This is a genomic window from Streptomyces sp. NRRL S-378 (assembly GCF_000720645.1).
Lineage (GTDB): Bacteria > Actinomycetota > Actinomycetes > Streptomycetales > Streptomycetaceae > Streptomyces.
This window is the reverse complement of the sequence record NZ_JOBX01000043.1, coordinates 1-56,812: the sequence shown is the minus strand read 5'-3', so window position 1 is coordinate 56,812 and position 56,812 is coordinate 1. Positions and strand designations below refer to the sequence as shown.

The 56,812-nt window shown below is 72.3% G+C and carries 50 protein-coding genes and 1 tRNA gene (1 of these 51 cut by a window edge); 26 read left to right on the top strand and 25 right to left on the bottom strand.

The features are described 5' to 3' along the window. Positions 1–1,249, bottom strand: partial view of a bifunctional metallophosphatase/5'-nucleotidase gene (locus tag IH80_RS0126625; protein ID WP_030963863.1) — the 5' portion only. The gene continues 557 nt to the left of window position 1, outside the view; the window shows 1,249 of its 1,806 coding nt (coding positions 1–1,249); the start codon lies at positions 1,247–1,249; the stop codon falls past the left edge of the window. Between the two features lie 127 nt (positions 1,250–1,376). Here IH80_RS0126625 and IH80_RS0126620 point away from each other — a divergent pair, with 127 nt between their 5' ends. The 4 genes from IH80_RS0126620 to IH80_RS0126605 all read left to right on the top strand — a co-directional run bounded on the left by IH80_RS0126620 (position 1,377) and on the right by IH80_RS0126605 (position 4,608). Beyond that, complete coding sequence (locus IH80_RS0126620) at positions 1,377–2,090, top strand: SIMPL domain-containing protein (RefSeq protein ID WP_030963861.1); 714 nt, start codon at positions 1,377–1,379, stop codon at positions 2,088–2,090. 146 nt (positions 2,091–2,236) lie between these two features. Then, the gene (pyk, locus tag IH80_RS0126615) at positions 2,237–3,664 is read left to right on the top strand and encodes a pyruvate kinase (protein WP_030963859.1); all 1,428 of its coding nucleotides are present in this window, start codon (positions 2,237–2,239) and stop codon (positions 3,662–3,664) included. Between the two features lie 119 nt (positions 3,665–3,783). Beyond that, a complete protein-coding gene (locus IH80_RS0126610) occupies positions 3,784–4,014 on the top strand; it encodes a hypothetical protein (RefSeq protein WP_030963858.1) in 231 nt (76 codons plus the stop codon). Positions 4,015–4,023: 9 nt separating this feature from the next. Continuing rightward, entirely contained in the window at positions 4,024–4,608 is a 585-nt protein-coding gene (locus IH80_RS0126605) for a GNAT family N-acetyltransferase (RefSeq protein WP_051809951.1), read from the top strand. Here IH80_RS0126605 and IH80_RS0126600 read toward each other — a convergent pair. Beyond that, positions 4,605–5,381: a hypothetical protein gene (locus IH80_RS0126600; RefSeq protein WP_030963856.1), complete on the bottom strand. Its 777-nt coding sequence runs from the start codon at positions 5,379–5,381 to the stop codon at positions 4,605–4,607. The two genes, IH80_RS0126605 and IH80_RS0126600, sit on opposite strands and share 4 nt — an antisense overlap. A gap of 85 nt (positions 5,382–5,466) precedes the next feature. Beyond that, positions 5,467–5,549, bottom strand: a tRNA-Leu gene (locus IH80_RS0126595). Positions 5,550–5,667: 118 nt separating this feature from the next. Here IH80_RS0126595 and IH80_RS0126590 point away from each other — a divergent pair. Further along, the gene (locus tag IH80_RS0126590) at positions 5,668–6,297 is read left to right on the top strand and encodes an ANTAR domain-containing response regulator (RefSeq protein WP_030963854.1); all 630 of its coding nucleotides are present in this window, start codon (positions 5,668–5,670) and stop codon (positions 6,295–6,297) included. A 72-nt stretch (positions 6,298–6,369) separates the two neighbouring features. Here the strand turns inward: IH80_RS0126590 and IH80_RS0126585 are convergent, their stop codons facing one another. The 6 genes from IH80_RS0126585 to IH80_RS0126560 form a co-directional block, all read right to left on the bottom strand. Then, positions 6,370–7,086: an ABC transporter ATP-binding protein gene (locus IH80_RS0126585; RefSeq protein WP_030664901.1), complete on the bottom strand. Its 717-nt coding sequence runs from the start codon at positions 7,084–7,086 to the stop codon at positions 6,370–6,372. Next, positions 7,083–8,168 (bottom strand): ABC transporter ATP-binding protein, encoded by a 1,086-nt coding sequence (locus tag IH80_RS0126580; RefSeq protein WP_037881180.1) that lies wholly within the window; start codon positions 8,166–8,168, stop codon positions 7,083–7,085. The genes IH80_RS0126585 and IH80_RS0126580 overlap by 4 nt, the downstream gene beginning before the upstream one ends. Positions 8,169–8,173: 5 nt before the next feature. After that, positions 8,174–9,904, bottom strand: a complete 1,731-nt coding sequence (locus IH80_RS0126575) for a branched-chain amino acid ABC transporter permease (protein ID WP_037881166.1) — start codon at positions 9,902–9,904, stop codon at positions 8,174–8,176. A 5-nt stretch (positions 9,905–9,909) separates the two neighbouring features. Next, positions 9,910–10,842: a branched-chain amino acid ABC transporter permease gene (locus tag IH80_RS0126570; protein ID WP_030963850.1), complete on the bottom strand. Its 933-nt coding sequence runs from the start codon at positions 10,840–10,842 to the stop codon at positions 9,910–9,912. Between the two features lie 108 nt (positions 10,843–10,950). Continuing rightward, positions 10,951–12,183, bottom strand: a complete 1,233-nt coding sequence (locus IH80_RS0126565; RefSeq protein ID WP_030963849.1) for a branched-chain amino acid ABC transporter substrate-binding protein — start codon at positions 12,181–12,183, stop codon at positions 10,951–10,953. Between the two features lie 540 nt (positions 12,184–12,723). Next, entirely contained in the window at positions 12,724–13,125 is a 402-nt protein-coding gene (locus IH80_RS0126560) for a hypothetical protein (protein ID WP_030963848.1), read from the bottom strand. A 60-nt stretch (positions 13,126–13,185) separates the two neighbouring features. On the opposite strand from IH80_RS0126560, the gene IH80_RS0126555 reads away from it, so the two are divergent. Next, on the top strand, positions 13,186–13,716 hold the full coding sequence (locus IH80_RS0126555) for a hypothetical protein (protein WP_158943622.1): 531 nt from the start codon (positions 13,186–13,188) through the stop codon (positions 13,714–13,716). A 49-nt stretch (positions 13,717–13,765) separates the two neighbouring features. Here IH80_RS0126555 and IH80_RS0126550 read toward each other — a convergent pair whose 3' ends face one another. Then, positions 13,766–14,257, bottom strand: a complete 492-nt coding sequence (locus tag IH80_RS0126550) for a PaaI family thioesterase (RefSeq protein ID WP_030963845.1) — start codon at positions 14,255–14,257, stop codon at positions 13,766–13,768. Positions 14,258–14,311: 54 nt separating this feature from the next. Next, a complete protein-coding gene (locus tag IH80_RS0126545; protein ID WP_030963844.1) occupies positions 14,312–16,582 on the bottom strand; it encodes an FdhF/YdeP family oxidoreductase in 2,271 nt (756 codons plus the stop codon). A gap of 200 nt (positions 16,583–16,782) precedes the next feature. On the opposite strand from IH80_RS0126545, the gene polA reads away from it, so the two are divergent. Further along, positions 16,783–19,506, top strand: a complete 2,724-nt coding sequence (gene polA, locus IH80_RS0126540; RefSeq protein WP_030963843.1) for a DNA polymerase I — start codon at positions 16,783–16,785, stop codon at positions 19,504–19,506. 92 nt (positions 19,507–19,598) lie between these two features. On the opposite strand, the gene IH80_RS0126535 is transcribed toward polA, so the two are convergent. Beyond that, complete coding sequence (locus tag IH80_RS0126535; RefSeq protein WP_030963841.1) at positions 19,599–20,459, bottom strand: DUF4184 family protein; 861 nt, start codon at positions 20,457–20,459, stop codon at positions 19,599–19,601. 184 nt (positions 20,460–20,643) lie between these two features. On the opposite strand from IH80_RS0126535, the gene IH80_RS39720 reads away from it, so the two are divergent. The 3 genes from IH80_RS39720 to IH80_RS0126520 all read left to right on the top strand — a co-directional run bounded on the left by IH80_RS39720 (position 20,644) and on the right by IH80_RS0126520 (position 23,262). Then, positions 20,644–21,960, top strand: coding sequence for a lytic transglycosylase domain-containing protein (locus tag IH80_RS39720; protein ID WP_078906759.1), 1,317 nt, complete (start codon positions 20,644–20,646; stop codon positions 21,958–21,960). Positions 21,961–22,124: 164 nt separating this feature from the next. Then, on the top strand, positions 22,125–22,265 hold the full coding sequence (locus IH80_RS44020; RefSeq protein WP_107056906.1) for an SPW_0924 family protein: 141 nt from the start codon (positions 22,125–22,127) through the stop codon (positions 22,263–22,265). 13 nt (positions 22,266–22,278) lie between these two features. Beyond that, entirely contained in the window at positions 22,279–23,262 is a 984-nt protein-coding gene (locus tag IH80_RS0126520; RefSeq protein ID WP_030963839.1) for a DUF3068 domain-containing protein, read from the top strand. Here the strand turns inward: IH80_RS0126520 and IH80_RS0126515 are convergent. Both IH80_RS0126515 and IH80_RS0126510 read right to left on the bottom strand, forming a co-directional pair. Then, entirely contained in the window at positions 23,249–25,951 is a 2,703-nt protein-coding gene (locus IH80_RS0126515; RefSeq protein ID WP_030963837.1) for an ATP-dependent RNA helicase, read from the bottom strand. The genes IH80_RS0126520 and IH80_RS0126515 overlap by 14 nt on opposite strands. A gap of 4 nt (positions 25,952–25,955) precedes the next feature. After that, positions 25,956–26,804 (bottom strand): class I SAM-dependent methyltransferase, encoded by an 849-nt coding sequence (locus tag IH80_RS0126510; RefSeq protein ID WP_030963836.1) that lies wholly within the window; start codon positions 26,802–26,804, stop codon positions 25,956–25,958. A gap of 352 nt (positions 26,805–27,156) precedes the next feature. Here IH80_RS0126510 and rpsA point away from each other — a divergent pair, with 352 nt between their 5' ends. From rpsA to IH80_RS0126490, 4 genes are all read left to right on the top strand, one after another. Then, a complete protein-coding gene (gene rpsA, locus IH80_RS0126505) occupies positions 27,157–28,665 on the top strand; it encodes a 30S ribosomal protein S1 (protein WP_030666059.1) in 1,509 nt (502 codons plus the stop codon). 223 nt (positions 28,666–28,888) lie between these two features. After that, positions 28,889–29,827, top strand: coding sequence for a PAC2 family protein (locus IH80_RS0126500; RefSeq protein ID WP_030963835.1), 939 nt, complete (start codon positions 28,889–28,891; stop codon positions 29,825–29,827). A 59-nt stretch (positions 29,828–29,886) separates the two neighbouring features. Beyond that, positions 29,887–30,498: a dephospho-CoA kinase gene (gene coaE, locus IH80_RS0126495; protein WP_030963834.1), complete on the top strand. Its 612-nt coding sequence runs from the start codon at positions 29,887–29,889 to the stop codon at positions 30,496–30,498. A 66-nt stretch (positions 30,499–30,564) separates the two neighbouring features. After that, positions 30,565–30,951 carry a tetratricopeptide repeat protein gene (locus IH80_RS0126490; RefSeq protein ID WP_030963832.1) on the top strand — a complete coding sequence of 129 codons (387 nt, stop codon included), beginning with the start codon at positions 30,565–30,567 and terminating at the stop codon, positions 30,949–30,951. A gap of 68 nt (positions 30,952–31,019) precedes the next feature. On the opposite strand, the gene IH80_RS0126485 is transcribed toward IH80_RS0126490, so the two are convergent. After that, on the bottom strand, positions 31,020–31,280 hold the full coding sequence (locus IH80_RS0126485) for a DUF6343 family protein (protein ID WP_030963830.1): 261 nt from the start codon (positions 31,278–31,280) through the stop codon (positions 31,020–31,022). Positions 31,281–31,341: 61 nt separating this feature from the next. After that, positions 31,342–31,959, bottom strand: a complete 618-nt coding sequence (locus tag IH80_RS0126480; protein ID WP_030963829.1) for a hypothetical protein — start codon at positions 31,957–31,959, stop codon at positions 31,342–31,344. 172 nt (positions 31,960–32,131) lie between these two features. Here IH80_RS0126480 and IH80_RS0126475 point away from each other — a divergent pair, with 172 nt between their 5' ends. The 3 genes from IH80_RS0126475 to IH80_RS0126465 all read left to right on the top strand — a co-directional run bounded on the left by IH80_RS0126475 (position 32,132) and on the right by IH80_RS0126465 (position 37,732). Then, complete coding sequence (locus IH80_RS0126475; RefSeq protein WP_030963828.1) at positions 32,132–33,505, top strand: helix-turn-helix domain-containing protein; 1,374 nt, start codon at positions 32,132–32,134, stop codon at positions 33,503–33,505. Positions 33,506–33,614: 109 nt separating this feature from the next. Beyond that, positions 33,615–36,530 (top strand): DEAD/DEAH box helicase, encoded by a 2,916-nt coding sequence (locus IH80_RS0126470; RefSeq protein WP_234432392.1) that lies wholly within the window; start codon positions 33,615–33,617, stop codon positions 36,528–36,530. Further along, positions 36,527–37,732, top strand: coding sequence for an SWIM zinc finger family protein (locus IH80_RS0126465; protein ID WP_030963825.1), 1,206 nt, complete (start codon positions 36,527–36,529; stop codon positions 37,730–37,732). The genes IH80_RS0126470 and IH80_RS0126465 overlap by 4 nt, the downstream gene beginning before the upstream one ends. On the opposite strand, the gene IH80_RS0126460 is transcribed toward IH80_RS0126465, so the two are convergent. Further along, positions 37,713–38,261, bottom strand: coding sequence for a hypothetical protein (locus tag IH80_RS0126460; RefSeq protein WP_030963824.1), 549 nt, complete (start codon positions 38,259–38,261; stop codon positions 37,713–37,715). The two genes, IH80_RS0126465 and IH80_RS0126460, sit on opposite strands and share 20 nt — an antisense overlap. A gap of 126 nt (positions 38,262–38,387) precedes the next feature. On the opposite strand from IH80_RS0126460, the gene IH80_RS0126455 reads away from it, so the two are divergent. Continuing rightward, positions 38,388–39,074, top strand: coding sequence for a chaplin (locus tag IH80_RS0126455; protein ID WP_030963823.1), 687 nt, complete (start codon positions 38,388–38,390; stop codon positions 39,072–39,074). Here IH80_RS0126455 and IH80_RS0126450 read toward each other — a convergent pair. Next, a complete protein-coding gene (locus tag IH80_RS0126450) occupies positions 39,067–39,735 on the bottom strand; it encodes a DUF2293 domain-containing protein (protein WP_030963822.1) in 669 nt (222 codons plus the stop codon). The genes IH80_RS0126455 and IH80_RS0126450 overlap by 8 nt on opposite strands. Before the next feature lie 148 nt (positions 39,736–39,883). Here IH80_RS0126450 and IH80_RS0126445 point away from each other — a divergent pair, with 148 nt between their 5' ends. Next, positions 39,884–40,282, top strand: coding sequence for a cupin domain-containing protein (locus IH80_RS0126445; protein WP_051809947.1), 399 nt, complete (start codon positions 39,884–39,886; stop codon positions 40,280–40,282). Between the two features lie 28 nt (positions 40,283–40,310). Here the strand turns inward: IH80_RS0126445 and IH80_RS0126440 are convergent, their stop codons facing one another. Next, positions 40,311–41,765, bottom strand: coding sequence for a WGR domain-containing protein (locus IH80_RS0126440; RefSeq protein WP_030963818.1), 1,455 nt, complete (start codon positions 41,763–41,765; stop codon positions 40,311–40,313). A gap of 91 nt (positions 41,766–41,856) precedes the next feature. Between IH80_RS0126440 and IH80_RS0126435 the strand changes: the two genes are divergently transcribed. Next, complete coding sequence (locus IH80_RS0126435; RefSeq protein WP_030963817.1) at positions 41,857–42,504, top strand: uridine kinase; 648 nt, start codon at positions 41,857–41,859, stop codon at positions 42,502–42,504. A 258-nt stretch (positions 42,505–42,762) separates the two neighbouring features. After that, positions 42,763–43,305: a hypothetical protein gene (locus IH80_RS0126430; protein WP_030963816.1), complete on the top strand. Its 543-nt coding sequence runs from the start codon at positions 42,763–42,765 to the stop codon at positions 43,303–43,305. 69 nt (positions 43,306–43,374) lie between these two features. On the opposite strand, the gene IH80_RS0126425 is transcribed toward IH80_RS0126430, so the two are convergent. Both IH80_RS0126425 and IH80_RS0126420 read right to left on the bottom strand, forming a co-directional pair. Continuing rightward, positions 43,375–44,280 (bottom strand): carbohydrate kinase family protein, encoded by a 906-nt coding sequence (locus tag IH80_RS0126425; protein ID WP_030963815.1) that lies wholly within the window; start codon positions 44,278–44,280, stop codon positions 43,375–43,377. Next, on the bottom strand, positions 44,277–45,221 hold the full coding sequence (locus IH80_RS0126420; RefSeq protein ID WP_030963813.1) for a pseudouridine-5'-phosphate glycosidase: 945 nt from the start codon (positions 45,219–45,221) through the stop codon (positions 44,277–44,279). Before IH80_RS0126420 ends, IH80_RS0126425 begins: the two co-directional genes overlap by 4 nt. A 545-nt stretch (positions 45,222–45,766) precedes the next feature. Here IH80_RS0126420 and IH80_RS0126410 point away from each other — a divergent pair. Continuing rightward, complete coding sequence (locus IH80_RS0126410; RefSeq protein ID WP_030963811.1) at positions 45,767–46,141, top strand: cupin domain-containing protein; 375 nt, start codon at positions 45,767–45,769, stop codon at positions 46,139–46,141. Here the strand turns inward: IH80_RS0126410 and IH80_RS0126405 are convergent. From IH80_RS0126405 to IH80_RS0126395, 3 genes are all read right to left on the bottom strand, one after another. Beyond that, complete coding sequence (locus tag IH80_RS0126405) at positions 46,131–47,336, bottom strand: MFS transporter (protein ID WP_107056907.1); 1,206 nt, start codon at positions 47,334–47,336, stop codon at positions 46,131–46,133. The two genes, IH80_RS0126410 and IH80_RS0126405, sit on opposite strands and share 11 nt — an antisense overlap. A gap of 256 nt (positions 47,337–47,592) precedes the next feature. Continuing rightward, positions 47,593–48,156, bottom strand: coding sequence for a methylated-DNA--[protein]-cysteine S-methyltransferase (locus IH80_RS0126400; RefSeq protein ID WP_030963809.1), 564 nt, complete (start codon positions 48,154–48,156; stop codon positions 47,593–47,595). 47 nt (positions 48,157–48,203) lie between these two features. After that, the gene (locus IH80_RS0126395) at positions 48,204–49,106 is read right to left on the bottom strand and encodes a glycerophosphodiester phosphodiesterase (RefSeq protein ID WP_030963808.1); all 903 of its coding nucleotides are present in this window, start codon (positions 49,104–49,106) and stop codon (positions 48,204–48,206) included. 234 nt (positions 49,107–49,340) lie between these two features. Here IH80_RS0126395 and uvrB point away from each other — a divergent pair, with 234 nt between their 5' ends. The 4 genes from uvrB (at position 49,341) to IH80_RS0126375 (ending at position 55,393) form a co-directional block, all read left to right on the top strand. Next, positions 49,341–51,506 (top strand): excinuclease ABC subunit UvrB, encoded by a 2,166-nt coding sequence (gene uvrB / locus IH80_RS0126390; RefSeq protein WP_030963806.1) that lies wholly within the window; start codon positions 49,341–49,343, stop codon positions 51,504–51,506. A gap of 88 nt (positions 51,507–51,594) precedes the next feature. Beyond that, positions 51,595–52,173, top strand: a complete 579-nt coding sequence (locus IH80_RS0126385; protein ID WP_030963805.1) for a TerD family protein — start codon at positions 51,595–51,597, stop codon at positions 52,171–52,173. A 44-nt stretch (positions 52,174–52,217) separates the two neighbouring features. Next, positions 52,218–54,170 (top strand): TerD family protein, encoded by a 1,953-nt coding sequence (locus IH80_RS0126380; protein ID WP_030963804.1) that lies wholly within the window; start codon positions 52,218–52,220, stop codon positions 54,168–54,170. Between the two features lie 239 nt (positions 54,171–54,409). Continuing rightward, positions 54,410–55,393 (top strand): TerC family protein, encoded by a 984-nt coding sequence (locus IH80_RS0126375; protein WP_030963803.1) that lies wholly within the window; start codon positions 54,410–54,412, stop codon positions 55,391–55,393. 27 nt (positions 55,394–55,420) lie between these two features. Here IH80_RS0126375 and IH80_RS0126370 read toward each other — a convergent pair whose 3' ends face one another. Then, the gene (locus IH80_RS0126370) at positions 55,421–56,746 is read right to left on the bottom strand and encodes an MFS transporter (protein ID WP_051809945.1); all 1,326 of its coding nucleotides are present in this window, start codon (positions 56,744–56,746) and stop codon (positions 55,421–55,423) included. Positions 56,747–56,812: the final 66 nt, after the last annotated feature.

Sequence of the window (56,812 nt, the reverse complement as noted above, 5' to 3'; positions counted from 1 at the left end):
CCCACTCCGAACCCGCCAGCGCCGACTTCACCGTCTCCGCCTGCACGTGGTTGATCAGATCGATGATCGGCACGTCCTTGACCGGACCCTCCGCCGAGGACATCGCCTGCGTCGAGGTACCGATCACCTGGTTCACGTACGCCACGACCTTGCGGTGCTCGTCCGACAGCAGCCGCGTGATCTTCGCGTCCTCCGCCACCGTGTTCGAGTTCAGCACCTTCGCCGCGACCTTCGCCACCGACCAGCGGCCCTTCTCCCACACCAGCTCGAAGTCGAACAGCGTCAGCCGCTGCCCCCACTTCAGCGGCTCCGACAGCACCACGTCCTTGCCGGTCGCCCTGTTCTTCACCCGGTACTCCGGGATCTCCGTGTGCGCGTGACCCACCAGGATCGCGTCGATCCCCGGCACCTGCTCCGCCACCAGCGCCGCCGCGTTCTCGACGTACGGCAGCTGGTCACCGTACGACGAGGTACCGCTCGACCCCGAGTGCGCCGACACGATCACCACGTCCGCACCCATCGAACGCAGCCGCGGCACGTACTTCGCCGCCTGCTCCTCCAGCCCCGGGAACGTCATCCGGCCCTGCACGTTCGCCTTGTCCCACAGCGCGATGCCCGGGTTCGTCAGCCCCAGCACCGCCACCTTCACATCCCGCCCGTGCGGGGTCCGCAGCGTGTGCATGCTGTACGGCGCGAACGCCGGCTTCAGCGTCTTCGCATCCAGCGCGTTCGCCCCCAGCAGCGGGAAATCGCACTGCTCCTCGAACTTCCGCAGCACCGGAATGCCGTAATTGAACTCGTGGTTCCCCAACGCCGCCGCGTCATAACCGATCGCGTTCATCGCCTGCGCCATCGGGTGCACCGGACCACGCCGCGCCGTGATCGGATCGACCTTCGCGTAGTAGTAGGACAACTGCGTGCCCTGGATCGTGTCACCCGCGTCGATGAGCAGCGTGTTGCACCGCCCCTTCTCCGCCCGCACCTGGTCCACCAGCGTCGAGATCTTCGCCAGACCGACGTCGTTGTGCGCCTTGTCGTCGAACTCCTTGTCCGTGAAGTAGTCCCAGTTGAAGACGTTCCCGTGCAGGTCGGTCGTCCCCATCACCGTGAACGCGTACGTCCGCGGCCCCGGCTTCCTCACATCCTGCACCCCGGCGGCCGCCGCCGGGGTGCTCGTGGCCCCCGCCAACGCCACAGCCGCACCCGTAGCGGCCGTGCTCCCTATGAAAGTCCTGCGGTCGAACGCCATACCGTCTCCCTTTTGAGGCCTGAACAACGCGCGTAGATTCTGACCCAGCAGTAACAAGCCGCAACACCCCCGCCAGGTTTCGATCCGGTGACCACACCCGAACGGGCGACAGTGCGAGAGTGAATCCATGACCCAGGACGCAGCGCACACACCGCACCAGCCCTACGGAACCCCCGAAGTACCCCGCGTAGCAGTCCGCGGCGAAGCCCGCCTCGAAGTCGACCCCGAGATCGCCCGCATCGGCATCACCGTCAGCGCCCGCGGCACCGACCGCCGCACCGCACTCGAAGACCTCACCCGACGCAACAACACCGTCCTCGACCTCATCAAGAGCCACGGCGACACCGTCGAAAAGGTCGAAACCGGCGCCCTCTCCATCACCCCCGAACTCACCCGCCACGGCCGCGCCGAACGCGTCCGCGCCTACCACGGCCGCGTCCACATCACCGCCGAACTCAGCGACTTCACCACCCTCGGCGAACTCACCACCCGCCTCGCCGACCTCGAACTCACCCAGGTCGACGGCCCCTGGTGGGCCCTGCGCCCCACCTCGCCCGCCCACGGCGAAGCCCGCCGGCAAGCCGTACTCGAAGCCGTCCAGCGCGCCCGCGAATACGCCGAAGCCCTGGGCGCCCGCCTCTCCGCCCTCGTCGAACTCGCCGACCTCGGAGCCGAGAACGCCGCCCCCTTCGCCCAGGCCCCCGGCGGATCCGGCATGCGCACCATGGCCTTCAGCACCACCGAGGACGCCGGCCCCCCGCCGCTCGACCTCGAACCCCAGCGCCAGACCGTCTACGCACAGGTGAACGCACGCTTCACCATGACCCCGCCCCAACTCTGAAACGCGGATAGAACGGGCCCCGGGGGGTGCTCATCAGAGCACCCCCACGCCCATTCAACAAATGTCAACAACCTTTCGCCCATTGGTTGTTGAGAGGACACCGGGAAGCGATTACCTACCCGTTGGTAGGGGAATAGGCTCGCCCCATGCGCCGAGCGAAAATCGTATGTACCCTGGGCCCCGCCACCGACTCATACGACCAGATCAAAGCACTGGTCGAAGCCGGAATGGACATCGCCCGACTCAACCTCAGCCACGGCACCTACGCCGAACACGAGGAGCGCTACCAACGCGTACGCAAGGCCTCCGACGAAACCGGCCGCAGCGTCGGCATCCTCGCCGACCTTCAAGGCCCGAAGATCCGCCTCGGCCGCTTCCACGAAGGCCCCGTACTCCTTGAACGCGGCGACGACTTCACCATCACCGTCGAAGACCACCCCGGCGACCGCCACACCTGCGGCACCACCTACAAAGGACTCGCCGCAGACGTCACCACCGGCGAACGCATCCTCGTCGACGACGGCCGCGTCACCCTCGAAGTCACCCACGTCGACGGACCCCGCGTCCACACCCGCGTCATCGAAGGCGGCATGGTCTCCGACCACAAAGGCCTCAACCTCCCCGGCGTAGCCGTCTCCGTCCCCGCCCTCTCCGACAAGGACATCGAAGACCTCCGCTGGGCCCTGCGCACCGGCGCCGACGTCATCGCCCTCTCCTTCGTCCGCAGCGGCCGCGACATCGAAGACGTCCACCGCATCATGGACGAAGAAGGCCGCCGCCTCCCCGTCATCGCCAAGATCGAAAAACCCCAGGCCGTCGACAACATCGACGACATCGTCGCCGCCTTCGACGGCATCATGGTCGCCCGCGGCGACCTCGGCGTCGAAATGCCCCTGGAACAGGTCCCGATCGTCCAGAAACGCGCCATCAAACTCGCCAAGCGCAACGCCAAACCCGTCATCGTCGCCACCCAGATGCTCGACTCGATGATCGACAACTCCCGCCCCACCCGCGCCGAAGCCTCCGACGTCGCCAACGCCGTCATCGACGGCACCGACGCCGTCATGCTCTCCGGCGAGACCAGCGTCGGCAAATACCCCGTCGACACCGTCCGCACCATGTCCCGCATCGTCGAAGCCGCCGAAGAGGACATCCTCGCCAAGGGCCTCCCACCCCTCACCGACCGCAACAAGCCCCGCACCCAAGGCGGAGCCGTCGCCCGCGCCGCCGCCGAAATGGGCGACTTCCTCGACGCCAAGTTCCTCGTCGCCTTCACCCAGAGCGGCGACACCGTCCGCCGCCTCTCCCGCTACCGCTCACCCATCCCCCTCCTCGCCTTCACCCCCGACCCCGCGACCCGCTCCCAGCTCAACCTCACCTGGGGCGTCGAAACCTTCCTCGGCCCCCACGTCGACTCCACCGACGCCATGGTCGCCCAGGTCGAAGAAGAACTCCTGCGCATCGGCCGCTGCGTGACCGGCGACGTCGTCGTCATCACCGCCGGCTCACCCCCCGGCGTCAGCGGCTCCACCAACCTCGTCCGCATCCACCACATCGGCGACCCGGTCCGCTGACCCCCCCCCACACACACCACCGCGCCGGGCCCCACCGAGCGGCCCGGCGCGACACGGCACGCCCCACCACCGCAACACCCCCTGACCCCAAGCCCACGTGAGGTCCTACGGTCACCCCCATGGGGCTCACCGGGACCACTGACCGCCCGACCCGACCGAGGCGGGCGGCGGGCTGCCTCCGCGCCCACGACCGCAACGCCGAGGTCCACGCGACGATGCGGGAGGACATCGACGACGCCGAGAACGCGACCACCATCGACGTCCTCCGCCGCGCCGTCGCCCCCCTCGGCAGCGACGACGACCTGCGTAGCCCAAGGAAAGGGCTGGCGACAGACCTGAGCGCCGACTAGGAAGAGTGCATGAGCACCTCCATACGGACCTTCGCCCGCACCACGCTCGACCTCGGCGACGCAACTCTCCACCCCTGGGGCCGCAAGCCCGCCGGACCGGAACTCCTCGACGACCTCGTCGCCGCCGCGGCCGACCCGAAGATCGCCCTCTGGAACCCCCTCCCGGCGACCGACCACGAAGCCGCCCGGACCTGGCTCGAAGCCCGCGAGGACGGCTGGGACCGGGGCGCAGGCGCGGCCTTCGCGGCGCTGTCCGGCACCGACGGCGCCCTGCTCGGCACCGTCAACCTCCGCTGGGTCGACCGCGCGGACGGCCTGGCCATGATCGGCTACTGGTTCCTGCCGGACGCCCGCGGCCGCGGCCTCGCCACCCGCGCCACCAGGGCGGTCACCACCTGGGGCTTCCGCACGGGCGGGGCCCGCCGGATCGAACTCGCCCATGCCGCCGGCAACGAGGCCTCCTGCCGCGTCGCCCACCGCTGCGGCTACCTCCCCGAGGGCGTCCTGCGCGAGTCCCACCTCTTCGGCGACGGCCGCCACCACGACGAACACCTCCACGCCCGCCTCGCCACCGACCCGGAACCGGGCCCCTAGTACTTCGGCCCGATGTGGGCGTCCATGAGCGCGACGGAGTCCTTACGGGCGATGGAGACGTTGAAGGGGTCGCTGCCACGGGCCAGGACGGTCCACTGAACACCGACTTGGGCCAGTGTGTCGGTGCAGAGCTTCCGGATGTCGTCGGACTTGTTCGTGAAGAAGTACCGCGGGTACTCGTAGCGCTTGCCGTTGCGGACGGTCCAGTTGGTGATCCGACACCCGTCGGAGTGGATCAGCCCCCGGACGAACTCCCAGGGGTACGCGTCGACGATCTCCTGCTGCCAGCCTTCGAGCACGATCCGCCGCTCGTGCTTCTTCCCCGGCCCGTGCTGCGGGAACAGGCATTCCAGGTGCTTCGAGTACACCTTGATGTTGTGGCAGCCGATTCTGCGCACGCGGCAGACCTTGTTGTGCGGGAAGACGCGTTGCACCGCCTGTTCGGCACAGTCCATGAGGCCGGGCCAGCGATCGTCGCAGGTGATCATGAGGTTGGGGACTCGGTGCCCCGAGTAGTGGCTTATGTGGCCGTCGCCGAGGTAGAGACCCAGAAGGTACGAGTAGGCCTGCTCGTCCAGCGGGCTACCGTCGCACCGTGGGCAATCCGGATCATGGGCGCCCGGGCATTCGCCCCGCTTGGCTCTGTCCACGTGCTTCCAGTAGCCCACGGTGCCCAAAGGGACGCCGAGCTGACGCGAGACGTCGGCGTTCCGGGCGCCCCCGCGCAAAAGGGACAGGGCTGTTTGTCGTAACTCGAGACTGTGGAGCTCCATGCGTCAACTGTGCGTGCACGCGTGTGGCTGTGAGTAGCAAAAAGCGAACGTTCACGCGAAGGTGAACGTCCGCTTTTCGGACATGTACCGGGTGCGGGATTCGAACCCGCACGTCCTTTCGGACAGATGTGTTTGAGACATCAGCGTCTGCCATTCCGCCAACCCGGCTAGGTCGCTGGTCGGAGTGTACCGGGTGACCATCGCGCACTGCAGCTAGGTAGGCTCATCCAAGCAGCAGCGCCCCGCAAAAGGAGCCCCCGTGACCGCCGAGCACGAGTCGACGCCCATGCCCGACGCCGACCAGTCGCACGTTCCGCCGCTGACGACCCGGGTCGTCATCGCCGAGGACGAGGCGCTCATCCGTCTCGATCTCAAAGAGATGCTCGAAGAAGAGGGCTACTCCGTCGTCGGCGAGGCCGGCGACGGGCAGACGGCCGTCGAGCTCGCCCGCGAGCACCGGCCCGACCTGGTCATCCTCGACGTGAAGATGCCCGTCCTGGACGGGATCTCCGCCGCCGAGAAGATCGCCCAGGAGTCCATCGCCCCCGTCCTCATGCTGACGGCGTTCTCGCAGCGCGACCTCGTCGAGCGGGCCCGGGACGCCGGGGCCATGGCGTACCTCGTGAAGCCGTTCAGCAAGAGCGACGTGGTGCCGGCCATCGAGATGGCCGTGTCCCGGTTCGCGGAGCTGCGCGCGCTGGAGCAGGAGGTCGCGGACCTCTCGCAGCGGCTGGAGACCCGCAAGCTGGTCGACCGGGCGAAGAGCATCCTGCAGACGCAGTACGGGCTGACCGAGCCCGCGGCCTTCCGGTGGATCCAGAAGTCGTCCATGGACCGCCGGATGTCCATGCAGCAGGTCGCCGAGGTGGTCATCGAGGACGCCGAGGCGAAGAAGAAGGAGGGCGGCGGGAAGTAGTTCCCGTCCCGGGCTCCCCGGAACATGCGTGAGGCCCGCCTCCCCCGAGGGAGGCGGGCCTCACACGTTGTGTCAGTCCTCGCCGAGGTAGGCCTTGCGGACGTCCTCGTTGTGGAGGAGGTCCTGGCCGGTGCCGGAGAGGACGATCTTGCCGATCTCCATGACGTGCGCCTGGTCGGCGAGGGAGAGCGCCGCCTGGGCGTTCTGCTCGACGAGGAGGATCGTCATGCCCGAGGCCTTGAGCTCGGAGATGGTCGACATGATCTTCTGCATCATCAGCGGGGAGAGACCCATGGAGGGCTCGTCCAGCATGAGGAGCTTCGGCTGGCACATGAGCGCGCGGCCCATGGCGAGCATCTGCTGCTCACCGCCCGAGAGGGTGCCGGCGGCCTGCTTGCGACGCTCGCCCAGGATGGGGAAGAGGTCGTAGGCGCGCTGGATGTCCTTCTCGATGCCGTCCTTGTCGCTGCGGAGGAAGGCGCCGAGCTGGAGGTTCTCCTCGATCGTCAGCCGGGGGAAGATGTGGCGTCCCTCGGGGGAGTGCGCCAGCTTCAGGGCGACGATCTTGTGGGCGGGGACACCGACGAGGGGCTGGCCGTCGAAGGTGATGCTGCCCGCGGTGGGCTTCAGGAGCCCGGAGAGGGTGCGGAGGGTGGTCGTCTTGCCGGCGCCGTTGGTGCCGACGAGGCAGACGATTTCGCCTTCGTTGACCTCGAAGGAGATTCCCTTGACGGCTTCGATCTTGCCGTAGGCGACCTTGAGGTCCTCGACCTTGAGCAGTGCGGTCACTTGGCCTCTCCTTCCGTGCGGGTGGTGCTGGTGGTGCTGTCCGCGTCGGCGTCCGTGTCCGAGTCGGTGGAGGCCTCGGCGTCCGAGTCGGCCGCGGGGGCCTCGTCGTCGTCCGCGGCTTCCGCCTCGGTCTCGGCGGCAGCTTCGGCGGCCTCAGGCTCGGCCTCGGCCTCGGCCTCAGCCTCAGCCTCAGCGTCGGCCTCGGGCTCGGCCTCCGCGTCGGCCGCGGCCTCGGCGTGGGCCTCGGCGGCCTCGACCTCGGCGACCTCCGCCGCGCCCGGCTCGCCCTCGAAGGGGGTGCCGAGGTAGGCCGCGATGACGCGCTCGTCGCCCTGGACTTCGGAGGCGGTGCCTTCGATGAGCTTCTCGCCCTGGACGAGACAGGCGACGCGGTCGCACAGGTTGAAGATGAAGCGCATGTCGTGCTCGATGACGAGTACGGCGATGCCCATGTCCCGGATCGCGAAGATGAGCTCTTCGGCGGCGCGGGTCTCCTGCGGGTTCATGCCGGCGGTGGGCTCGTCCAGGAGGATGAGGCCGGGGTCGCTGGCGAGCGCGCGGGCGATCTCCAGCTTGCGCTGCTCGCCGTAGGGGAGGTTCTTGGCGAGGTGGTCGGCCTTGTGCTCCAGGCCGATGAACTCGAGGAGTTCCATGGCGCGTGCCTCGCTGGCGGCTTCGGCCTTCTTGAAGCCGGGGCCGCGCAGCAGGGCGGACCAGAGGCCTTCCTTCGTGCGGGTGTGGCGTCCGACGAGGACGTTCTCCAGCACCGTCATGTTGTGGAAGAGCCGGATGTTCTGGAAGGTACGGGCGATGCCGGCCTCGGTGACCCGGTGGGGCTTGGGCGGGAGGACCTTGCCCTTGTAGCTGACGGAGCCCTCGGTGGGGACGTACAGCCCGGTGAGGCAGTTGAAGAAGGTGGTCTTGCCGGCGCCGTTGGGGCCGATGAGTCCGACGATCTCGCCCGCGTTGACCTGGAGGTCGACGCCCTTGACGGCGGTGAGGCCGCCGAAGCGCATGGTGACGCCCTTGGCTTCGAGAACCGTGGTCTTGGTCTTGGTGGTGGTGTCCGTGGTGGTCGTCATGTTGTTCACGCCCCCGCCTTGGCGGTGGCCAGGTCCTTGGGGGCCTGGTCAGCGGTGTCGTCGTGGAACTCGAGCTGCGCCCGCTTGTTGGCGATGAGGCCTTCGGGGCGGAAGCGCATGAGCAGGATGAGGGCGATGCCGAAGGCGAGGAGCTGGTAGTCCTGGAGGAAGGCCAGCTTCGCCGGGATCAGGAAGAGGAGTGCGGCGCCGAGGATGGGGCCGCGGATGGTGCCCATGCCGCCGAGGATGACGGCGGCGAGGAGGAACGCGGAGTTCGGCGGGACGGGCCCGGCGAAGACGTAGTTCTCGGGGACGACCGTGGTGTTGACGTGTGCCTGGACGGTACCGGCGAGGCCGGCGAGGGTGGCGCCGAGGGCGAAGGCGATGAGCTTGACCTTGAAGCCGTTGATGCCCATGGCTTCGGCGGCGGTCTCGTCCTCGCGGATGGCGACCCAGGCGCGGCCGATGCGGCTGTTGCCGGCGCGGGCGAAGACCAGGACGACCAGGGCCATCACCAGCAGCATCAGGAAGTAGTAGTTGGCGTAGGCGCCGAGTTCGATGCCGGCGACGACGTGGGACTCGCCGAAGTTCCACCCGAAGATTTCGAGGTGGGGGATGTTCGGGATGCCGTTCGGGCCGTTGGTGACGTCCGGGCCGGAGGTGCCGTCGAGGTTGCCCATGGCGATGCGGAAGATTTCTCCGAAGCCGAGGGTGACGATGGCGAGGTAGTCGCCGCGCAGGCGGAGGGTCGGTGCACCGATGACCACGCCGAAGACGAGCGAGACGATGGCGCCGACGATGACCGCTGCCCAGAAGGGGAGGTGGATGCCGAAGGCGGAGGCGGTGCTGCCGGAGACCAGGGCGGCGGCGTAGGCGCCGACGCCGAGGAAGGCGACGTATCCGAGGTCGAGGAGGCCGGCGAGGCCGACGACGATGTTCAGGCCGAGGGCGACGGTCGCGAAGATCAGGATGTTGACCGCGATCAGCGTGTAGGTGTCGCCGCTCTGCTGGATGAAGGGGAAGGCGATCGCGGCGGCCGCGGTGCCGAGGAGGGTGACCTGGCGGTTGTTCGCGGTGAGCACCGAGAAGCGGGCGAGGAGGCCCGACTTGTTCAGGGCGAGGGCCGCGAGGCCGACGGTGATCAGGTAGGCGACGAAGAGCTGCGGTTCCTTGTCATCGGTGTCGATGCCGAAGGTGATGACGAAGAGGCCGAGGGCGAAGACGCCGGTGATGATGAGGATTTCGGCCCAGTTGGGCAGCTTGCTCTTGGCCGGGGTGACCTTGCGGCTGTCGTCGGGGAGCTTGTACGCGGCGAGGGCCGGGACGAGGGAGCCGACGAGGGCGACGTAGGCGCCGGGTTCGAGGTTGATCACGCCGCCGAGGACGACGGTGATCGCGATGACCGTGAACCAGGTGGCGGCCAGGTTGCCGAGGGCCAGGAACCAGATGGCCTTGCGGGAGCCGGCGGGGGTGAGCCAGCCGAAGCCCTTGGTGCCGAGCGCGGCGAGCGCGTGGACGAGGGTGAGGGCGGCTCCGGCCAGGGTGATGTACTGGAGGTCGGCGGGGCTGCCGTAGAAGGTGAGGTCGCCGGGGAAGTCGGCGGTCCACGTCCAGGCGAGGAAGGCGCTGACGATGGTGAGGAGGCTGCCACCGATGATCGCGTAGAGGAGTGCGGCGGGTGCGGGTGCCGTCTTCGCGGTCTGCGTCTGCGTCTGCGGGGTGGTGTTGGTGGTCATGGTTCTCACGCCCGATCCGTGACGCGCTGGCCGAGCAGGCCTTGGGGCCGCACGAGGAGGACGACGATGAGGAGTACGAAGGCCCAGACGTTGGACCAGGCTCCGCCGCCGAGCTGCTGCATGCCGGGGATCTCTTCGATGTAGGCGATCGAGAGGGCTTCGGCGAGTCCGAGGACGACGCCGCCGACCATGGCTCCGTAGATGTTGCCGATGCCGCCGAGGACGGCTGCGGTGAAGGCCTTGAGGCCGAGGATGAAGCCCATCTCGAAGTTGATCTGGCCCTTGTCGACGCCGTAGGCGACGGCGGCGACGGCGGCGAACGCGGCACCGATGGCGAAGGCCATGACGATGATGCGGTCGGTGTTGATGCCCATCAGCTTGGCGGTGTCGGGGTCCTGCGCGGTGGCCTGCATGGCGCGGCCGCTGCGGCTCTTCTGGACGAAGACGCCGAGGGCGAGCATGCAGAGCGGGGCGAGGATGAGGACGAAGAGGTCCGCACGCTGGATCGCGAGGCTGTCGGTGATCTTGAAGGACGGGCCGGTGAACTCCGGGAAGCTGACGGCCTTCTTGGCGTCCGGGTAGAACTGCCAGACGAGCTGCTGGAGCGCGATCGAGAGGCCGATTGCGGTGATGAGGGGTGCGAGCCTTGGAGCGCTGCGCAGGGGGCGGTAGGCGAAGCGTTCGGCTGCGCATGCCACGGCGACGGAGCAGATGGCGCCGCCGACGATCATGACGGGTATCGCGATCAGCAGGGTGGTGCCGGTCGGGAGGATGGCGTAGGCGGTGAGCGCGCCGAAGCCGCCGATCATGAAGATCTCGCCGTGGGCGAAGTTGATGAGCTGGACGATGCCGTAGACCATGGTGTACCCGATGGCGATGAGGCCATAGAGAGCACCGAGGGCAAGGCCGTTGGCCAGCTGTTGCGGCAGTTCGTGCACCGCAGGGCCTCCGATGAGCGTGTCGGATAAGACTCCGCGCGAGGGCACTGTTTGCGCCCTCGCGCGGCGTTGGTTCAGGTGTTACGGGTGGGGCTGGGTGCTACGGGCTTACTGGTTGAAGGTGTCGCTCTTGACGTCGACCCACTTGCCGCCCTCGACCTTGTAGACCGTGAGCTGCTTGTTGGTGGTGTCGCCGTACTGGTCGAAGGCGACCTTGCCGGTCACGCCCTCGAAGGAGACCTTGCCGAGAGCCTCGACGACCTTGGCGCGGGCGTCGTCGGGGAGCTTGCCGCTGTTGGCGGCGACGACGGCCTTGACGGCCTGGATGACGGCCCAGCCGGCGTCGTAGGAGTAGCCACCGTAGGCGGCGTAGGGGTCCTTGTAGCCTTCGGCCTTGTAGTCCTCGATGAACTTCTTGGCGGTGTCGAGCTTCTCGACCGGGTAGCCGATGGAGGTGGCGAGGTCGCCCTCGTTGGCCTCACCGGAGGCGCTGATGAAGGCGGGGTCCTGGATGCCGTCGCCGCCCATGAGCGGGACGTTGGCGCCGGCCTTCTTGATCTGGTCGGCGAGCAGGCCGCCCTCGGGGTACTGGCCGCCGAAGTAGACGGAGTCGGCGCCGGAGGACTTGACCTTGTCGGCGGTGGAGGAGAAGTCGGTCTCCTTCACGGTGACGTGGTCGGTGCCGGCGACCTCGCCACCGAGCTTCTTGAACTCCTCGGCGAAGATCGCGGCGAGGCCGGCGCCGTAGGTCTGCTTGTCGTCGACGATGAAGACCTTCTTCTTGCCGGCGTCCTTGAAGAGGTACTGGGCGGCGAACTTGCCCTGGACCACGTCGGTGGCGGCGGTGCGGAAGTAGGTGTCGAAGCCGCGCTTGAACTCGCCCTTGCCCCAGTTGTCGCCCTGGCTGAGCGCGGGGTTGGTGTTGGCGGGGGAGACCTGAGCCAGCTTGGCGGAGGCGAAGACGCCCTGCATCTGCTGGGCGACGCCCGAGTTCAGGGGGCCGACGACGCCGAGGACGTCCTTGTTGCCGACGAGCTTGGTGGCGTTGGCCTGACCGGAGGCCGGGACGGCCTGGTCGTCGAGGGCCTCGACCTTGAACTCGATGCCCGGGACCTCGTTGTTCTTGTTGGCCGTCTTGGCCGCGAGGTCCACGGAGTTCTTGATGCCCTGACCGAGGGCGGAGAGGGAACCGGTGAGCGGGGCGTCGACGCCGATGACGACGACGGTCTTCTTGCCGCCGCTGTTGTCCTTGGAGCCTCCGTCGCGCGATCCGCAAGCGGTGAGGGTCAGTGCTCCCGTGGTGATCACGGTGGTGAGGATGAGCAAAGAACGGTGTCGCACGATTCTTCCTTTCCCTGGCGCAGCCCTCTGTCGAGGTGCCGTTGGGTCGCCGGGCCGCACTGGAGAGGTCCACGGCCGTGCTGATTCGCGCTCTGCGGCGCGGTGACTGGCCGTGACTCTAGGGCCGAGGTGGCGAGCACCGGGAGGCGGGAAAGGAGGATGTGACGCTCTTGTTATGCCAAGGCCAAGAATGTGTGGTGGGAGTTTGAACAAACCGGACATTTAGGCACCCTGGAGATCGTCCGCATCGTGAGAAATCGCAGTTCCCCTAAGGGGCTTGAGGCCTCCATGCTCCTGTCTTAGATCAAATTGAGCCGAATGTGGCTGCGCGTGCCCAAAAGAATCCTCCGGGTGGTCATTCCCAAGGGAAAAGGCGGATTCGAGCCGTCCTGGGCATTACGCAGCGTGATCATTGCGGCGATGTGTCGGGAGCGTGAACGATCTTGTCCGGGGGGCGGGAAGGCCCCTCACCTGCGGTGGGGCCGCGGAGAGGCATCTGCCCGAAAGGCGGACAGCCTGCACGGAATGCGGTGACGCCGGTCACACCGGCGGGCGCCGGTTCTCCGAGCTCCGGGTCGCACCGTCCTGCTCGGCGCAGCGCTGTGCGACGAACCGGTCGATCAGCTCAAGTGCCTTTTCCCGCCCGGCAGTTCGTTCCTCGCTGCGCCCCGCGGCCACCGCGTCCTCGTGGATCGCGTACTGGTCGTTGGATAGCCCCTTCTGCTCCCAGTCGAGGCCGGACCATTTCGTGCCCAGGAGGGTCTCCTTCGCCCAGTAGGACACGAGGTTCGTGCACACCTGTACGGGCGAGGCGGGGGTGGGGGCGGAGGGGCTCTCGGGGCCCGCCGCTGAGGGCGGTGCGGAGGAGGAGCATCCGGTCAGGGCGAGCGCCGCGAGAAGGGTGTGGGCGGCGTACCGGGCCGTACGTGGCATGGTCCCCATGGGGGGACGGTAGGCGGTGGCCACCGGCGAGACAACAGATGTCACCGCGAAGCGTGCGGAGTGGCGAATTCCGGGCGGTTGTACGGCCGGGGTCTCCCCGCCCGGCTCCTGTGCTCGGTCCATGAGCGGACGTCCGAGCGCAAGGGCTGTGATCGAGTCGGCCTAACGGGAGCTGGACGCCCCCGACACGGGCAGCCTGACGGCTGTCCGGAAGTCGTCGCCGACATCCTGGAGCAGGGCCTCCTGGAGCGGGCCGACGCCGAGCAGGTCGCCGGGCGCCTCGTCGCGGTCGCCCTGTCCGGCGGGGGCTACGTGCTGCGGGAGTCCGCACTGAACGCGCTCGGCGCGGGGACCACGTCCTACGTCTTGCCCTACCGGGTGCTGGAGCCGCTGGCCGACGGGGCGGACGGCTTCGAGGTGCTGCTCCTGGAGCACGTCCTGCCCGTTCTCGGGTGCGCCGGCGACCGGGCGGCGCTGCCGGTCGTCGAGCGGTTCCTCGGGCACCCCGACCCGGCGGTGCGCCGGGGCGCGGCCGACGCGGTGCGAGAGCTGCAGTGGAGCCTCCGGCGCGACCGGGAGGGGCCGGCCTGAGCCCCGGCGGCGGGCGGGTGCCCTGCTCGCCGGGGCCGTGCGGGCCGGGTCAGGCCTGCGCGTGGGCCTCGGCGCCGCCGGCGACCTGGTCGACGTCGCGCAGCAGGCAGGTCAGGCGGGCGGTGCAGATCCGCTTGTCCTGCTCGTCGGTGATGACGATCTCGAACGTGGTGGTGGAGCGGCCGCGGTGCACCGGGGTGGCGACGCCGGTGACGATGCCGCTGCGGGCGCCCCGGTGGTGGGTGCAGTTCAGGTCCACGCCGACGGCGATCTTGCTGATGCCGCCGTGCATCATGGCGCCGATCGAGCCGAGGGTCTCGGCCAGGACGGCGGAGGCCCCGCCGTGCAGCAGTCCGTAGGGCTGGGTGTTGCCCTTGACCGGCATGGTGCCGACGACGCGGTCGGCCGAGGCCTCCAGGATGCGGATGTCCATGCGCTCGCCGAGGTCTCCGGCCGAGAACAGCGCGGGCAGGTCGATGCCCAGGGCCGCGTACTCGTCGAGGACCTCCTGCGGGAACTTCACTGCGTGCTGCTCACCCATGGTCAGGCTCCGTTCGTCAACGCTCGTTAACCTTCTTGTCCTGAGGTCGTTCTATCAGGCGGGTTCGAAGCGCACGACGACGGACTTGCTGGCCGGGGTATTGCTGGTGTCCGCGGTCGAGTCGAGCGGGACCAGTACGTTCGTCTCGGGGTAGTACGCGGCGGCGCAGCCGCGGGCGGTGGGGTAGTGCACGACGCGGAAGCCGGGCGCGCGCCGTTCCACGCCGTCCTTCCACTCGCTCACCAGGTCGGTGTACGAGCCGTCGGCGAGGCCGAGTTCGGCCGCGTCGGCGGGGTTGACCATGACGACGCGGCGGCCGCCGGTGATGCCGCGGTAGCGGTCGTCGAGGCCGTAGATGGTGGTGTTGTACTGGTCGTGGCTGCGCAGTGTCTGCAGGAGCAGCCGGCCCTGGGGGACGCGGGGGTACTCCACGGGCGCGGCGGTGAAGTTCGCCTTGCCGGTCCTGGTGGGGAAGCGGCGTTCGTCGCGCGGGGCGTGCGGGAGGCGGAAGCCCTCCGGGCGGGCGGCGCGGGCGTTGAAGTCCTCGAAGCCGGGGACCACGCGGGAGATCCGGTCGCGGACGGCGCCGTAGTCGCGCTCGAACTCCTCCCACGGGGTGGCCGAGGCGGGGCCCAGGACGGCGCGGGCCATGCGGGCCACGATCGCGGGCTCGGAGAGCAGGTGCGGGGAGGCGGGGGCGAGGTTGCCGCGGGAGGCGTGGACCATGCCCATGGAGTCCTCGACGGTCACGAACTGCCTGCCCGTGGCCTGGACGTCCTTGTCGGTGCGGCCGAGGGTGGGCAGGATCAGGGCGCGCCGGCCGGTGACCGCGTGGGAGCGGTTGAGCTTGGTGGAGACGTGCACGGTCAGGGAGGTGCGGCGGATCGCGGCCTCGGTGACGTCGGTGTCGGGGGTGGCGCCGACGAAGTTGCCGCCCATGGCGAAGAGGACCTTGGCGCGGCCGTCGCGCATGGCCTGGATGGAGCGGACGACGTCGTAGCCGTGGCCGCGCGGCGAGGTGATGCCGAATTCCCTGTCGAGGGCGTCGAGGAAGGCGGGGGCGGGCCGTTCGAAGATGCCCATGGTGCGGTCGCCCTGGACGTTGGAGTGGCCGCGGACGGGGCAGACGCCGGCGCCGGGACGGCCGATGTTCCCGCGCAGCAGGAGGAGGTTGACGACCTCGCGGATGGTGGCGACGGCGTGCTTGTGCTGGGTGAGGCCCATGGCCCAGCAGACGATGGTGCGCTTCGAGGCCAGGATCATGGCGAGGGCGCGCTCGATCTCGGGTCGGGTCAGGCCGGTGGCGGTGAGGGTCTCCTCCCAGTCCGCTTCCTTCGCGGCGGCGGCGAGGTCCTCGTAGCCGTGGGTGTGCTCGCGGATGAAGGCCTCGTCGGTGGCGCCCCCGGTCTCGATGACGAGCTTGTTGAGGAGGCGGAAGAGGGCCTGGTCGCCGCCGATGCGGATCTGCAGGAAGAGGTCGTTGAGGGCGGTGCCCTTGAGCATGCCGAGGGGGGTCTGGGGGTTCTTGAACCTCTCCATGCCGGCCTCGGGCAGCGGGTTCACCGAGATGATCTTCGCGCCGGCGGTCTTGGCCCGTTCCAGGGCGGAGAGCATGCGGGGGTGGTTGGTGCCCGGGTTCTGCCCGGCGACGATGATCAGGTCGGCCTGGTGGAGGTCTTCGAGGGAGACGCTGCCCTTGCCGATCCCGATGGTCTCGGTCAGTGCGGAGCCCGAGGACTCGTGGCACATGTTGGAGCAGTCGGGCAGGTTGTTGGTGCCGAACTCGCGGGCGAAGAGCTGGAAGAGGAACGCGGCCTCGTTGCTGGTGCGGCCCGAGGTGTAGAAGAGGGCCTCGTCGGGGGAGCCGAGCGCGGTCAGCTCCTCCGCGATGATCGCGAAGGCGCGTTCCCAGCTGACGGCCTCGTACCGGTCGCCGCCCTCGGGGAGGTACATCGGCTGCGTGATGCGGCCCTGCTGGCCGAGCCAGTAGCCGGAGCGGGTGGCCAGGTCGGCCAGGGGGTGCGCGGCGAAGAACTCGGGGGTGACCCGGCGCAGGGTGGCTTCCTCCGCGACGGCCTTGGCGCCGTTCTCGCAGAATTCGGCGGTGTGCCGCTTGTCGCCCTCGGGCCAGGCGCAGCCGGGGCAGTCGAAGCCGTCCTTCTGGTTGACCTTGAGGAGGGTGCGGGCGGTGCGGGCCAGGCCCATCTGCTGCTGCGCGATGCGCAGGGTGTGGCCGATCGCCGGAAGGCCGGCCGCCGCGTGCTGGGGCGGTGTGACCTGCGGTGCGTCCTGTACCGGATCACCTGTGGGCGGCTTGGTCGCCATCGCGCTCCCCTTCGAGCGTTCGTACGTGTGCAGCACGGGTGGCCGCGTGCTTCGATCCTTGCACGACCCACGGGGTTCGGGGGAGGGCGGGCCGGTGTTCGCGGCGCCCCGCCCGGTGCGCCGGGGGCGTCCGGTGGGGCGGATGCGCCGGGGGAGGCGACGGGCCGGAATTGTCGGTGGGGGCGCCTAGGATCGGGGACGTGGCAGATTCAGCATCGAAGAAGACGGACCAGACGACCGCAGCGGACCGCCCCCGCCTGATGCTCATGGACGGGCACTCCCTGGCGTACCGGGCGTTCTTCGCGCTGCCCGCGGAGAACTTCACGACCGCGACGGGGCAGCCGACCAACGCCATCTACGGCTTCGCGTCGATGCTGGCGAACACGCTGCGCGACGAGGCGCCCACGCATTTCGCGGTGGCGTTCGACGTGTCCCGCAAGACGTGGCGCTCGACGGAGTTCCCCGAGTACAAGGCGAACCGGTCCAAGACGCCCGACGAGTTCAAGGGGCAGGTCGAGCTGATCGGCGAGCTGCTCGACGCGATGAAGGTGCCGCGGTTCGCCGTCGACGGCTTCGAGGCCGACGACGTGATCGCGACGCTGGCGACGCAGGCGGAGGCCCTCGGTTTCGAGGTGCTGATCGTCACCGGCGACCGGGACTCCTTCCAGCTCGTGTCGGAGCACACGACCGTGCTCTACCCGACCAAGGGCGTCTCGGAGCTGACGCGCTTCACGCCGGAGAAGGTCGAGGAGAAGTACGGGCTCACCCCGCAGCAGTACCCGGACTTCGCGGCCCTGCGCGGCGACCCGTCCGACAACCTCCCGGGCATCCCGGGCGTCGGTGAGAAGACCGCCGCCAAGTGGATCACGCAGTTCGGGTCGTTCGCGGAGCTGGTGGAGCGCGCCGCGGAGGTCAAGGGCAAGGCCGGGCAGAACTTCCGGGACCACCTGGAGGCCGTCAAGCTCAACCGGGTCCTGACCGAGATGATCAAGGACGTGGAGCTGCCCAGGGGCGCCGCCGACCTGGGCCGCCTGCCCTACGACCGGGCCGCGGTGACCGGTGTGCTGGACGTGCTGGAGATCCGCAACCCGTCGCTGCGCGAGCGGCTGCTGGCCGTGGACCCGGGCGCGGCCGAGCAGGAGGCCGCCCCGGCGCCCGCGCCGGGCGTCGAGCTCGACGCGTCCGTACTGGGCACGGGCGAGCTGGCGCCGTGGCTGGAGAGCCACGCGGGCGGGCCGCTGGGTGTCGCGACCGTCGACAGCTGGGCCCTCGGCCAGGGCAGCGTCGCCGAGATCGCGCTGGCCGCCGCCGGGGGAGCCGCCGCGTGGTTCACGCCGGCCGAGCTGGACGAGAGTGACGAGCGGGCCTTCGCGGCCTGGGCGGCGGACGCGGCCCGTCCCAAGGTCGTGCACAACGCCAAGGGCCTGATGCGGGTCTTCCCCGAGCACGGCTGGAGCCTCGCCGGCGTCACCATGGACACCGCGCTCGCCGCCTACCTGGTCAAGCCGGGCCGGCGGTCCTTCGCGCTGGACGCCCTGTCCACGGAGTACCTGCACCGTGAGCTGGCCCCCGCCGCCGCGGACGGGCAGCTCGCCTTCGGCGCCGACGAGACGGCCGAGGCCGAGGCGCTGATGGCGCAGGCGCGCGCCGTCCTGGACCTGGGCGACGCCTTCTCCGGCAGGCTCACCGAGGTCGGCGCCGCCGAGCTGCTGCACGACATGGAGCTGCCGACCTCCGAGCTGCTCGCCCGGATGGAGCGCGCCGGCATCGCCGCCGACCGCGACCACCTGGAAGCCATGGAGCAGCAGTTCGCCGGCGCCGTGCAGCAGGCGGTCAAGGAGGCGCACGCGGCGGTCGGCCACGAGTTCAACCTGGGCTCGCCCAAGCAGCTCCAGGAGGTCTTCTTCGGTGAGCTGGACCTGCCGAAGACGAAGAAGACCAAGACCGGCTACACCACGGACGCCGACGCGCTGGCCTGGCTGGCCACGCAGACCGACCACGAACTGCCGGTGATCATGCTCCGTCACCGGGAGCAGGCCAAGCTGCGCGTCACCGTCGAGGGCCTGGTCAAGACCATCGCCGCCGACGGCCGGGTGCACACCAGCTTCAGCCAGACCGTCGCCGCGACCGGCCGGCTGTCCTCCACCGACCCGAACCTGCAGAACGTGCCGGTGCGCACCGACGAGGGGCGGGCCATCCGCCGCGGCTTCGTCGTCGGCGAGGGTTTCGAGTCGCTGATGACGGCCGACTACAGCCAGATCGAGCTGCGCGTGATGGCCCACCTCTCCGAGGACGAGGGCCTCATCGAGGCGTTCGCCTCCGGCGAGGACCTGCACACCACCGTCGCCTCCCAGGTGTTCGGGGTGGAGCGCGACCAGGTCGACGCAGAGATGCGCCGCAAGATCAAGGCCATGTCCTACGGTCTGGCCTACGGGCTGTCCGCCTTCGGCCTCTCGCAGCAGCTGGGCATCGAGCCCGCCGAGGCGCGCGGCCTGATGGAGACCTTCTTCGAGCGCTTCGGCGGGGTCCGCGACTACCTCCAGCGCGTGGTGGACGAGGCCCGGGCCACCGGATACACGGCGACGATCTTCGGCCGCCGCCGGTACCTGCCCGACCTCAACAGCGACAACCGTCAGCGCCGCGAGGCCGCCGAGCGGATGGCGCTCAACGCCCCGATCCAGGGCACCGCCGCCGACATCGTCAAGGTCGCGATGCTGCGCGTGGACAAGGCGATCACCGGGGCCGGCCTGCGCTCGCGCATGCTGCTCCAGGTCCACGACGAAATCGTGCTGGAGATCGCCCCCGGCGAGCGCGAGCAGGTGGAGGAGCTGGTGCGCCGCGAGATGGGCGCCGCCGTCGAGCTCCGCGCCCCGCTGGACGTGTCGGTGGGCGTCGGCTCCGACTGGGAGTCCGCCGCGCACTGATCCCGCGCGACGCGCGACGACGAGCGACGCGACGCGCGACGACGAGCGACGCGACGCGCGACGACGAGCGAGCAGCGCCCGTCCCCGTCCGCTCAGGCGGCGGGGACGGGCGTCCGCGTCTCCTCGTCCGAGCCCGTCCGGTCACGGTCGCGGCGCTGCCGCAGGCGTACGAGGACCCCGTAGACCAGCAGGGCCACGCACAGGCCGCCGCCCGCCCCGAAGCAGACGGTCGGGATGATGTCGAGGGGCGTACGGATCCGGTCGAAGAAGGTGAAGAAGCGGATCACGCGGAAGGTCACCCCGATCGCGACGCCCGCCGCGATCAGCGCCAGCGCACCGCAGTACTCCGCGCGGCCCAGCACCGGCACCGACGCGGGCGGCGGGGACGCCGGCAGGCGGCGCAGCGCGGTCGCCGTGAACCAGAGCAGCGCACCGGCCGCGAGCGCCGAAGTGCCGTACTGCAGGAAGGTGTACGGCGGGAAGCCGAAGGCGATGGGCTCGCCGAGCCAGGGCAGTGCGTTCGTGCCCCAGCGGTCCATGTGCGTGAAGCTGTCCCACAGCACGTGCGTGAGCGAACCGACGACCGCCGACACGTAGAACCAGCCGAGGAGCGCGGGCAGTCGACGGTGTACGCGCCATTCCTCGCCCCGCACGAAGGCGTGGACCCTGCCCCGCTGACGGTGCGGCAGGAGGGCGATGAGCGGCTCGCGCAGCAGCAGCCAGCACCCCACGAGGGCGGCGGTGAGCACCGCGTCCAGCGTGAGGATCCCGAGCAGTGAGTGCGTGACGCTCCCGTACGCCATGAAGCCCTCGACGACCGCGTCGGTGAAGTAGAAGGTGTCGGGTGCGAAGGAGCCGAGGACCATCGCGGAGGCGACGAGGGGACCCCGTGCACGCCCCGTCCGGCGGATGGCCGGGAGTACGGCGGCCGCATGGCTGAGAGTGAACGGCATGGCACCTCTTCTGTGCGTTGCTGCGGTCGTTCCCTGCTTCGGGCCAATGCACCCGAAGCGTCCCGACAGTATGCGTGAGCTGCCTGTGGACGTGGGGATCCGGTGAATACCGGCCCGTGGTGCGTGCCCATTGCAGGGAGTTGACGTAGGGTCACGCGGACGTCGAGGGGAAGGGGTCCGGCTCATGTCGTCTCGAATATTCGGCCGCAGGCTGCGCAGGGGGGCGACGGCCGCGCTGGTCTGTGCGCTGACGGCCGCCGCGCTGACCGCTCCGCGGGGTCCGGCGGGCCCGGTGCCGGAAGCGGCGGTGGCGGCCGGCGGCAACGCGGACCGGCCGCTCCCGGCGGAGGAGAGCGGCGGCGACTCGGCCTACTTCACCGAACTGCCGCCGCTGGTGAGCCCGCAGCCTCCGGAGGTTCTGCTGCCGGACGGCCCGCCGCCGACGGCGGGCACGGCCACGGGCGCCGCACCGGAAGCGGCACCGGCGCCCGTCGTCACCGGGCCGCGGGAAGGGGCGCAGGGGATACCGGCGAGCGTGCTCGCGGCGTACACACGGGCGGAGAGGACCGTCGGGCAGAGCGACCCCGGATGCGGACTGCGCTGGCAACTCCTCGCGGCCATCGGCAAGGTGGAGTCCGGGCAGGCGCGCGGCGGCCAGGTGGACGCGGGCGGCACCACCCTGCGGCCGATCCTCGGTCCGGTGCTCGACGGCAACGGCTTCGCGAACATCGCGGACACCGACGGCGGCGCGTACGACGGCGACACGAGGTACGACCGGGCGGTCGGGCCGATGCAGTTCATCCCCTCCACGTGGGCGGCCTGGGGCCAGGACGCGGACGGCGACGGGCGCCGCAACCCGAACAACGTGCACGACGCGGCCCTCGCGGCCGCCCGCTACCTGTGCGCGGGCAGCAGGGACCTTCGGGTGGAGGCGGACCTGGACCGTGCAGTGCTGTCCTACAACCACTCCACGGAGTACCTGCGGACGGTGCGGTCCTGGTTCACGTACTACCTGAAGGGCACGCACGAGGTCCCGGACAGCGGCGGTACGACGGCACCCGCGCCCACGGTCCCGTCGCCGAAGCCCACCCCCAAGCCGGACCCGAAGCCGAGCCCGACGCCCACGCCGAGCCCGACGCCGACCCCGGACCCGAAGCCCTCGCCGACCCCGGACCCGAAGCCGACGCCCACGCCCACCCCGAAGCCGGACCCGACGCCCTCGCCGACCCCGGACCCGAAGCCGACACCGACTCCGGATCCGACGCCGACGCCGAGCCCGACGCCGACCCCGGACCCGAAGCCCTCACCGACGCCCACCCCGACCCCGGACCCGACGCCGACGCCGACGCCGACCCTCACCCCGAGCCCGACCGTGACCCCGTCGCCGCGGCCCACTCCGACCGCGACGGCCACCCGGACCGCGGCGCCCACGGTCACTCCGAAGCCCGCCCGCACGCCCGCGCCGTCGGGCACCCCGGGCGCGGGAACCGGCGGCCGCTGACCGGCCCCGCCGCACCGTCCGCCCGGGCGCCGGCCTGCCCGGGCGGGCCGCTCCGACGCGTCCGCCCGCGGGCCGCGAAGCCGTCGCCCTGACGGTTCTCATCTCGACCCCGCGTTGCTACGGTGCCCCATCTCTGACGCCTCATCAGATTTCGGAGCCCCGGCATGCGCGCATTCGTCGCCGCCGTCGTCGGCCTCGCGGCCGCGCTGGCCCTCGTGTTCGCCGTCACGGCGTTCGGGGTGCCCGAAGGCGAGACCTCACCCAAGCCCCTGCTCACCACTGCGCCCCCCGCGCCCGGAAAGTAGAGGAGGGCCGGCCGTGCGACGCAGAGCGAGCCTTGTCCTGCTGGCCGTTGCCGTGTTCTGCGCAGCCCTCGCGCCACTGCTGCGCTGGTACGCGTACCCGCGACTCGCCAAGATCCCGCCGAACCAGTACCAGGAGATGGTCCTGGAGGCGAAGGACGCGACCCTCCTCGACTACGCCGGCGGCATGCAGCCCAAGAAGGTCGACAAGGTCACGATCGTCCAGACCCTCAAGGGCAACGTGGAGGCGTCCAGGGAGATCGAGACCAGCGCCGGCAAGGACGTCGTCGTCTGGGACACGCTGTCCTACATCATCGGGCCCGACGGCAAGATGGTCTCCCAGATCCCCGAGCGCTACATCTTCGACGCCCACACCCAGGACCCCGTGCACGCCACGGGCGAGATGGTCGACGGCGACGCCGTCAAACGCGAGGGCATCGAGTTCAAGTGGCCCTTCTTCACCGAACCGCGCGACTACCTCTACTTCGACGCCCAGACCCGCACCTCCTCGCCGATCCACTACGTCGGACCGCGCCGCTTCAAGGGCATGGACGTCTACTACTTCGAGCAGACCGTCCCCTGGACCAAGGTCGCCATGCCGAAGAAGATGCCCATCGAGGGCATCGACCCGGCGACGATCGAGGCGGCCACCGGCACCACCCTCTGGTACACCGCCAAGGTGCGCTTCTGGGTCGACCCCGTCACCGGGGCGCCCGTCAACGCCGAACAGGACATCCAGCAGGAGATGCGCGGCGGCATCGCCTCCGGCGGTCCCGACGGCAGGCTCACCGCCTTCGCCGGGCACGTCACCATGCGCGAGGACTACTCCGACCACACCGTCGACCTGGTCAAGGCGAACCGAGCGAAGATCCTCGCGCTGCACACCTACGCCCCGGCCGGCCTGGCCGCCGGCGGCCTCGCGCTGCTCGCGCTGGCGCTGCGGCTGGAGGCCCGCGGCCGTCGCGTACCGGACGAGGGCGAAGGGATCAGTCCCGCCTGAGCCGGGCATTGGTGTGGCGGGTGGGTTCGGCGGTGGCCGGGTTCTCCGGCCACGGGTGCTTGGGGTAGCGGCCGCGCAGCTCCGCCCGGACGGCCCGGTAGCCGCCCTGCCAGAACGAGGCCAGGTCCGCGGTGACGGCCGCGGGCCGCCCGGCCGGCGACAGCAGGTGCACCAGCACCGGTACCCCCGCCACCCGCGGGGTCTCGGCCAGCCCGAACAACTCCTGGAGCTTCACCGCGAGCACCGGCTGTTCGGAGGAGTAGTCGACGCGGATCCGGGAGCCGCTGGGGACCTCGATCCGCTCGGGCGCCAGCTCGTCCAGCCGGACCGCCTCGCCGGTGGCCCACGGCAGCAGCCGGTTCAGGGCCTGGCCGGCGTCGATCCGGGCGAGGTCAGCACGCCGCCGGGCCCGGGACAGCTCCGGCTCCAGCCAGTCGTCGGCCCGCGCCAGCAGTACGGCGTCGTCCGCCACGTCGGGCCAGGCGCCGCCGAGCGTCCGGTGCAGGAATCCCAGGCGGGCCCGCAGCGCCCCCGCGTCCGGGGACCAGCGCAGGAGACCCAGCCCCTCGGTGCGGAGCCCGTCGAGCAGGGCGGCCCGTACGAGCGCCGGGTCCGGGGTGCGCAGGGGACGTACGGCCAGCTCGACCGCCCCGAGCCGCCGGGCCGCGCGGGCGACCACGTCCCCGGCCTCCCAGCGCACCTCCTCGACATCGGTCCGCAGGTGCGCGGCGGCGGCCAGGGCGGTGTCCTCGTCGATGACCGCGGCCAGCCGGATCCGTGCGGAGGCGGAGTGCGGGGGCCGGTCGGCGACGGCGACGGCCAGCCAGGGCGCGTTGCGCAGGCCCGAGCCGTCGCCGAGCTCGGCCCCGGTGCCGGAGGCCATGAGGAAGGCCCCCGCCCCCTTGGCCCGGGCGACCCGCTCGGGGAAGGCCAGCGCGGCGACGAGCCCGGCGGCGGCATCGTCGGGGCTCCGCCCGAGCGGGCTGCGGGGTTCGGCCCCGGCCCCGGTCTCCGGCGCGCTCCCCGCAGTCACGCGCCCGGGCCCGACCGCGGCCTCGGAAATGCTTCCCGAAGCCCCGGACCCGGTCTCCGGCCCGACCCCCACAGACCCGGACCCGGTCTCCGGCGCGCTCCCCGCAGGCAGGACCCCGGCCCCGGCCCCGGCCCCGGGTGCGGCGGTGCTCCCCGCAGGGGCAGCGGCACGGGTCAGACGGGCCGCCTCCGCACGCCAGCGCGCCGCATAGCCGTCGCCGGCCGCGCGGACCGAGCGCCAGGCCGCGGCCAGATCGTCCCCGTACTCGCGCGGCGGCTCCTCGCTCAGCAGCGCCACCACCTCCGCCGCGCGGCGGGCGCCGAGCGCGGCGCTGCCGTCCAGCAGGGCCCGCGCCAGCCGCGGGTGCACCCCGAGCCGCGCCATCCGCAGCCCCCGCGGGCTCGGCCGGCCGGCCCCGTCCACCGCCCCGACGGCCACGAGCACCTCCCGTGCCGCGGCCATCGCCCCGGCCGGCGGCGCGTCCAGCAGCGCCAGCCCGGCCGCGTCCGGGTCCCCCCAGCAGGCCGCCTGCAGGGCGAACTGCGCCAGGTCGGCGATGCGGATCTCCGGCGCCGGGAACGCCGGCAGCCGGCCGTCCTCCGCCTCCGTCCAGCAGCGGTACACCACACCCGGCGCCTCGCGCCCGGCCCGGCCCGCCCGCTGGCGCCCGGCCGCGCGGGAGGCCCGTACGGTCGCCAGCGCACCCAGCCCGCGGGCATGGTCCACCCGCGGCTCGCGGGCCAGCCCCGAATCGACCACCACCCGCACCCCGGGGACGGTCAGGCTCGACTCCGCGACCGCCGTCGCGAGGATCACCCGGCGGTGGTCCGAAGCCGTCAGTGCCGCGTCCTGCACGGCCGCCGGGGCCCGGCCGTGGACCTGGAGCACCTCCGCGTCCACACCGCCCAGCTGCCCCGCCACCCGGGCGATCTCGCCGACGCCGGGCAGGAAGCACAGCACGTCACCGGAACGTTCCGCCAGCGCCCGCCGCACCACCGAGGCCACGTGCGCGAGCTGCGCCGGATCCACCCGCATCCCGTGCGGGGGCCGCACCGGGCGGGCCGGGGGCGCCCAGACGGTCTCCACCGGGTACGAGACCCCCGCCGCCTCCACCACCGGCGCACCGCCGAGCACCCGGGCCCAGCCGGCGGAGTCCGTCGTCGCCGAAGCCGCCACGAGCCGCAGCTCCGGGCGCAGGGTCTCCCGTACATCGAGGAGGAACGCCGCGACCGTGTCGGCGTCCAGGTGCCGCTCGTGGCACTCGTCCAGGACGACCACGTCGACGCCGGACAGCTCCTGGTCGCGCTGGAGCCGCTGGAGCAGCACCCCGGTGGTCACCACCTCCACCACCGTGCCGGGCCCGGCCACCCGTTCGCCGCGGACCGTGAAGCCGACCGAACCGCCGGTCCGCTCGCCGAGCAGCCAGGCCATCCGGCGCGCCGCCGCCCGGGCGGCGATCCGCCGCGGCTCGGCCACGACCACCCGGCGCCGCGGGCCGCCGCCCACCAGGCCCGCGAGGACCAGCGGGACCAGCGTCGTCTTGCCGGTGCCGGGCGGCGCGCACAGCACCGCGGCGCCGTGCGCGTCGAGCGCGGAAACGAGCCGGGGCAGGGCCTCGCGGACGGGGAGGGCGTCGAGGGCGGCCTGGCGGATCAAGGGGTCAGGCCCTCTCGCAGACGAAGATCGCGGTGCCGGGGATCAGGTTGCCGCGCAGCGGGGACCAGCCACCCCACTCCTGGCCGTTCCACTCGGGCCACTCGGGCTCGACGAGGTCGAGCAGGCGGAAGCCGCCCGCGACCACGTCGCGGACCCGGTCGCCGACGGTGCGGTGGTGCTCGACGTACACGGCGCGCCCCTGCTCGTCCTGCTCGACGTACGGGGTCCGGTCGAAGTAGGAGGCGGAGACGGTCAGGCCCTCGGGACCGGGCTCGTCGGGGAAGGCCCAGCGGACGGGGTGGGTCACGGAGAAGACCCAGCGGCCGCCGGGGCGCAGGACGCGGTGCACCTCGCGCATGACGTTCACCGGGTCGGCGACGAAGGGGACGGCGCCGTAGGCGGAGCAGGCCAGGTCGAAGGAGCCGTCGCGGAAGGGGAGCCGGCCGGCGTCGGCCTCGACCAGCGGAATGCCGTCGCCGATGCGCAGGGCGTGCTGGAGCTGGCGGTGGGAGAGGTCCAGGGCCACGGGCCGGGCGCCCTGGGCGGCCAGCCAGCGGGAGCACTGGGCGGCGCCGGCGCCGATCTCCAGCACGTCCTTGTCCTTCAGGGAGGCGGCGGGGCCGAGGAGGGCCGCGTCCGCCTCGTCGAGGCCCTCGGGGCCCCAGACGAAGCGGTCGTCGCCGAGGAAGGCGCCGTGCTCGCTCTGGTACTCGTCGGCGTTGCGGTCCCACCAGCCCCGGCTCGCCCGGCTGCTCTCCGCTTCCCCGGCGTCACGGCGTGTGGCCTCGGCGTCGTCCGCGGAGCCCGGATCGGCCGGGTACGCGTCTTCGGGGGCGTCGTCCTCTTGGTTCATGGGGCCCGTCGTCGTAGTCTGCGAGTGTCTTGGGATGTGGCAGGAACCGCCATCAGGGCGCTCCTGCCCATGAATTGTGCCGGTTGTGCGGTGATCCGCCCGGGGTGTGGGCCTTCGCGCATTGACCCTGTCCGGCCGCCCCCGTATGCTACAAGTTGCGCTGCGAGCCTGTGCTCCTCAGACCTAGCAGGCTGCGCTTGCATCTGTTGATGTCCCCTCGGTTTTCGAGGCCTCCCCGCTTCTGCGGATCAGGGGCTTCCTTGGCTGTCCGGCTTCTTCGGCAGATGCCGATAAGGGCTCCCGGCGTAGCAGTACCTACGACTTTCTGTCCGTAACCGGAGCCCTTTCCCACATGACGAGCAGCACCGAGACCACCTCTACCACTCCGCAGGTAGCGGTCAACGACATCGGTAACGAGGAAGCCTTCCTCGCCGCGATCGACGAGACGATCAAGTACTTCAACGACGGCGACATCGTCGACGGCGTCATCGTGAAGGTCGACCGGGACGAGGTCCTGCTCGACATCGGTTACAAGACGGAAGGCGTGATCCCGAGCCGCGAGCTCTCGATCAAGCACGACGTCGACCCGAACGAGGTCGTCAAGGTCGGCGACGAGATCGAGGCCCTGGTTCTCCAGAAGGAGGACAAGGAAGGCCGTCTGATCCTGTCCAAGAAGCGCGCTCAGTACGAGCGTGCCTGGGGCACGATCGAGAAGATCAAGGAAGAAGACGGCATCGTCACCGGTACCGTCATCGAGGTCGTCAAGGGTGGTCTCATCCTCGACATCGGCCTCCGCGGCTTCCTCCCGGCCTCCCTGGTCGAGATGCGCCGTGTCCGCGACCTCCAGCCCTACGTGGGCAAGGAGCTCGAGGCGAAGATCATCGAGCTGGACAAGAACCGCAACAACGTGGTCCTGTCCCGCCGCGCCTGGCTGGAGCAGACCCAGTCCGAGGTCCGCCAGACGTTCCTCACCACCCTGCAGAAGGGTCAGGTCCGCTCCGGCGTCGTGTCCTCGATCGTCAACTTCGGTGCCTTCGTGGACCTGGGTGGCGTCGACGGTCTGGTCCACGTCTCCGAGCTGTCCTGGAAGCACATCGACCACCCGTCCGAGGTTGTCGAGGTCGGCCAGGAAGTCACCGTCGAGGTCCTCGACGTCGACATGGACCGCGAGCGTGTCTCCCTGTCGCTGAAGGCGACGCAGGAGGACCCGTGGCAGCAGTTCGCCCGTACGCACCAGATCGGTCAGGTCGTCCCGGGTAAGGTCACCAAGCTGGTTCCGTTCGGTGCGTTCGTCCGCGTGGACGAGGGCATCGAGGGTCTGGTCCACATCTCCGAGCTGGCCGAGCGCCACGTGGAGATCCCGGAGCAGGTCGTCCAGGTCAACGACGAGATCTTCGTCAAGGTCATCGACATCGACCTCGAGCGTCGCCGGATCTCGCTGTCCCTGAAGCAGGCCAACGAGTCCTTCGGTGCCGACCCGGCGTCGGTCGAGTTCGACCCGACCCTGTACGGCATGGCCGCGTCCTACGACGACCAGGGCAACTACATCTACCCCGAGGGCTTCGACCCCGAGACCAACGACTGGCTCGAGGGCTACGAGAAGCAGCGCGAGGCCTGGGAGACCCAGTACGCCGAGGCGCAGGCTCGCTTCGAGCAGCACCAGGCTCAGGTCATCAAGAGCCGCGAGGCCGACGAGGCCGCTGCTGCCGAGGGCGCTGCCGCCCCGGCCGCCGGTGGCAACGCCGGTGCGGGCATCTCGGGTGGTTCCTACTCCTCGGAGTCGGACGAGACCTCCGGCGCCCTGGCGTCGGACGAGGCCCTGGCCGCGCTCCGCGAGAAGCTGGCCGGCGGCCAGAGCTGATCGCAGCGCGCATCGCACTCCGGTGTGAGCAGAGCTGATCGAGTACGACGGTGAGGCCCGTCCCCTTCGGGGGGCGGGCCTCTCCGCGTTCCCGGCGGGATGCCGAAGCTGTCATCGATTGATCCATTGGTCCGTTGCGTTCCTGTGAATGCGGCCAACTGGGGAATGGTGCCGCCGCCTTGGACGTTCTTGGCAGGGAACGAGACGAGGAGGAGTGGTGGCGGTGCTTGATCCACAGGGCTTGTACGAATGGGATGCCAGGGGTCTGGCGGTGGCGGACCTGGCGGTCGCCCAGGACTCGGCCGGGCTGGTCATGCTGTACCACTTCGAGGGGTACATCGACGCGGGAGAGGCCGGTGAGCAGATCGTCGAGCGCCTCCTGGACACCCTCCCCCACCAGGTGGTCGCCCGCTTCGACGCGGACCGCCTCGTGGACTACCGGGCGCGGCGGCCGCTGCTGACCTTCCAGCGCGACCACTGGGCCGAGTTCGAGGAGCCGCGGCTGGAGGTCCGGCTGGTCCAGGACGCCACCGGAGCGCCCTTCCTGCTGCTGTCCGGCCCGGAGCCGGACGTGGAGTGGGAGCGCTTCGCCGTCGCCGTCCGGCAGATCGTCGAGCGCCTCGGGGTCCGGCTCTCGGTCAACTTCCACGGCATCCCGATGGGCGTCCCGCACACCCGGCCCGTCGGCATCACACCGCACGGCAACCGGACCGACCTCATGCCGGGCCACCGCAGCCCCTTCGACGAGGCCCAGGTGCCCGGCAGCGCGGAGTCCCTGGTGGAGTTCCGCCTGTCCCAGGCCGGGCACGACGTCCTCGGTGTCGCCGCGCACGTGCCGCACTACGTGGCGCGCTCCCCGTACCCGGACGCCGCGCTGACGGTGCTGGAGGCGATCACGGCGGCGACCGGCCTGGTGCTGCCGGCCGTGGCGCACGCGCTGCGGACCGAGGCGCACCGCACGCAGACGGAGATCGACCGGCAGATCCGCGAGGGCGACGAGGAGCTGGTCAGCCTCGTGCAGGGGCTGGAGCACCAGTACGACGCGGCCGCCGGTGCCGAGACCCGGGGCAACATGATCGCCGAGCCGGCAGAGCTCCCGTCGGCGGACGAGATCGGCCGCGAGTTCGAGCGCTTCCTGGCGGAGCGGGAGGGCGAGGGCTGACCCCCGTCCCCCGGGCCCGGCCCCGCACGGGTGTACGTACACCCCCTAAGCTGCGGGGCATGCTGAAAGTGGGCCTGACGGGCGGAATCGGTGCCGGCAAGAGCGAGGTCTCGCGACTGCTGGCGGGGTACGGAGCGATCGTCGTCGACGCCGATCGGATCGCACGGGAGGTCGTCGAACCCGGTACGCCGGGCCTCGCGGCCGTCGTGGCGGCCTTCGGGGAAGAGGTGCTGACCCCCGAGGGCACGCTGGACCGGCCGAAACTGGGCTCGATCGTCTTCGCCGACCAGGACAAGCTCCGGACCCTCAACGAGATCGTGCACCCACTGGTCGGCGCCCGGTCCGCCGAGCTGGAGGCCGCCGCGGGCCCCGACGCCATCGTCGTGCACGACGTACCGCTGCTCACCGAGAACGGCCTCGCCCCCCTCTACGACCTGGTGGTCGTGGTGGACGCGGCGCCGTCCACGCAGCTCGCCCGGCTGACCGCGCTGCGCGCCATGGCCGAGGAGGAGGCCCGGGCCCGGATGGCCGCGCAGGCCACGCGTGAGCAGCGGCTGGCGGTGGCCACCCTCGTGATCGACAACGACGGGCCGCTGGAGGCGCTGGAGCCGCAGGTACGCACGGTGTGGGAAGAGCTCACCGCGCGGGCGGCGGGCGGCGGCACCGCCTGACGTGTGCATGGAATAGCGGGTGGGGCGGGGGCGTTGAAGGCGCCGGTAGAGGGAAGGATCCATACCGTGTCCGAGACCGCACGCCCCACGCCGTCCAGCCCGGAAACCCACGTCATCGACTTCCGGGCGGCCGAGCAGCTGCTCGCCGCACGCGACCCGCGCGGTGCGGTCAAGCTGCTCGACTCGGTCGTGGCCGCCCATCCGGAGAACACCGCGGCCCGGCTGCTGCGCGCCCGGGCCTTCTTCGCCGCCGCGCAACTGCGGCCTGCGGAGCTGGAGTTCGAGCTGGTGCTGGAGCGGGAGCCGGACAACGCCTTCGCCCACTTCGCGCTGGCCCGCACGCACGAGCGCGCGGGACGGCCCGAGCAGGCCCGCAAGCACTTCCGGCTGGCCGCGGCCCTCGACCCGCAGCCGGAGTACCTGGCTGCGGCCCGCTTCGAGGACCAGGCCTGACCGCTCCGCGGCGTCCGTCCGCGCGGTCGTTCCAGGTCTGTTCTCCGTGGCGCTCGGCCGCCTGCCGCTCACCGGCTGTCGGGCGGCTCGTACGGGGGGATGTCCCGGCCGGGCTGGTAGTGCGGGCCCTGGCGGATGTGGCGCACGATCATGAACAGGTCCACGCACACCACGACCGCCAGCGCACCGCACGCGGCCGCCCATCCGGCACGGCCCGCCAGCGAGAAGGCGGCCGTCCCGGCGGCGGCCCAGACCAGCCCCCACACGCCCAGCCAGAACCGCAGCCGCAGCGGACTGCGTGCTGTCACCGGCTCGTTCCCGGAACGCATGGCCATCGCCTCTCGCTGTCCATGGTCCCACTCGGCCGGGCGCCCGGGCCCGGGCCCGCGGTCACGGGTGGAGCTTGTTCACGGCCTTCGTCGTCGTCTTCTTGAAGGCGACGACCGGGGCCTGGGACAGGTCGCCCATCTGTCCCCACTTCACGACGGTCACGGTGGAGCCGTCGCGCCCGATCCCGTACAGGTGCACGCCCGGCTCCGACTCCGGGACCGAGGTGTGGACCCCGTAGACGTGCGCACCCTCCTCGACGGGGAGGGTGCCGTAGTCCTGCCAGGAGGCCGTGCCGCCCGGGGTCGTGCGCAGCCAGTCGGCGGCGCAGGCGGCGACCCTGCGCTCCAGCGTGCCGACGAGCTTGGCGGCCGCGGCGGGCGAGGCGGACCGTACGGAGACCTGCACGGCGCCCGTGTCGAACTCGGTGCCGAACGTGCGGTGCCAGCTGCCCCCTGCCGGGAGCGCGCCGTCCAGGCAGAACGGCGCCGTCTCGGGCAGCCCCGCGGTGATCTCGCCGGCGTACCAGGCGGACGCCGGGTGCGGCGGCAGGTCGGTGCCGTTCAGGAAGCCGGGCGCGGTGGCGGCCGCGGCGGAGGTCGAGGCGGTCAGGGCGAGGGTGGCGGCCGCCGCGACCAGCGCGGTCGCGAGCGTGGCGGCGGTGTCGGTACGTCGGAACATGTCGGTTCTCCCCGTGGATGCATCGGTGTGCCTGACGAGACTGTTCCCCGGCCGGGGGCGGGGGGCCACGCTTCGGGGCGAAATCGGGACACTGGAACGCCCGTACACGCTGTCACCTGGGGGAACACCTCAGGCGTGGAACGGAGCCACGGGACGGGGGACGGGGGACACCGTGAGTGAGGACGAGGATTTCGCGCGGCTGATGCGGGAGCTGAAGGAACGCGGCGGGCTGAGTTACGGCGCGCTGGCGCGCAGACTGCACACGAGTACGTCGACACTGCACCGCTACTGCAGCGGGGACGCGCTGCCCGTCGAGTTCGCCGTGGTGGACCGCTTCGCGCGGGCCTGCGGGGCCTCGGCGGCGGAGGCGGTGGACCTGCACCGCGCGTGGCTGCTGGCGGACGCCCGGCGGCGCGCGGGGGCGGCCGCGCCCCGGCCCGCACCGCTGCCGGCGCAGGAGCCGGTGCCGTCGGCCGCGCCGGTGCCGCTGCCGGTGCCGGCTGTCGCGGTGGAGCCGGAGCCCGCTGTCGCGGTGGGGCCCGTGGTGGTGGGTCCGGCCGCGGTGGGGCCCGTGGTGGTGGGTTCGGTCGCGGCGGCAGGGCCGGAGGCCCGCCCGTCCTGGTACCGGCGCAGGGCGGCCGTGGTCGCCGCCGCCGGGCTGGCGGCGGGGGCGGTGGCCGTCGCACTGCTGGCGGTGACCGGGCCGGACCCGGGCGCGCCCTCCGCCGGTCCGGGGGCCGGGGGCGGGGCCGGCACGCGGGGGCCTTCGGGATCCGCCTCCGCCGGGCAGACCCCGCCGGAGGCGGGAGCGGCTCCACCGGAGTCGGCGACGGGTCCCGCGACGGGTCCGCCATCGGCACCGGAGGGGGGACCGGCCACCGCGCCGGCTCCGTCCTCCGCCCCGCCGCCCGTCCCGGCCCCCGGCCGGGCACCGGCGGCGCCCCTGAAGGCAGCGGTGCGGTCGCACGTGTGGGCCGCGGGCTGCGATCACGCGTACCTGACCGAGCGGGGTCCCGGATCGGTGGCCCCGCCGCCCGTGGAGGCGGACGCGCCCGCCTGGGCGTCGGCGCAGCGCGCCGTGCACGCGGGGTCCCAGATCGTCGAGGTCACGCTGCACGGCACGGGTGGGGGAGCGGTCGTCCTGGAGGGCCTTGAGGTGCGGGTGGGCGCCCGCCGTACGCCGCCCGCCTGGAACGTCTACCAGATGTCCCAGGGCTGCGGCGGAGGTCTCACCCCGGCCGCCTTCGCCGTCAACCTGGACGCGCCGCGCCCGCTGGCCCGTCCCGTCGCCGGGAACGACGCGGGGGGCCGGCAGCCCGCCCCGGCCTTCCCGATGCGGGTCTCGGCGGCCGAGCCGGTCGTCCTGCGGGTGGAGGCCGCCACCACGGGCTGCGACTGCGACTGGTCCCTCGACCTGCGGTGGACCTCGCCGGCCGGCGCGGGCACCCTGCGCATCGACGACGGGGGACGCCCGCTGCGCACGAGCGCCGCCACCGGGCGGCCGGTCTACGGGTACGCGCCGGAGCAGGGCCGCTGGGCCCGCTGAAACAGCAGGTCAGGGGCATTGTCGGTGGGCGCACCTAAACTCGTGGCGAAGGGACCGGCAGGTCCGCCGAGGACTGTGAGCACTTCGTGAGGCAGAGGGAGGGGGCACCATGCCGGCGCAGCCGGAGACGACGACGCAGACGCCTGCGCAGGCGCCGCGGTGGTCGCGGCCACCGGCCCTGCAGCAGTCGCAGTCGCAGCAGCCGACGCCGCAGGCGTCCGCGCTGCTGCGTCACGCCGCCGTCTTCCTGCCCGCCGCCGTTCCCCGGGAGGGCCGGGTCGCCTTCTGGTCGCCCGCCGGGGACCCGCTGCCCGAGGCCGGCACACCGGGCCCGCTCACCGTCGTCCGTCCGCACGGCACCGGGGTCCGCAGCCGGACCGTGCCCGCGGTGACCTTCTCCGTCGCCGCCGCCCTGCCCCTGCTCGTACGGGCCCCGCGCAGCCCCGCCGCGCATCCCGCCACCCGGGCCTGGGGCACCGCCGCCACACAGGCCCTCACCCTGGCCGCGCGCGGCAGGCTGCTCCCCGGGCTCACCCCCGAGGGCGTCGACGCCTGGCGGGCCGGCCCGCTCGACGCCGCCGACATCGCCCATCTGCGTGCGATCGCCGCCGCCCTGCCCCACGAGGGGCATGCGACGCCCCTCACCGGGCGTCGCCCGCTCCGGCTGCCCGAACCGGAGGCACTGGTCCGCGCCTTCCTCGACGCCGTCGCCGACAGCCTGCCCCGCACCCCTGCGGCGGCCGTCGCCGCCGGACGGCCGTTCGCCGCCCGGGAACCGCAGCCGGTCCCCGGGATACGGGAGTGGGCCGCGCAGGTCGCGGCCGGGGCCGACGCCGGAGTCGGGCTCTCGCTCCGGCTCGACCTGTCCTCCTTCCGCCTCTTCGACGAGGCCGAGGGGGAGGAGACCCGGCGCGCCGGCGCCGCCGTCGTCCAGGTGCACAGCCTCGCCGACCCGACGCTGGTCACCGATGCCGGGCAGTTGTGGGCCGGCACGGCCGGGGCCGGCTTCGGGCCCCGCGCCCGGATCGACGCCGTGCTCGCGCTGCGCCGGGCCGCGCGGGTCTGGCCGCCCCTGCTGCGCCTGCTGGACCAGCCCGTGCCCGACGCCCTGGCGCTGTCCGACCCCGAGCTGGAGGACCTGCTGGGGGTGACCGCGACCCGGCTGGCGGCCGCCGGAGTCGTGGTCCACTGGCCGCGCGACCTGGCCCGTACGCTGTCCGCGACCGCCGTCGTACGGTCCACCGCGCCCGGGTCCGCCATCGACGGGACCGCCTTCTTCGACGCGGAACACCTCTTCGCCTTCTCCTGGGAGCTGGCCCTCGGCGGCGACCGGCTCACCCCCGGCGAGATGGACGCCCTGGCGCAGGCCCACCGGCCCGTCGTGCGGCTGCGCGACCAATGGGTACGGGTCGACCCGGAGCTGGTGCGCAAGGCGCGCAAGCGCGAGCTGGGTCTGCTCGACCCGGTCGACGCGCTGGCCACCGCCCTGTCGGGCACGGCCGAGGTCGACGGCCAGCAGGTCGAGGCGGTGCCCGTGGGGGCGCTCGCCGCCTTGCGGGAACGGCTGACGGCGCAACTCGCCCCGCTCCCGCAGCCCGCCGCGCTCAGGGCCACCCTGCGCGACTACCAGGCGCGCGGCCTGGCCTGGCTGGACCTGATGACCTCCCTCGGTCTCGGCGGCTGCCTCGCCGACGACATGGGCCTGGGCAAGACCGTCACCCTGATCGCGCTGCACCTGCACCGGGACCGCCGCGAGCCCACGCTCGTGGTGTGCCCCGCCTCCCTCCTGGGCAACTGGCAGCGGGAGATCGAGAAGTTCGCGCCGGGCACCCCCGTGCGCCGCTTCCACGGCGGCGGCCGCAGCACCGAGGACCTGACGTCCTGCACGGGCGGGTTCGTTCTCACCACCTACGGGACGATGCGCGCCAGCGCCGCCCTGCTCGCCGAACAGCGTTGGGGCATGGTCGTCGCCGACGAGGCGCAGCACGTCAAGAACCCCCACTCGGCGACCGCGAAGGCGCTGCGCACGATCCCGGCGCCGGCCCGGGTGGCGCTGACCGGCACTCCGGTGGAGAACAACCTCTCCGAGCTGTGGGCGCTGCTGGACTGGACCACGCCGGGGCTGCTGGGTCCGCTGACCGCCTTCCGGGCCCGGCACGCCCGCCCGGTGGAGCACCAGCAGGAGGAGGACGGCGGCAACGAGGCGGCGGTCGCCCGGCTGTCGGCGCTGGTCCGGCCGTTCCTGCTGCGGCGCAAGAAGTCCGACCCGGGTATCGCGCCCGAGCTGCCGCCGAAGACGGAGACCGACCACCCGGTGTCGCTCACGCGGGAGCAGGTCTCCCTGTACCGGGCCGCGGTGGACGAGGCGATGGCCGTGATCGAGTCCAGCGAGGGCATCGAACGCCGCGGCATGATCATGAAGCTGCTGGCGTCGCTCAAGCAGATCTGCAACCACCCCGCGCAGTACCTGAAGGAGGAGCAGCCCCGGCTCCCGCACCGCTCGGGCAAGCTCGCCCTGCTGGACGAGCTGCTGGACACGATCGTCGCCGAGGGCGGTTCGGTGCTGGTCTTCACGCAGTACGTGACGATGGCCCGGCTCATCGAGCAGCACCTGGCGGCCCGCGGGATCGCCGCGCAGCTCCTGCACGGCGGCACCCCGGTCGCGCGCCGCGAGGAGCTCGTGGACCGCTTCCAGGCGGGCGAGGTCCCGGTCTTCCTGCTGTCCCTCAAGGCCGCCGGCACCGGCCTCAACCTGACCCGCGCCGGCCACGTCGTCCACTTCGACCGCTGGTGGAACCCGGCCGTCGAGGAACAGGCCACCGACCGCGCCTACCGGATCGGCCAGACCCAGCCCGTACAGGTCCACCGGATCATCGCCGAAGGCACCGTCGAGGACCGCATCGCCGAGATGCTGGAGGCGAAGCGGGCCCTGGCCGACGCCGTCCTCGGCTCAGGGGAGGCGGCGCTGACCGAGCTGACCGACCGCGAGCTCGCCGACCTCGTCTCCCTGCGGAGGCCCGCATGATCACCGCACGGGACGGCCGCCGCCGCACCTTCGAGACCGTGCCCGCCGGGGTGGAGGCGGTGAGCTGGTGGGGCCGGGCCTGGGTGGCCGCCTTGGAGGAGGTCTCCCGTGACCCGGCCCGTCTGGCCCGGGGCCGCGGGTATGCCGCCGGCGGGCACGTCGACGCGGTGACCGTCACGCCCGGCCGGATCGTCGCGTACGTCCGGGGCAGCAGGCCCCGCCCGTACCGCACCGAGCTGGTCCTGCCGGCCTTCGCGGACGCGGAGTGGAGCGGGCTGCTGGAAGAGGTCGCGGCCGACCCGGCGGCGCTCGGCGCCCTCCTGGAGCGAGAGGTTCCGCAGTCGCTGGCGGGGACCGTCCTGCCCGGGGCGGGCGAGCTCGTCCCGCACTGCTCCTGCCCGGACGTCGGGCGCCCGCCGTGCAAGCACGCCGCCGCCCTCTGCTACCGGGCGGCCCGCCTCCTCGACGAGGACCCCTTCGTCCTGCTGCTCCTGCGCGGCCGCGGCGAGCGGGAGCTCCTCGACGACCTGACCCGCCGCAACGCCGCCCACGCGATCCGCGAACAGCCCGATGCGGCACCGGACTTCCCCGGCGTACCGGCCCGGGAGGCGCTCGCCCGGACCGTGCTGCCGCCGCTGCCCGCGCCGCTCGCCGCGCCCGCGGCGGCTGGCCTCCCGCCCGCCTACCCGGCCGACCCGGCGGCCCCGGACCCGCTGGCCCTCGACCAGCTCGCCTCCGACGCGGCCGCCCGCGCCCTCGCGCTGCTCACCACCGGCGAGGACCCGATCGCCGGGCTCACCCTCTGGCAGGACGCCGTCCGGCTGGCCTCCGCGGACCCCACGGCGGGCCTGACGGGTGCTGCCCGCGCCCTCTACCGGGACCTGGCCCGCGCCACCGGGCATACCACCACCGACCTCGCGCGGGCCGCGGCGGCCTGGCGCCAGGGCGGCCGTCCCGCCCTGGCCGCGCTCGAAGAGGCCTGGGACCCGCCGGCCGGACCCTTCGACCGGGCCCGCCCGGCGCTCCTCGCCGCGTCGCAGGGGGTCTTCCGCCCCGACCGCAACCGCCTGACGGCCCACACCCGCCAGCTCCGGCTCGGCCGTGACGCCCTCTGGTACGCCTACGAGTCCCGGCCGGACGATGACGACTGGTGGCCCACGGGCCGCCCCGCCGCGGACCCGGTCAGCGCCCTGCTGGGCTGAGGCCCTCCGCCCAGCGGGTCAGGGCCGTGAAGTCGCGGTCCCGCAGGCCGTGGCGCGGGTGGACGCGCAGCAGGAGGGCCGGGGCAGGATGGTGGGCGGCGACCCACGCCCGGTCCCGCGGGGTGATCATGTCGTCGACCCAGGCGAAGGGGCGGCCGGCCGCCCAGTCCCTCAGGTGCCGGGTCTTCCAGGAGAGGCCGTCGGGGTCCTCTGCGAACAGTTCGGGCCATTCGACGACGGACAGGTCACCGGGGAGCCCGATGTGCGGGGAGATCAGGGTGTTGGCCTGGTGCGTCCACGCGGTGGCCCAGGTGAGCTCGAAGGGCAGGGCCAGCAGCCGGGCGCCGTGGGACGGATGGAGGCGGACCCGCGCACCGCGCCGTGCCCTGCGGGATTCGGGGTCGCGGTAGGAGAGCCAGACCTCCGGCCACATGCGGTGGCTCTTGTACCCGCGCAGTCCGGCGAAGGGGGCGCGGAAGGGGTTGAGGGGGCCGTCCACGTCGAGGAGGAGCAGTGGGCGATCAGTCATGAAGTACCCAGTACCCAGTACACGATTGAGTGAAATGCCTACCGCTTCTATAACCCGTATGGGTTTGCAGGCGTTGTCTCCGGTGCGGGGCAAGGCCCCGAAATCCACCGGAAGGCAGGGAAAGTGATGCGTAACAGTCGTCGAAGCGGCTTGATCGCGGCGGTCGTTGCGGGCGGCGGTCTGGCCGTGGCGGGTGTGGGCGGATTCGCCCACGCCGACGCGGACGCGGACGGCAGGGCCGAGCGCTCGCCGGGTCTGCTGTCCGGGAACCTGGTCCAGCTGCCCGTGAAGCTGCCGGTGAACGCCTGCGGGAACACCGTGAACGTGGTCGGCTTGCTGAATCCCGCGGCCGGCAACCGCTGTGCGAACCAGTCCGGGGGCGGCGGCCATGCCGAGCAGGGCGGCGGGAACGGCGGGGGAGCAGCGGCAGAGGGGCGCGGAAAGGATTCCCCGGGCGTATTGTCAGGCAATGGGATCCAGCTGCCCGTCGACCTCCCGCTGAACGTCAGCGGCAACTCCGTCAACGTGGTCGGCATCGGGAACCCCGCGCACGGCAACACGTCCGTCAACGGCGAGAAGCCCACGCCCGGCAAGCCCGTCCAGCCGCCCGTGGAGAAGCCGGTCACCCCGGCCGAGCCGGTGACCCCCGTCACCCCCGTCACGCCGGTCGTCCCGGTCACCGAGGTCCAGCCGCCGCGGCACAGTGACGCGCTCGCCCACACCGGCGCCGACGGCGTCGGCTACCTGGTGCCCGCCGGCGGCGCCCTGCTGCTCGGAGGCGCCCTGCTCTACCGCCGCTTCCGCCTCAACTAGCCTCCCGCCGCGGCACGGTGCGCCATCCGTCCAGGATGGCGTCGATCCGCGCGGCCAGCCGGGCGCGGGCCGCGAAGCGGGGGACGCCCGCCATCAGCAGGGCGTCGTACTCGGTGTCGGTGTGCCGTACGGCCGCCCGCACCGCCACCGAGACCGCCGCCTCGTCCAGGGCCCGCCCGGCCGCGGTGCGGCCCACCCGGCCGCTGCCGCGCTGCGAGGCATGGGCGGCGATCGCCACGGCCCGGTCGGCCGGGCAGCCGGGGAACAGCCGCACTATCTCGGCGGCGAACGCCGCCGTGAAGCGGACGTCCTGCGCCGCGCGACGCAGCCGGTCGCGCTCCCGGCGGCGCGCCCGCGCCTCGGAGTCCGCCAGGCAGGCGCGTTCCGCGTCGGCCAGTGCCGCCTCCTCGACGAGGAGCCCGAGGCGTTCGTACCGACGGCGCCGCTTGTGGAAGCGCACCACGACCGCGCAGAGCGCACTCGCCTCACGCGAACGGCGGGTCAGCGCGGCGTCCCCGCGCGGCAGGTAGACGAGGTGCCCCAGATCCGCGCAGTCCAGACACCGGGGCACACCGGCCTCGCGCACCAGATGCCGGAGGGGCCCCTGCCGGCACTCCGCGCAGTGGATCTGCTTAAGCGACTCGAACACGACCAGGCTCATACAGGTGTGATACCGCCGTCCGGTCCTCATATCACCTGGTGGGGAAGGGAGGTTGAGCTTTCACCGACTCTTCCGGATTCGGCCTGATCACTCCTACGGTGGGCCGGGGACCAGGGACCACGGGGGTCGGTCCACGGAGGAGGAGCACATGGGCGCACGGCGGACGACCACGGCGCGACCGCCGGTGACCGGCTTCGGCATGGGCACCGGCAGGGCATGCGTGACCATGATCCCCGCAGGCCGGGAGATCGTCATCCCGCCCGGCGGCTGCACCGGCTGGCACTACCACCGGGTGCGGCTCGAAGCCGTCGTCCTGGCGGGCACCCTGACCCGGGTCCTGCACGACCTCACCGTCGAGGTGCACCGGCCCGGGACCGCCTTCGTGGAACCCGCGGGCATCGGACACATACACCTGGGCCACAACCTGGGCACCGAACCGGTCGTCCTCCACGTGACCCCCCGGCTGCCCGAGGGGACCCCCTTCTCCATACCCACGCCGGCCCCGGCCGGCGCCACCCCGGCGGTCTGCCTCCGCCACACCCACTGAGCCGCCCCCCCGGGTCGTCCGGCCGCGCTCACACCAGTCGGCGTATCTCCCCGCGGACCCGGTAGAAGCCCCCGGAGGCCGCGTGCAGGCCGTCGACCACGTACCGGGCGCCGACCTCCCTGATCCCCCGCGGGAACTGCACGTTCCAGGAGGGCTCGAAGCCGCCCGACACCACCTGCACCCGCATCCGGCCGCCCTGCTGGACGCACTCCACCACCACGGCGCCCGCCGGTTCCGAGGCCACCGCGGCCATCGAGACCGTCGCCACCGCCGAGGCCGAGGCGGCCGGGGTGAACACCGGCAGCGCGGCCGCCGACTTCACGTCCATCGGTGCCGGCACCGAACCCTGCTGGGCCGCCGCGATCGCCTGCTCGCTCGCGTCCACGCAGACCAGGGAGCCGTCCGTGGTCACCAGATACAGCCGACCGTCCAGGTACTGCATCGACAGCGCCGAGCCGCCGCCGGTCCCCAGCTTCCACAGCCGGTTCCCGTCCGCGTCGAAGCAGTAGACCGAGGAGGAGGAGTCGCCCGCGAAGACATGGCGGCCGTCCGGCGAGGTCGCGCACGAATACACCGCCGCGTCGCACCGGTAGGTGGCCTCCGTCGCCCCCGAGGCCTTCGACAGCCGCTGCACGGTGTTGCGGACCGTACCCGCGTACACCGAGTGCTCCTCCTGCCAGCCGAACAGGACCCCGCCCGGGGTGGCGCTGTGCCACAACTGCCCGGTGCCGTCCGATGCGTAGGCCGTCACACCGGCGCTGTGCCCGTGGTAGACCGCCCGCTCGTCGGCCCGCACCATCCACGCGCCGGACCCGGAGGACTTCCGCGACCACTGGTGCTCGTCCTCGTGGTCGATGACGGTCAGGCCGCCGTTCGCATCGGAGACGTTCAGCACGCCCTCGTGGATGTCCAGCCAGTAGATGTCCACGTCCGCCGCGATGCCGTAGGCACCGAAGGGCACCTTCGACGACAGGTCGTACACGGTGCCGTCGTCGCAGCCCGCGTATATCCAGAACTCGTCCGCCACCAGGCACTTCACCCCGTCCGGCAGCGAATAGCGGGCCAGCACCTCACCGCCGTGGCTCAGCGTGTAGACGTCGCCGGCCTGGTTGCCCACCCAGCAGCGGTCCTCGTCGACGTGGATCCCGAAGGCCGCGGAACCGGTGCGGAAGCGCCACAGCACCGGGGCGACGGCACGCGCCGTCGACGGCGCCGACGTCACCTGGCGGCGCGTCACCGCCCGGGCGGCGCGCTGCCCCTGCACGGCCGGGGCGTACCCCTTGCGGACCTTCTCCCCGATCTTCTTGGCGGCGGCGGCCCGGGCCTTCTCGGCCGTCGGGAACGAGGAGCTCTGCAACTGGCCGGGCGCACCGATCCGTCCGTAGCGCACGGAGACGGCCGTGCCGTCCACGGTCACCTCGTAGAACTTGTGCGCCCCGCCGCCGTCCTGCGACAGCTCCAGATACGTCGTCTCCCGAGCCATGAAGACCCCTCCCCGAAAACCGGTCCACCGGCGCCGTTTCCGCGGTGATCCCTCCTGAGAAAAAGTACGGGCGACCACTGACAATGGGCCGGTGCAGTGGGAAGCGATCACATGGCAGCGGATGGCCGAGCGGCTCGCCGGTCACCTCGACGACCCGGACAACGCCCCCGGCCCCGGCGCCTGGCAGCGCGTGGGCATCGACGGAGCGCCCGCGGCGGACACCGGCGCCCTCGCCGGACTGCTCGCGGAGGAACTGCGGCTGCGCGGACGCGCGGTGCTGGTGGTGCCGACCGGCGGCTTCCTGCGGCCGGCATCCCTCCGCTTCGAGTTCGGCCGCCGGGACGTGGACGCGTACCTGGACGGCTGGTACGACACGGCCGCGCTCTGGCGGGAGGTGTTCGGGCCGACCGATCCCGGCGGGACCGGGCGAGTGCTGCCGGACCTGTGGGACCCGGCGACCGACCGGGCGACCCGCAGCCCCTACGTCGAACTCCCGGCCGGTGGTGTGCTGCTGGTGCACGGGCCGCTGCTGCTGGGGCGGTGGTTCCCCTTCGACCTGAGCGTCCACGTCCGGCTCTCGCCGGGGGCGCTCGCGCGGCGGACCGAGGAGTCCGAGCGGTGGACGGGGGCGGCGTTCGCCCGGTACGAAGCGGAGGCGGATCCGGCTGCCGCCGCCGACGCGGTGGTGCGGGCCGATGATCCCAGGCATCCCGCCTGGACCGGGATCCGGGAGCGGTGACCCCGCGGGTCGGTGCTGAACGCTGCCGCTGCGCGGCGCCTCCCCGCTCCTCCGTTTCCCGTGCGCCGCCCGGACCCGCGCCCCGACCGCCGGCGAGGCCGGGTTTCACCCACCGGGCACAACACCGCGCTCCTCGCCCGCGCCCCGACCGCCGGCGAGGCCGGGGTGGGCGGGCGGTAGCCTCGACCCGTGATGCACGGCGCCGGACGCCGTGGGCTTGACCGGCAAGGCCCGAGAGAGGCGGCCCAGGATCCGCACATGACCCCGTACTCCCTGGCCTTCTACCTCGGCGCCGTCATGACCGGCACGGTCCTCGGCCTGCGCCCCGACGACTCTCCCGAACGCGTGGCGGAGGTCCTGGGGACGGATTACGGGGAGAACGGCGGCCGCAACACCCTCTGGCGGGACTACGGCCTGGTCGAGTTCCACTGGCACCGGGGCCGCGCCGCCGACCCGTGGTCGGGCCACCACGTCAGCCTCCAGGTGCACCGCCTCGCCCACCGTGACCGCGCCCTCACCGGCGGCGCACTGCGCGCCCGGTACGGCCGGTTCGCGCCCCGGCTCCGCTCCGACAAGCTGCACCGGCTGCTGGAGCGCCGCGGCGCCCCTCTCGTGCCCCTCCCCGAAGTCCCGCCGCACGCGCCGTACTTCCGCAGGTACGAGCACCCCGTTTCCCGGGCGGCGGTCACGGTCGTCAGCACGTACGGCGAGCACAGCACCCCGCGGAACCTGCGGCCCGGCGACGTGTACGCCATCCACGTCCCGGCGACGGACACCGCACCCGGGGCCAGGAAGGCCTAGGGCGGATCGTGCCGGGCCCGCGGGCACCGACCCATGCGGGCTCGTCCGACAGGATCCGAAGGATGCGCCTCAGGGGCGGCCGCCCGGGTGGGCTATGGCCAGGGCCGCCGCTCGGCAGCCCGTGCGGGCCGACTCCGTCGGGTCCGCTCCCTCCAGGCGGGCCGCCAGGAAGGCGCCCGTGAAGGCGTCGCCGGCGCCCGTGGAGTCCACCACCGCCTCGGACGGCTCCGCGGCCGCCACCTCGGCCGTGATCCGGCCCCGCTCGGCCACCAGCGCCCCCGCCGGGCCACGGGTCACCACGACCAGCGGGACCCGCCGACTCAGCTCCGTCGCCGCCCGGGCCGCCCCGGCCCGCTCCGGCAGCCCGGCCAGCAGCCGCGCCTCGTCCTCGTTCGGCAGCAGCACCCCCACCCCCGCCACGGCGTCCAGGAAGCGCTGCGGGCCCAGAGCCGCCAGGAACCCCGCCGACGCGGGGTCCACGCTCACCGGCACGCCCCGCGTCCGAGCCGCCCGCAGCGCCACCATGGCCAGCTCCCGGCTGCTGTCCGCGAAGAACAGATAACCGGACAGGTGGAGGTGCGCCGCCCCGTCCAGCAGGGACGGAACCCAGTCGGCCGGGCACAGCCGCAGCGAAGCCCCGCTGTCGGTGAGGAAGGTCCGCTCCGCGTCCTTGCCGACGAGGGCCACCACCGTCCCCGTCGGCTCCTCCGGGTCGACGACCAGCCGGGGCCGCACCCCGGCGTCCACCAGGGCCCGTTCGTGCCACCGCGCCGATTCCGTGCCCACCCGCGCGAGGAGGCGTACCTCGGCGCTCCCCGTACGGGCGGCCCAGCACGCCGCGTTGGCCCCCGCCCCGCCCGGCAGGGTCCGGATGCGGGCCGTGGTGTCGGTGGCCGGGGCCAGCGGCTGCGGATGCATGGCCACCACGTCCGTCACCACGTCCCCGACCACGAGCAGCGCCCCCGCCGCGGTCATGCCCGCGCCGCCCAGGCCCCGGCGATCCGGGCGCCGAGCCGTACGTTGCCCCGCACCGCCGCCAGGTTCGCCTCCAGCGAGGCCCCCGCCGTCGCCCGTACCAGGAACCCCAGCAGGAACGGGGTCACGGCCTGCCCCGTGATCCCCTGCTCGCGGCATGCGGCGAGGGCTTCGGCCAGGACCCGGTCGTGCAGCTCCGGGTCCAGCTGCTGCCCGGCCGCCACCGGATTGGCCACGAGCAGCGCCGACTGCTGACCACCGAGCGCGTCCTGAGCGGCCATCACCGCTACGACCTCCTCGGGCCGGTGCACGGTCCAGTCCACCGGCTCGCCGGAATCGGCCAGGTAGAACCCGGGGAACCGGTCCGTGCCGAACCCGAGGACCCCCACCCCCAGCGTCTCCAGCCGCTGCAGCGTGGCCGGTACGTCCAGGATGGACTTCACCCCCGCGCACACCACCGTGATCCGGGTCCGCGCCAGCAGGGAGAGGTCCGCCGACTCGTCCTGCGTCTGCGCCCATTCGCGGTGGACGCCGCCCAGACCGCCCGTCGCGAAGACGCGCAGGCCCGCCCGGGCCGCGAGGAAGGCCGTCGCGGACACCGTCGTCGCGCCGGTCGCGCCCGTCGCCAGTGCGGGCGCCAGATCGCGGTGGCCGAGCTTGCGCACGCCGTCACCGGCGGCGATCCGCTCCAGCTGGGTCTTGTCCAGGCCCGCGCGGGCCACGCCGTCCACGACCGCGACCGTTGCCGGAACCGCGCCCTCCGAGCGGACCAGTTCCTCGAGTTCGAGGCCCACCTCCAGGTTGCGGGGGCGGGGCAGACCGTGCGCGATGATCGTCGACTCCAGGGCCACCACGGGCCTGCCCTGGGCGAGCGCCTCGCGCACCTCTTCCGACAGGACCGGTCCACCGGGCGGGGATGCAGTTGCTCTGTGCTGTGACATGTCCCCATCCATGGCACGGGATCGCCGCCTCCAAACGCACTCCCGTCACAGCCGTCCCAAGCTGTCCGAGTAGCGTTCTCCAGGGACACGCGGCTTCCACGACGGACTCGCCGACCGCTACGAGCCCGTCCACGCGGACCGGGACGCATCCGTCGCCCGGCCGGGCCGGGCCCTCGACGCCCTGCTCAGCGCCGCGCTGGCCCCCGGACCGCACACCGTCCTCGACCCAGCCGTGGCACTGGCACGCCGACGGGGAGCGCTACGACCCGGAGCTCTTCCAGCTGCTGCCGGCCGGTGACAGCTGGCCGCCCCGCACCTCGCGCGGCACGTACTGGGCGCTCGCGCAGGAGCGGACCGCGGAGTTCGCACGGGAGGCGGGCCTGTGCGACACCGCCTGGCACGCGCCGGCGGACACCGGCTTCCACCGGCCGCTCCTCACCGCCGGACGCCCCTGTCCGATTGGACAGGGTGACGCGTAGGCCGGTCCGTTCCTGGACGCTGTGGTCACCGCGCCGGGCGGGCGGGCCGCACTAGGCTGGCGCGCCATGAGCACCAGTGATCACTCCGCCGTCCCCGTCCCCGCCTCGTTCGCCGTCACCGTGGCGGACGTGGAGCTGGAGCCCGACGACCTCGACCCCGGGCAGATCGTCTCCGGCGATCCGGTGGTCACGGGCAAGGTGCTGTGGGAATCGCCCGACGGCAAGCAGGTCCGCGGGATCTGGCAGATCACCCCGGGTGTGGTCACCGACGTCGAGGCGAACGAGCTGTTCGTGGTGATCGGCGGACGCGCCACCGTCGTGGTCGAGGGCGGCGCGACCCTGGAGCTGGGCCCGGGCTCGGCCTGTGTCCTGCGGGAGGGCGACAAGACCGTCTGGACCGTCCACGAGACGCTCCGCAAGGCCTACCACATCAGCTACTGACCCCCTTGGGATCCGCGGGGTGGCGGCGCGCGGTGAACAGGGCGAGCGCCGCCATCGGCAGCAGCAGCGAGGCCCCGATGGCGTTGAGCCAGCCGTAGCCCGCCTGGGACATGATCACGCCGGCGGCGGCCCCGCCGACACCCGCGGCCGTGTTCATCGTGAGGTCGCCCAGGCCCTGTACGGCGGCCCGCGCGGCCTGCGGCACCGAGTCGGTCAGCAGGGCCGAACCGGACACCATCCCGGCGGACCAGCCGAGGCCGAGGAGGAAGAGGCCGAGCGCGCTCCGGCCGTGGCTGGCCCCGGCCGTCCCCGCGAGCAGGGCCGCGACCGACAGCAGCCCGGCGGCGAGGCCGATCACGGTGAGCCGGCCGAGCCGGTCCGCGAGCCATCCCATGAGCGGGGAGAAGGCGAACATCCCCGCGATGTGACCGCTGATCACCAGCCCGACGAGCTCCAGCCCGGCGCCGTGGTGGCCCAGGTCCACCGGGGTCATGACCATGATCGAGACCATGGTGGTGTGGGACACGGCGACGGTCAGGAGGGCGAGCCGGGCCCGCGGTGACGCCCTCACGGCGGCGATTCCGGCGCGGATCGTATGGCCCTCGCGGGTCCGCTCCTCGGGAGCGGCGAGCGCCCGCGCCGTCAGCAGGGGGTCGGGGCGCAGGAGGACGGCGATCAGCACGCCGGTCAGCACGAAGACGACGGCGGCCCACACGAAGGGGCCCGCCGTCTCGGGTATGGAGGTGCCGGCGAAGCTGCGGCTCGCCGGAGCGGACAGGTTGGGGCCGAGCACCGCGCCGAGGGTGGACGCCCACACGACGAGCGAGATGGCCCGGGCCCGGTGGTCCGGGGCGGCGAGGTCCGCGGCGGCGAACCGGGCCTGGAGGTTGGCGGAGGAGGCGGCGCCGAAGGCGGCCATGCCGAGCAGCAGCAGCGGGAAGCTCTTGACGGTGGCGGCGAGGACGACGAGGCCCGCCCCGACGGCGCCGATCCCGTACGCCAGGACCAGGCCGGGGCGCCGGCCGCGCGCGGTCATCAGGGCGGCGAGCGGCAGTGAGAGGAGGGCGGTGCCGATCACCGACGCGGTGGAGGCGAAGCCGGACAGCGCCTCGGTGCCGCTGACCTCGGTGGCGAGCACGGGGGCCAGGGCGATGCTGATGGGCACGCCGAGGCCGCCGAGGACCTGGCCGGCCATGAGCACCCGGGAGGTGCGCTTCTGGAGCCGTGCGAGGTCCGGGAGGGCGAGCGGCGGGGCGGGGCGGTCCGTGCCGGGCGAGGCGGTCACGCCGGACCCCGCCCTCGCGGGTGCGCGGTGCGGGGCGTCGTGGGCGCGGTGGGGCCGGGTGCGGCTGCAGCAGTACTCACCGCCGCAGTGTGCCACCCCTTACCGCCGTGCGGAACCGGGCCGTCACGGCGGGCCGGTCCGGCAGGTCACGGGCGTCACACGGTGCTCAGAACAGCGGCTGGGGGAGCACTCCCTCCAGCGCGAGGAGCTGCCGCTTGGTCTCCAGCCCGCCGCCGAACCCCCCGATGCCGCCGTCGTTCTCCACGACCCGGTGGCAGGGCACCACCACCGGCAGCGGATTGGAGCCCATGGCGTTGCCGACGGCCTGGGCGGCGCCGGGCTGTCCCGCGCGGGCCGCCAGCTCCCCGTAGCCGACGACCGATCCGTAGGGCACGGAACGGTCCAGCTCCTGGAGCACCTGCCGGTTGAAGCCGGAGCTGAGGCGCCAGTCCAGCGGCAGGTCGAAGCGCCGCAGCGTACCGGCGAAGTACGCGGCGAGCTGGCGCACCGGCTCGGCCAGCAGTTCCTCCTCGCCCGGCGCGGGCCGCCGCGCGTCGGCCCCGAGCCGGGAGACCAGCGGTCCTACCATCCGGTCGATCCGGTCCGGCCCGGCATGGAACTCGACCCGGACCAGCCCCTCCGGGGTGGCGGCCAGGAGCAGGGGGCCGATGTCGCTGGCGACGACGGTCCATTCGAGGTGCGGCCCGCGGGGCCGCTCGGTGCTGTCCACGCGTCCACGGTACGGCGCGCCTCCGACAGGTCGCGGCCGTCCGGGGTTCAGAAGCCGCCGACCGCCTCCCGGACCACGTCCGGGGCGTTGGTGATGATCCCGTCCACGCCCATCTCCTGCACCTTCCGGGCGGTCGCGGCGTCGTCCACGATCCAGGTGTCCACCTCCATCGCCCGGCCGTGGGCCCCGAGCAGGCCGTGCACCGCCGCGACCCAGTCGGCCGAGATGGTGGTGTGCCAGGGGTTGATCCGGTCGGTGAACTCCGCGTACCGGGGCAGTTCCGCCACGGGCGGGGTGCCCAGGAACGCCGTCACCAGGTCGGGGCGCAGCGCGTGCACGATGCGCACGCAGTCGGCGCTGAAGCTCTGCACCACCAGGCGCTGCGAGACATGGCGCGGGTCGAGCCAGCCCGCCTCGCCGAGCACCTCCAGGGTCTGCTCCTCGATCCCCGGGTAGAGCTCCGGCTTCTTGATCTCCAGCAGCAGCCGCTGCCGGTTGCGCTGCACCCGGTCGAGGTACTGCCGCAGGGTCGGTACGAAGGCGCCCGCGTACTCCTCGCCGAACCAGCTGCCCGCGTCCAGCCGGGCGATCTCGGCCGCCGTGAAGTCCTTGACCCGCCAGGGCTTGCGGTCGGGGAAGACCTGTTCGACATCGGTGGTCCGGGCCAGGGTGTCGTCGTGGATCACCACCAGCTCGCCGTCCCGGGTGCGCTGCACGTCGTTCTCGACCCAGTCGAAGCCCATGCGCCTCGCCAGGTCGACCGCTTCGAGGGTGTTCTCCGGGGCGTACGCCGAAGCCCCCCGGTGCGCGTACACGACGGGACCCCCCAGGCCCAGCGGGCCGGCGGCGGATCCGGGGCCGGTGGCGGCGTACGACGCCGTCCCGCCCAGCAGGGTGAGGGCGAAGCCCAGGAATGCGGCGGCGGCCGCGGCGGCGGGTCGGACGTACATGTGCGTTCTCCTCGGGTCGTGAGCCCTGTTCCTGCGTCAGACGGGTGCGGAGCGGCAGACGTTGTGGCGATGCACTTCACCGCGATCATGGGGTTGAAGATCACACAGCCGCCACCGAACTACGACAAACGGACCAGAACGGATGACGGCGGCCCGGACCGGCGGGGCCGACCGGAGCGCGCCGGGACCCGGCGGGGAGGCGTGGGTGTCAGTGGGGGGTCGTACGGTGGAGTCATGCGGCCCGTATCGAAGATCGAACGCACGGTGGCGCCTTTCGAGGTCGTCAGCCCCTACCAGCCCAGCGGCGACCAGCCGGCGGCCATCGCCGAGCTGGAGAAGCGCATCCGTGCAGGTGAGAAGGATGTCGTCCTGCTGGGTGCGACCGGCACCGGCAAGTCGGCGACCACCGCCTGGATGATCGAGAAGCTCCAGCGCCCCACCCTGGTGATGGCGCCGAACAAGACGCTCGCCGCCCAGCTGGCCAACGAGTTCCGCGAGCTCCTGCCGAACAACGCCGTCGAGTACTTCGTCTCGTACTACGACTACTACCAGCCCGAGGCCTACGTACCGCAGTCGGACACGTACATCGAGAAGGACTCCTCGATCAACGAGGAGGTGGAGCGGCTGCGCCACTCCGCCACCAATTCGCTGCTGACCCGGCGGGACGTGATCGTCGTCGCCTCCGTGTCCTGCATCTACGGCCTCGGCACGCCGCAGGAGTACGTCGACCGGATGGTCGCGCTCAAGGTCGGTGAGGAGATCGACCGGGACCAGCTGCTGCGCCGCTTCGTCGACATCCAGTACACGCGCAACGACGTCGCCTTCACCCGCGGGACCTTCCGGGTGCGCGGCGACACCATCGAGATCTTCCCGGTCTACGAGGAACTGGCCGTCCGCATCGAGATGTTCGGCGACGAGATCGAGGCCCTCTCCACCCTGCACCCGCTGACCGGCGAGGTCATCAGCGAGGACCGCGAGCTCTACGTCTTCCCCGCCAGCCACTACGTCGCCGGCCCGGAGCGCATGGAGAAGGCGATCAACGGCATCGAGGCCGAGCTGGCCGAGCGCCTCGCCGAGCTGGAGAAGCAGGGCAAGATGCTGGAGGCGCAGCGCCTGCGCATGCGCACCACCTACGACCTGGAGATGATGCGCCAGATCGGCTCCTGCTCCGGCATCGAGAACTACTCGCTGCACATGGACGACCGCGAGCGGGGATCGGCGCCCAACACCCTCATCGACTACTTCCCGGAGGACTTCCTCCTGGTCATCGACGAGTCGCACGTCACCGTCCCGCAGATCGGCGCCATGTACGAGGGCGACGCGTCCCGCAAGCGGACCCTGGTCGACCACGGCTTCCGCCTGCCGTCCGCGCTCGACAACCGGCCGCTGAAGTGGGAGGAGTTCCAGGAGCGCATCGGCCAGACCGTCTACCTGTCGGCGACCCCCGGGAAGTACGAGCTCTCGCGGGGCGACGGTTTCGTCGAGCAGATCATCCGTCCCACCGGCCTCATCGACCCCGAGGTCGTGGTCAAGCCCACCGAGGGCCAGATCGACGACCTGGTGCACGAGATCCGCAAGCGGGTGGAGAAGGACGAGCGGGTCCTGGTCACCACCCTCACCAAGAAGATGGCCGAGGACCTCACGGACTACTTCCTGGAGCTCGGCATCCAGGTCCGCTACCTGCACAGCGACGTCGACACCCTGCGCCGCATCGAGCTGCTGCGCGAGCTGCGGGCCGGCGAGTACGACGTCCTGGTCGGCATCAACCTGCTGCGCGAGGGCCTCGACCTGCCCGAGGTGTCCCTGGTGGCGATCCTCGACGCCGACAAGGAGGGCTTCCTGCGGTCGGGCACTTCCCTGATCCAGACCATCGGCCGCGCCGCGCGCAACGTCTCCGGCCAGGTCCACATGTACGCGGACAAGATCACGCCGGGCATGGAGAAGGCGATCGAGGAGACCAACCGGCGCCGCGAGAAGCAGATCGCCTACAACACGGCGCACGGGATCGACCCGCAGCCGCTCCGCAAGAAGATCAACGACATCGTCGCCACCATCGCCCGCGAGGAACTCGACACCGAACAGCTCCTCGGCACCGGATACCGGCAGGCGAAGGAGGGCAAGGGCGCCAAGGCGCCGGTGCCGGCGCTCGGCGGTCTCGCCCCCCACGCCCCGGCGGGTGCCAAGGGTGCCAAGGGAACGAAATCGGCCAGGGGCGGCAAGGCCGCCGAGGTGCTCACCGACCGCCCCGCCGCCGAACTGGCCTCGCTCATCGAGCAGATGACCGACCGCATGCGCGCCGCCGCGGCGGAGCTCCAGTTCGAGGTCGCGGCCCGGATCCGGGACGAGGTCGGCGAGCTGAAGAAGGAGCTTCGGCAGATGAAGGAAGCGGGCCTCGCCTGAGTCCGGGGGTGTCAGTAGGGTTGGGTCACAGCCGCAGGAACACGCTGCGCACCAGTCAACTGGGGCGGGCTATGGAGAGGGGACGCGCGTGACGGTCAACATGACCAAGGGTCAGGCCATCAGTCTGCAGAAGTCGGACGGAGGGACGCTGACCGCGGTCCGGATGGGCCTGGGCTGGCAGGCGGCCAAGCGCCGCGGACTGTTCGGCTCGCGGACGCGGGAGATCGACCTCGACGCGTCGGCGGTGCTCTTCGCCGACAAGCAGCCGGTCGACGTGGTCTTTTTCCGCCACCTGCAGAGCGACGACGGCTCGGTGCGGCACACCGGTGACAACCTGGTCGGCGGCGTCGGCCAGGGCGGGGACGACGAGGCGATCCTCGTCGACCTCCAGCGCGTGCCGGTCCACATCGACCAGATCGTCTTCACGGTGAACTCCTTCACCGGCCAGACGTTCCAGGAGGTGCAGAACGCCTTCTGCCGCATCGTCGACGAGACCAACGGCCAGGAGCTGGCCCGCTACACCCTCGACGGCGGCGGCGCGTACACCGCGCAGATCATGGCGAAGGTGTCCCGCGTGGGATCCGGCTGGCAGATGACGGCCCTGGGCAACCCGGCCAACGGCCGGACCTTCCAGGACCTGATGCCGGCGATCCTGCCGCACCTGTAGCAGTACCGGAAGAAGAGAAGAAGGCACGGGGGAGGGGCTGCACGATGACGGCCGAACTGGTCCGGGGGCAGAACCACCCCGTGTCCCAGAGCCGGGTGGAGATCAGGGTCTCGGCGGGTACGCCCGTGCTGGCCCTGGCCTCGCTCGCCGACGAACAGGGCCGGTTCACCGGCACCGAGGTCCTCGCCCACCCGGGCGCCAGGACCCTCCCCGGCGTGGACGCGCCGGCGGAACTCGCCGACCGGCACACCTTCGCGGTGGACCTCGACGCCGTCGCGGCGGACGTCCACCGCGTCGGCGTGCTGCTCGTACTGCCGCCCGGCGGCCCGGTCCGCTTCGGCGCGGTCCCGGCCTCCCACGTGGCCGTGGCCGGCCCCGACGGCACCGAGATCGCCGGCTACACCCTGACCGGGCTGGACGCCGAGACCGCCGTGGTCGCCCTGGAGCTGTACCGCCGCCAGGGCGCCTGGAAGGTCCGGGCCGTCGGCCAGGGCTACGCCGACGGCCTCGGCGCCCTGCTCGCCGACGGCGGGCTGTCCGTGCCGGCCGCCCGGGAGCTGGCCGCCACCGCGCTGCGCACGGTCGCCCCGGCGAAGGAGGCCGACGCGAGCCTCGCCACCATGCCCACCCTCGTCGGCGACCTGCGCGCCCCGCAGACCCCCGCCCAGGCCCCGGCGTCCGTCCCGGAGCCCCCGGACCCGATCCCGGTCTCCGGCGTCCCGTACGCCGGTACGCCCGGCCCCGCGCCGGGCGGCGACGGCTCGCCCACGATCAGCTACACCCACCCGCGCCGCCGCCGCACCAGCAGCGAGCCGCCCGAGCCGGCCCCGCGGCCCGCCGCCGCGGCGGAGCCCGGGCAGCCCCCGCGGCCGGTCGCCGGCGACGCCAGCGGCTGGTCCATGGACGAGCGGCTCTACAACCAGGTCTGGGGCATGTTCGAGGACCTGGCCCGCACCGTCGCCGCGTACCGCAGCGCCGTGGAGTTCGCCGACAACCGCATGGAACGCGAGCTCGACGACGCCCTCTCCGACCCGCGCCACCGCCTCGGCGGCTCCGGCAACGCCGCCCGCGACACCGCGCGGGCCCGCCGCGAGGAACTGGTCGCCCAGGCCCAGGCCGTCCTCGACCGGGACCTCGCCCAGCTGATCGCCGAGGCCGAGGTCGTCGAGCCCGCGCTGCCGGCCTCGTACGCCCGCTGGGACAACCCGGTCTGGCACGGCCACCGCACGCCCGAGGAGGGGCCTCTGGCCCTGCGCCTGGGCGACCTGCACCTGCCCGAGCGGCCCGACCTGCGCATCCCCATGCTGGTCCGGCTCCCGCTGGAGCGCGGGCTGTGGATCGACAACGGCCGCACCGGGTCCGAGGCCGCGATGGCCATGGACACCGACCGGCTGCGCCGTGCCGCCATGGACATGGCCGTCGCGCACGCGGTGCGGCTGCTCGCGGTCCACCCCGCCGGCCGGGTCTCCGTCCACGTCATCGACGCGGCCGGGGCCGGCGCCGCCTCCCTGGCGCCCCTGGTACGGGCCGGGGTGCTGGCCGCGCCGCCCGCCGCCGGGGCCGCGGGGGTCACCCGCACGCTGGCCGAGCTGACCCGCCGGGTGGACCTCGTGCAGATGGCGCTGAAGGCCGGAGCGCCCGAGGACCTGCCGCCGGACGTGGACACGGCCGACCAGCTGCTCATCGTGCACGACTTCCCGCACGGCTTCGACGACCGGGCCGTCACCCAGCTGCGCTACCTCGCCGACGAGGGTGCGGCGGTCGGCGTGCACCTGCTGATGGTCGCGGACCGCGACGAGGCGTCGGCCTACGGGCCGCTGCTGGATCCGCTGTGGCGCTCGCTGATGCGGCTGTCGCCGGTCCCGGACAACCACCTCGCCGACCCCTGGGTGCACCACGCCTGGACCTTCGAGCCGGACGTCCCGCCGCAGGGCAGCCGGGTCCTCGACCAGGCACTCGACCGGGTGGCGGAGGCCCGGCGCACTACCCGTCCGTGACCATTCTTTGGCATTCCCTTTACCTTTACCGCCTTCGGCGGGTAAGCTCGTCAGCGCGGAGGGGAGTATTCCTGCTTTCCTGCTACGGCGTGCCCGTCAATACGGACCACCGCCGCGCACACGAGCGCGGTCGGTCCCGGGGCGTCGGCCCACGGCCTCCAGGCCGCCCGGGTGGAAGAGACCTCCGGCAGCGATGACGCTGACGAAGTGCTGAGCCATCCGCCGGAGGCGTGTTCACCATGGAAGTTTCCTGGGCCCTTTGGGTCGCGACCATTCTCGGTCTGTCCCTGCTCATCGGCGCCGATTTCTTCATCGGCCGCAAGCCGCACGACGTGTCGATCAAGGAAGCCGGCACCTGGACGGTCGTCTGGATCGTCCTCGCCGCGCTCTTCGGCCTCGGCCTGTGGTTCTTCGGCACGCCCCAGGCGTCCCAGGAGTTCTTCGCGGGCTTCATCACCGAGAAGTCCCTGAGTGTCGACAACCTGTTCGTCTTCGTCCTGATCATGGCGAAGTTCGCGGTGCCCTCCCACCTCCAGCAGCGCGTGCTGCTCGTGGGCGTACTGATCGCGCTGGTCCTGCGCGCGATCTTCATCGCCGCCGGTGCCGCGATCATCGCCAGCTTCAGCTGGGTGTTCTACATCTTCGGCGCGTTCCTGATCTACACCGCGTGGAAGCTGATCCAGGAGGCCCGCAAGGACGAGGACGACGAGGAGTTCGAGGAGAACCGCCTCCTGAAGTCCGTCGAGAAGAAGTTCGGCGTCGCCGACCAGTACCACGGCACCAAGCTCTTCATCATCAACAACGGCAAGCGCGTGCTGACGCCGCTGATGATCGTCATGCTCGCCATCGGCACCACCGACGTGCTGTTCGCGCTGGACTCGATCCCCGCCATCTTCGGCCTCACCCAGGACCCGTACATCGTCTTCACGGCCAACGCCTTCGCGCTGATGGGCCTGCGCCAGCTGTACTTCCTCATCGGCGGCCTGCTGGAGAAGCTGGTCCACCTCAGCTACGGCCTGTCGATCATCCTCGGCTTCATCGGCGTCAAGCTGGTGCTGCACGCCCTGCACGAGTCCGGGGTGCACGTCCCGGAGATCTCGATCCCCCTCTCCCTGGGCGTCATCTGCGGTGTCCTGGTCATCACCACGATCACCAGCCTGATCGCCTCAAAGAAGCAGGCGACGGCCGAGGCCGCCGCCCGCACCGAGAGCATCGACGCCTGACCCGGCCCGCGGACCGCGTCCGCGGGCCTACACGGGGGCGGCCGAAGCGGCCGCCCCCGTGTCCTTTTCCGTCTCGGCGGCCCCCGCGCCCGGCCTCTTGCGCCCGGCCAGGGGACTGGTCTCCGGCAGCAGCGCGAAGCAGGCCAGGCTGACCAGGGCGATCACCGTCAGGTACGCCGCGACGCCCCACGGCGGACCGGAGCCGTCCGCCAGCGCCGTCGCCACGATCGGGGTCAGCGCCCCGCCCAGCACGCCGCCCAGGTTGTAGCCGACCGCCGCACCCGTGCAGCGGATCCGCGGGGCGTACAGCTCCGGCAGGTACGCGCCGACCACCGCGAACATCGTCACCATGCCCAGCAGCGCCACCGCGAAGCCCAGCGTCATCAGCAGCGGGTCGGCCGTCCGCAACAGCGCCACCAGCGGGAACATCCACACGGCGCTGGCCGCGCACCCCGCCAGGCACAGCGGCCGCCGCCCGTAGCGGTCACCCAGCATCGCCAGCAGCGGCGTCATCAGCCCCTTGAACGCTACGGCCGCCATGATGCAGGCCAGCATCGTCGTGCGGCCCACCGCCAGGTGCTCGGCGGCGTAGGCGAGGGACCAGGTGGTGACCGCGTAGAAGACGGCGTAGCCCACCGCGAGTGCCCCGCCGGTCAGCAGGAGCAGCCGCCAGTGGCCCCGCACCACCTCGGCGAGCGGGGCCTCGGCCCGGCGCCCGGTGGCCGCGAGCGCACGGAACTGCGGGGTCTCCTCCACCGAGCGGCGCAGCCACAGCCCTGCCAGCGCCAGCAGCCCGGCCGCCCAGAAGGGCACGCGCCACCCCCAGGAGGTGAACTGGGCGTCGGTCAGCGACGCGGACAGCCCCAGCATCAGACCGTTGGCCAGCAGGAACCCCACCGCCGGGCCGACCTGCGGGAAGCTCGCCCACAGTCCGCGCCGGTGTTCCGGCGCGTGCTCGGCGGTCAGCAGCACCGCCCCGCCCCACTCCCCGCCGAGCCCGAGGCCCTGGAGGAAACGCAACAGGAGCAGCAGTGCCGGCGCGGCGATGCCGATCGTCCCGTACGTCGGCACGCAGCCGACGGCGACCGTGGCGAGGCCGGTGAGCAGCAGGGAGGCCAGCAGCACCGGGCGCCGGCCGTAGCGGTCGCCGATGTGGCCGAAGACGGCGGACCCCAGCGGGCGGGCGAGGAAGCCCACGCCGAAGGTGCCGAAGGCGGCGAGGGTCCCGGCGAGCGGGGAGAAGGACGGGAAGAAGAGCGGGCCGAGCACGAGGGCCGCAGCCGTCCCGTACACGAAGAAGTCGTAGAACTCGATGGCGGTCCCGGCGAGCGCGGCGGCCGCGAGGCGCGGCATGCCCGGCCCGGAGGGACCCCCGGCCTCAGCGGCCCGCGGGGCCGGAGGAGCGGGGGTGGCGGAAGG

Coding starts and splice junctions, on each gene's coding strand:
- IH80_RS0126620 (WP_030963861.1), top strand. CDS start 1,377: ATGACCCAGGACGCAGCGCACACACCGCACCAGCCCTACGGAACCCCC.
- pyk (WP_030963859.1), top strand. CDS start 2,237: ATGCGCCGAGCGAAAATCGTATGTACCCTGGGCCCCGCCACCGACTCA.
- IH80_RS0126610 (WP_030963858.1), top strand. CDS start 3,784: ATGGGGCTCACCGGGACCACTGACCGCCCGACCCGACCGAGGCGGGCG.
- IH80_RS0126605 (WP_051809951.1), top strand. CDS start 4,024: ATGAGCACCTCCATACGGACCTTCGCCCGCACCACGCTCGACCTCGGC.
- IH80_RS0126600 (WP_030963856.1), bottom strand. CDS start 5,381: ATGGAGCTCCACAGTCTCGAGTTACGACAAACAGCCCTGTCCCTTTTG.
- IH80_RS0126590 (WP_030963854.1), top strand. CDS start 5,668: ATGCCCGACGCCGACCAGTCGCACGTTCCGCCGCTGACGACCCGGGTC.
- IH80_RS0126580 (WP_037881180.1), bottom strand. CDS start 8,168: ATGACGACCACCACGGACACCACCACCAAGACCAAGACCACGGTTCTC.
- IH80_RS0126575 (WP_037881166.1), bottom strand. CDS start 9,904: ATGACCACCAACACCACCCCGCAGACGCAGACGCAGACCGCGAAGACG.
- IH80_RS0126560 (WP_030963848.1), bottom strand. CDS start 13,125: ATGGGGACCATGCCACGTACGGCCCGGTACGCCGCCCACACCCTTCTC.
- IH80_RS0126550 (WP_030963845.1), bottom strand. CDS start 14,257: ATGGGTGAGCAGCACGCAGTGAAGTTCCCGCAGGAGGTCCTCGACGAG.
- IH80_RS0126545 (WP_030963844.1), bottom strand. CDS start 16,582: ATGGCGACCAAGCCGCCCACAGGTGATCCGGTACAGGACGCACCGCAG.
- IH80_RS0126535 (WP_030963841.1), bottom strand. CDS start 20,459: ATGCCGTTCACTCTCAGCCATGCGGCCGCCGTACTCCCGGCCATCCGC.
- IH80_RS39720 (WP_078906759.1), top strand. CDS start 20,644: ATGTCGTCTCGAATATTCGGCCGCAGGCTGCGCAGGGGGGCGACGGCC.
- IH80_RS44020 (WP_107056906.1), top strand. CDS start 22,125: ATGCGCGCATTCGTCGCCGCCGTCGTCGGCCTCGCGGCCGCGCTGGCC.
- IH80_RS0126510 (WP_030963836.1), bottom strand. CDS start 26,804: ATGAACCAAGAGGACGACGCCCCCGAAGACGCGTACCCGGCCGATCCG.
- rpsA (WP_030666059.1), top strand. CDS start 27,157: ATGACGAGCAGCACCGAGACCACCTCTACCACTCCGCAGGTAGCGGTC.
- coaE (WP_030963834.1), top strand. CDS start 29,887: ATGCTGAAAGTGGGCCTGACGGGCGGAATCGGTGCCGGCAAGAGCGAG.
- IH80_RS0126485 (WP_030963830.1), bottom strand. CDS start 31,280: ATGCGTTCCGGGAACGAGCCGGTGACAGCACGCAGTCCGCTGCGGCTG.
- IH80_RS0126480 (WP_030963829.1), bottom strand. CDS start 31,959: ATGTTCCGACGTACCGACACCGCCGCCACGCTCGCGACCGCGCTGGTC.
- IH80_RS0126470 (WP_234432392.1), top strand. CDS start 33,615: ATGCCGGCGCAGCCGGAGACGACGACGCAGACGCCTGCGCAGGCGCCG.
- IH80_RS0126465 (WP_030963825.1), top strand. CDS start 36,527: ATGATCACCGCACGGGACGGCCGCCGCCGCACCTTCGAGACCGTGCCC.
- IH80_RS0126460 (WP_030963824.1), bottom strand. CDS start 38,261: ATGACTGATCGCCCACTGCTCCTCCTCGACGTGGACGGCCCCCTCAAC.
- IH80_RS0126455 (WP_030963823.1), top strand. CDS start 38,388: ATGCGTAACAGTCGTCGAAGCGGCTTGATCGCGGCGGTCGTTGCGGGC.
- IH80_RS0126450 (WP_030963822.1), bottom strand. CDS start 39,735: ATGAGCCTGGTCGTGTTCGAGTCGCTTAAGCAGATCCACTGCGCGGAG.
- IH80_RS0126445 (WP_051809947.1), top strand. CDS start 39,884: ATGGGCGCACGGCGGACGACCACGGCGCGACCGCCGGTGACCGGCTTC.
- IH80_RS0126440 (WP_030963818.1), bottom strand. CDS start 41,765: ATGGCTCGGGAGACGACGTATCTGGAGCTGTCGCAGGACGGCGGCGGG.
- IH80_RS0126430 (WP_030963816.1), top strand. CDS start 42,763: ATGACCCCGTACTCCCTGGCCTTCTACCTCGGCGCCGTCATGACCGGC.
- IH80_RS0126425 (WP_030963815.1), bottom strand. CDS start 44,280: ATGACCGCGGCGGGGGCGCTGCTCGTGGTCGGGGACGTGGTGACGGAC.
- IH80_RS0126420 (WP_030963813.1), bottom strand. CDS start 45,221: ATGTCACAGCACAGAGCAACTGCATCCCCGCCCGGTGGACCGGTCCTG.
- IH80_RS0126410 (WP_030963811.1), top strand. CDS start 45,767: ATGAGCACCAGTGATCACTCCGCCGTCCCCGTCCCCGCCTCGTTCGCC.
- IH80_RS0126405 (WP_107056907.1), bottom strand. CDS start 47,336: ATGGCCGGCCAGGTCCTCGGCGGCCTCGGCGTGCCCATCAGCATCGCC.
- IH80_RS0126395 (WP_030963808.1), bottom strand. CDS start 49,106: ATGTACGTCCGACCCGCCGCCGCGGCCGCCGCCGCATTCCTGGGCTTC.
- uvrB (WP_030963806.1), top strand. CDS start 49,341: ATGCGGCCCGTATCGAAGATCGAACGCACGGTGGCGCCTTTCGAGGTC.
- IH80_RS0126380 (WP_030963804.1), top strand. CDS start 52,218: ATGACGGCCGAACTGGTCCGGGGGCAGAACCACCCCGTGTCCCAGAGC.
- IH80_RS0126375 (WP_030963803.1), top strand. CDS start 54,410: ATGGAAGTTTCCTGGGCCCTTTGGGTCGCGACCATTCTCGGTCTGTCC.
- IH80_RS0126370 (WP_051809945.1), bottom strand. CDS start 56,746: ATGCCGCGCCTCGCGGCCGCCGCGCTCGCCGGGACCGCCATCGAGTTC.